This window comes from Streptomyces sp. KL109B (genome assembly GCF_030766935.1).
Taxonomy (GTDB): Bacteria; Actinomycetota; Actinomycetes; order Streptomycetales; family Streptomycetaceae; genus Streptomyces.
Genome location: NZ_JASERL010000015.1, coordinates 169,470 through 227,140, shown reverse-complemented (window position 1 = coordinate 227,140; position 57,671 = coordinate 169,470). Strand labels below are relative to the sequence as shown.

43 protein-coding genes, 1 pseudogene and 1 riboswitch (1 of these 45 only partly in view) are annotated in these 57,671 nt (G+C 73.0%); of the genes and pseudogenes, 21 read left to right on the top strand and 23 right to left on the bottom strand.

From position 1 onward, the window contains the following. Positions 1 to 24 precede the first annotated feature (24 nt). The 4 genes from RBJ65_RS37035 to RBJ65_RS37020 all read left to right on the top strand — a co-directional run bounded on the left by RBJ65_RS37035 (position 25) and on the right by RBJ65_RS37020 (position 9,067). A complete protein-coding gene (locus tag RBJ65_RS37035) occupies positions 25 to 1,956 on the top strand; it encodes a GAF domain-containing protein (RefSeq protein WP_306319700.1) in 1,932 nt (643 codons plus the stop codon). A gap of 142 nt (positions 1,957 to 2,098) precedes the next feature. Then, positions 2,099 to 2,485, top strand: a complete 387-nt coding sequence (locus RBJ65_RS37030; RefSeq protein ID WP_306319701.1) for a hypothetical protein — start codon at positions 2,099 to 2,101, stop codon at positions 2,483 to 2,485. Next, complete coding sequence (locus RBJ65_RS37025; RefSeq protein ID WP_306319702.1) at positions 2,485 to 3,414, top strand: hypothetical protein; 930 nt, start codon at positions 2,485 to 2,487, stop codon at positions 3,412 to 3,414. The genes RBJ65_RS37030 and RBJ65_RS37025 overlap by 1 nt, the downstream gene beginning before the upstream one ends. Before the next feature lie 55 nt (positions 3,415 to 3,469). Further along, positions 3,470 to 9,067, top strand: a complete 5,598-nt coding sequence (locus tag RBJ65_RS37020; protein WP_306319703.1) for a CHAT domain-containing protein — start codon at positions 3,470 to 3,472, stop codon at positions 9,065 to 9,067. 45 nt (positions 9,068 to 9,112) lie between these two features. Here the strand turns inward: RBJ65_RS37020 and RBJ65_RS37015 are convergent, their stop codons facing one another. Then, on the bottom strand, positions 9,113 to 10,537 hold the full coding sequence (locus tag RBJ65_RS37015) for an MFS transporter (RefSeq protein WP_306319704.1): 1,425 nt from the start codon (positions 10,535 to 10,537) through the stop codon (positions 9,113 to 9,115). A 244-nt stretch (positions 10,538 to 10,781) separates the two neighbouring features. On the opposite strand from RBJ65_RS37015, the gene RBJ65_RS37010 reads away from it, so the two are divergent. From RBJ65_RS37010 to RBJ65_RS36995, 4 genes are all read left to right on the top strand, one after another. Then, the gene (locus RBJ65_RS37010) at positions 10,782 to 11,816 is read left to right on the top strand and encodes a PHP domain-containing protein (RefSeq protein ID WP_306319705.1); all 1,035 of its coding nucleotides are present in this window, start codon (positions 10,782 to 10,784) and stop codon (positions 11,814 to 11,816) included. 187 nt (positions 11,817 to 12,003) lie between these two features. Continuing rightward, complete coding sequence (locus RBJ65_RS37005; RefSeq protein ID WP_306319706.1) at positions 12,004 to 12,705, top strand: hypothetical protein; 702 nt, start codon at positions 12,004 to 12,006, stop codon at positions 12,703 to 12,705. A 186-nt stretch (positions 12,706 to 12,891) separates the two neighbouring features. Next, complete coding sequence (locus RBJ65_RS37000) at positions 12,892 to 15,111, top strand: NADP-dependent isocitrate dehydrogenase (RefSeq protein ID WP_306319707.1); 2,220 nt, start codon at positions 12,892 to 12,894, stop codon at positions 15,109 to 15,111. 123 nt (positions 15,112 to 15,234) lie between these two features. Beyond that, positions 15,235 to 17,196: a M13 family metallopeptidase gene (locus tag RBJ65_RS36995; RefSeq protein WP_306319708.1), complete on the top strand. Its 1,962-nt coding sequence runs from the start codon at positions 15,235 to 15,237 to the stop codon at positions 17,194 to 17,196. 102 nt (positions 17,197 to 17,298) lie between these two features. On the opposite strand, the gene RBJ65_RS36990 is transcribed toward RBJ65_RS36995, so the two are convergent. After that, entirely contained in the window at positions 17,299 to 18,264 is a 966-nt protein-coding gene (locus RBJ65_RS36990; protein ID WP_372341302.1) for an NADP-dependent oxidoreductase, read from the bottom strand. A gap of 144 nt (positions 18,265 to 18,408) precedes the next feature. Between RBJ65_RS36990 and RBJ65_RS36985 the strand changes: the two genes are divergently transcribed. After that, positions 18,409 to 19,251 (top strand): helix-turn-helix domain-containing protein, encoded by an 843-nt coding sequence (locus tag RBJ65_RS36985; protein ID WP_306319709.1) that lies wholly within the window; start codon positions 18,409 to 18,411, stop codon positions 19,249 to 19,251. Between the two features lie 152 nt (positions 19,252 to 19,403). Here RBJ65_RS36985 and RBJ65_RS36980 read toward each other — a convergent pair whose 3' ends face one another. The 6 genes from RBJ65_RS36980 to rho all read right to left on the bottom strand — a co-directional run bounded on the left by RBJ65_RS36980 (position 19,404) and on the right by rho (position 26,779). Continuing rightward, entirely contained in the window at positions 19,404 to 20,663 is a 1,260-nt protein-coding gene (locus RBJ65_RS36980) for a hypothetical protein (protein ID WP_306319710.1), read from the bottom strand. 250 nt (positions 20,664 to 20,913) lie between these two features. Continuing rightward, positions 20,914 to 22,965 carry a translation factor GTPase family protein gene (locus RBJ65_RS36975; RefSeq protein ID WP_306319711.1) on the bottom strand — a complete coding sequence of 684 codons (2,052 nt, stop codon included), beginning with the start codon at positions 22,963 to 22,965 and terminating at the stop codon, positions 20,914 to 20,916. A 166-nt stretch (positions 22,966 to 23,131) separates the two neighbouring features. Beyond that, positions 23,132 to 24,262 (bottom strand): HoxN/HupN/NixA family nickel/cobalt transporter, encoded by a 1,131-nt coding sequence (locus RBJ65_RS36970; protein ID WP_306319712.1) that lies wholly within the window; start codon positions 24,260 to 24,262, stop codon positions 23,132 to 23,134. Between the two features lie 30 nt (positions 24,263 to 24,292). Further along, a riboswitch (cobalamin riboswitch) is annotated at positions 24,293 to 24,515 on the bottom strand. Between the two features lie 10 nt (positions 24,516 to 24,525). Then, positions 24,526 to 25,026 carry an inorganic diphosphatase gene (locus RBJ65_RS36965; RefSeq protein WP_306319713.1) on the bottom strand — a complete coding sequence of 167 codons (501 nt, stop codon included), beginning with the start codon at positions 25,024 to 25,026 and terminating at the stop codon, positions 24,526 to 24,528. A 64-nt stretch (positions 25,027 to 25,090) separates the two neighbouring features. Continuing rightward, positions 25,091 to 25,588: a GNAT family N-acetyltransferase gene (locus RBJ65_RS36960; RefSeq protein WP_306319714.1), complete on the bottom strand. Its 498-nt coding sequence runs from the start codon at positions 25,586 to 25,588 to the stop codon at positions 25,091 to 25,093. Between the two features lie 30 nt (positions 25,589 to 25,618). After that, positions 25,619 to 26,779, bottom strand: a complete 1,161-nt coding sequence (rho, locus tag RBJ65_RS36955; RefSeq protein ID WP_306319715.1) for a transcription termination factor Rho — start codon at positions 26,777 to 26,779, stop codon at positions 25,619 to 25,621. Positions 26,780 to 27,116: 337 nt separating this feature from the next. On the opposite strand from rho, the gene RBJ65_RS36950 reads away from it, so the two are divergent. Beyond that, positions 27,117 to 27,827, top strand: coding sequence for a class I SAM-dependent methyltransferase (locus RBJ65_RS36950; RefSeq protein ID WP_306319716.1), 711 nt, complete (start codon positions 27,117 to 27,119; stop codon positions 27,825 to 27,827). Between the two features lie 7 nt (positions 27,828 to 27,834). Here RBJ65_RS36950 and RBJ65_RS36945 read toward each other — a convergent pair whose 3' ends face one another. From RBJ65_RS36945 to RBJ65_RS36925, 5 genes are all read right to left on the bottom strand, one after another. Beyond that, positions 27,835 to 29,097, bottom strand: coding sequence for a phosphatidylserine/phosphatidylglycerophosphate/cardiolipin synthase family protein (locus tag RBJ65_RS36945; RefSeq protein ID WP_306319717.1), 1,263 nt, complete (start codon positions 29,095 to 29,097; stop codon positions 27,835 to 27,837). A 66-nt stretch (positions 29,098 to 29,163) separates the two neighbouring features. Continuing rightward, entirely contained in the window at positions 29,164 to 30,450 is a 1,287-nt protein-coding gene (gene ccrA / locus RBJ65_RS36940; RefSeq protein WP_306319718.1) for a crotonyl-CoA carboxylase/reductase, read from the bottom strand. Positions 30,451 to 30,482: 32 nt separating this feature from the next. Further along, a complete protein-coding gene (locus RBJ65_RS36935; protein WP_306319719.1) occupies positions 30,483 to 31,523 on the bottom strand; it encodes an alpha/beta hydrolase family protein in 1,041 nt (346 codons plus the stop codon). 29 nt (positions 31,524 to 31,552) lie between these two features. Further along, positions 31,553 to 35,602 (bottom strand): beta-ketoacyl synthase N-terminal-like domain-containing protein, encoded by a 4,050-nt coding sequence (locus RBJ65_RS36930; protein ID WP_306319720.1) that lies wholly within the window; start codon positions 35,600 to 35,602, stop codon positions 31,553 to 31,555. Continuing rightward, on the bottom strand, positions 35,599 to 37,299 hold the full coding sequence (locus RBJ65_RS36925) for a fatty acyl-AMP ligase (protein WP_306319721.1): 1,701 nt from the start codon (positions 37,297 to 37,299) through the stop codon (positions 35,599 to 35,601). Before RBJ65_RS36925 ends, RBJ65_RS36930 begins: the two co-directional genes overlap by 4 nt. 268 nt (positions 37,300 to 37,567) lie before the next feature. On the opposite strand from RBJ65_RS36925, the gene RBJ65_RS36920 reads away from it, so the two are divergent. After that, a complete protein-coding gene (locus tag RBJ65_RS36920) occupies positions 37,568 to 39,022 on the top strand; it encodes an MFS transporter (protein WP_306319722.1) in 1,455 nt (484 codons plus the stop codon). Here RBJ65_RS36920 and RBJ65_RS36915 read toward each other — a convergent pair. Beyond that, positions 38,967 to 40,277, bottom strand: a complete 1,311-nt coding sequence (locus tag RBJ65_RS36915) for an AMP-binding protein (RefSeq protein WP_306319723.1) — start codon at positions 40,275 to 40,277, stop codon at positions 38,967 to 38,969. The genes RBJ65_RS36920 and RBJ65_RS36915 overlap by 56 nt on opposite strands. Positions 40,278 to 40,459: 182 nt before the next feature. Here RBJ65_RS36915 and RBJ65_RS36910 point away from each other — a divergent pair, with 182 nt between their 5' ends. Together RBJ65_RS36910 and RBJ65_RS36905 are read left to right on the top strand one after the other, a co-directional pair. After that, on the top strand, positions 40,460 to 41,683 hold the full coding sequence (locus RBJ65_RS36910) for a CdaR family transcriptional regulator (protein WP_306319724.1): 1,224 nt from the start codon (positions 40,460 to 40,462) through the stop codon (positions 41,681 to 41,683). A gap of 111 nt (positions 41,684 to 41,794) precedes the next feature. Then, complete coding sequence (locus RBJ65_RS36905; protein ID WP_306319725.1) at positions 41,795 to 42,589, top strand: VOC family protein; 795 nt, start codon at positions 41,795 to 41,797, stop codon at positions 42,587 to 42,589. 3 nt (positions 42,590 to 42,592) lie between these two features. Here RBJ65_RS36905 and def read toward each other — a convergent pair whose 3' ends face one another. Then, positions 42,593 to 43,240 carry a peptide deformylase gene (gene def / locus RBJ65_RS36900; protein WP_306319726.1) on the bottom strand — a complete coding sequence of 216 codons (648 nt, stop codon included), beginning with the start codon at positions 43,238 to 43,240 and terminating at the stop codon, positions 42,593 to 42,595. A gap of 237 nt (positions 43,241 to 43,477) precedes the next feature. Between def and RBJ65_RS36895 the strand changes: the two genes are divergently transcribed. Beyond that, on the top strand, positions 43,478 to 44,188 hold the full coding sequence (locus tag RBJ65_RS36895) for a GNAT family N-acetyltransferase (protein ID WP_306319889.1): 711 nt from the start codon (positions 43,478 to 43,480) through the stop codon (positions 44,186 to 44,188). Between the two features lie 9 nt (positions 44,189 to 44,197). Here RBJ65_RS36895 and RBJ65_RS36890 read toward each other — a convergent pair whose 3' ends face one another. After that, complete coding sequence (locus tag RBJ65_RS36890) at positions 44,198 to 44,467, bottom strand: hypothetical protein (protein ID WP_372341303.1); 270 nt, start codon at positions 44,465 to 44,467, stop codon at positions 44,198 to 44,200. Positions 44,468 to 44,517: 50 nt separating this feature from the next. After that, a complete protein-coding gene (locus RBJ65_RS36885) occupies positions 44,518 to 44,976 on the bottom strand; it encodes a MarR family winged helix-turn-helix transcriptional regulator (protein WP_306319727.1) in 459 nt (152 codons plus the stop codon). Between the two features lie 236 nt (positions 44,977 to 45,212). Between RBJ65_RS36885 and RBJ65_RS36880 the strand changes: the two genes are divergently transcribed. Beyond that, positions 45,213 to 47,228, top strand: a complete 2,016-nt coding sequence (locus tag RBJ65_RS36880; RefSeq protein ID WP_306319728.1) for an NADPH-dependent 2,4-dienoyl-CoA reductase — start codon at positions 45,213 to 45,215, stop codon at positions 47,226 to 47,228. 70 nt (positions 47,229 to 47,298) lie between these two features. Further along, the gene (locus tag RBJ65_RS36875) at positions 47,299 to 47,826 is read left to right on the top strand and encodes a PadR family transcriptional regulator (RefSeq protein WP_306319729.1); all 528 of its coding nucleotides are present in this window, start codon (positions 47,299 to 47,301) and stop codon (positions 47,824 to 47,826) included. A gap of 3 nt (positions 47,827 to 47,829) precedes the next feature. Here the strand turns inward: RBJ65_RS36875 and RBJ65_RS36870 are convergent, their stop codons facing one another. From RBJ65_RS36870 to dhaK, 4 genes are all read right to left on the bottom strand, one after another. Further along, complete coding sequence (locus tag RBJ65_RS36870; RefSeq protein WP_306319730.1) at positions 47,830 to 48,846, bottom strand: fibronectin type III domain-containing protein; 1,017 nt, start codon at positions 48,844 to 48,846, stop codon at positions 47,830 to 47,832. Positions 48,847 to 48,964: 118 nt separating this feature from the next. Next, a complete protein-coding gene (locus tag RBJ65_RS36865) occupies positions 48,965 to 49,387 on the bottom strand; it encodes a PTS-dependent dihydroxyacetone kinase phosphotransferase subunit DhaM (protein WP_306319731.1) in 423 nt (140 codons plus the stop codon). Then, positions 49,384 to 49,998 carry a dihydroxyacetone kinase subunit DhaL gene (dhaL, locus tag RBJ65_RS36860; protein WP_306319732.1) on the bottom strand — a complete coding sequence of 205 codons (615 nt, stop codon included), beginning with the start codon at positions 49,996 to 49,998 and terminating at the stop codon, positions 49,384 to 49,386. Before dhaL ends, RBJ65_RS36865 begins: the two co-directional genes overlap by 4 nt. Before the next feature lie 53 nt (positions 49,999 to 50,051). Next, a complete protein-coding gene (gene dhaK, locus RBJ65_RS36855) occupies positions 50,052 to 51,044 on the bottom strand; it encodes a dihydroxyacetone kinase subunit DhaK (protein WP_306319733.1) in 993 nt (330 codons plus the stop codon). A 279-nt stretch (positions 51,045 to 51,323) separates the two neighbouring features. Between dhaK and RBJ65_RS36850 the strand changes: the two genes are divergently transcribed. The 5 genes and pseudogenes from RBJ65_RS36850 to RBJ65_RS36830 all read left to right on the top strand — a co-directional run bounded on the left by RBJ65_RS36850 (position 51,324) and on the right by RBJ65_RS36830 (position 56,750). After that, a complete protein-coding gene (locus RBJ65_RS36850; protein WP_306319734.1) occupies positions 51,324 to 52,538 on the top strand; it encodes a DegT/DnrJ/EryC1/StrS aminotransferase family protein in 1,215 nt (404 codons plus the stop codon). After that, a complete protein-coding gene (locus RBJ65_RS36845; RefSeq protein ID WP_306319735.1) occupies positions 52,535 to 53,917 on the top strand; it encodes a glutamine synthetase family protein in 1,383 nt (460 codons plus the stop codon). The genes RBJ65_RS36850 and RBJ65_RS36845 overlap by 4 nt, the downstream gene beginning before the upstream one ends. Positions 53,918 to 53,940: 23 nt before the next feature. Then, a complete protein-coding gene (locus tag RBJ65_RS36840) occupies positions 53,941 to 54,780 on the top strand; it encodes a class II glutamine amidotransferase (protein WP_306319736.1) in 840 nt (279 codons plus the stop codon). A gap of 116 nt (positions 54,781 to 54,896) precedes the next feature. Next, positions 54,897 to 55,944: pseudogene (locus RBJ65_RS36835) on the top strand (FAD-dependent monooxygenase). Between the two features lie 23 nt (positions 55,945 to 55,967). Further along, a complete protein-coding gene (locus RBJ65_RS36830) occupies positions 55,968 to 56,750 on the top strand; it encodes a class I SAM-dependent methyltransferase (protein ID WP_306319737.1) in 783 nt (260 codons plus the stop codon). Positions 56,751 to 56,763: 13 nt separating this feature from the next. On the opposite strand, the gene RBJ65_RS36825 is transcribed toward RBJ65_RS36830, so the two are convergent. Beyond that, positions 56,764 to 57,555, bottom strand: coding sequence for a GntR family transcriptional regulator (locus RBJ65_RS36825; protein ID WP_306319738.1), 792 nt, complete (start codon positions 57,553 to 57,555; stop codon positions 56,764 to 56,766). Positions 57,556 to 57,613: 58 nt separating this feature from the next. Continuing rightward, positions 57,614 to 57,671, bottom strand: the end of a protein-coding gene (locus tag RBJ65_RS36820; protein WP_306319739.1) for a sulfite exporter TauE/SafE family protein. Its footprint extends 803 nt past the window's final position; only the last 58 of its 861 coding nucleotides appear in the window; the start codon falls outside the window, past its right edge; the stop codon is at positions 57,614 to 57,616.

Here is a 57,671-nt window from a genome sequence, read left to right as displayed (position 1 = left end):
GCCCGACGGGTAATGCTTGTCTGCATGTCGCGCCACCAACCGCACTCACCCGCCGCCTCCGGCCCGGTCGTCACCGAGGACCCGCAGGCCCCGTTCCTGGAGCTGCTCGCCAGGGGCGCCTCCGCCGACGCCTATGAACAGCCCGTGCTGCTCGCACGGGCCGAGGGCGCGACGCCCGAGCGGATAGCGGCACTGGAAGCGGCCAAGGCGCTCGCGCTGCGCGTGCGCGCCGACATGGAGGGCAGGCGGCGCCGCGAGGCGGAGCTGTCCGCGCTGTTCGAGACGGCGCACGACCTCGCGGGCCTGCGCGACCTGGACGCGGTGCTGCACGCCATCGTCCAGCGGGCCCGCTCGCTGCTCGGCACCGACGTCGCCTATCTGACACTGAACGACCCGGTCAGGGGCGACACCAGCATGCGGGTCACCGAAGGCTCGGTCGCGGCGCGCTTCCAGCAGCTCCGCCTCGGCATGGGCGAGGGACTCGGCGGCCTCGTCGCGCAGACCGCGCGGCCGTACGTCACCGACAACTACGGGCAGGACGTGCGCTTCCAGCACACCCACAGCATCGACGCGGGCGTCCGGGACGAAGGGCTCGTCGCCATCCTCGGTGTCCCGCTCATGCTGGGAGCGCAGGTCATCGGCGTGCTGTTCGCCTCCGACCGGCGCACCCGGATCTTCGAGCGCGAGGAGATCGCCCTGCTCGGCTCGTTCGCGGCGCTCGCCGCGGCGGCCATCGACACCGCGAACCTGCTCACCGAGACCCGGCAGGCACTGTGCGAGCTCGAGCGGGCCAACGAGATCATCCGGGACCGCAGCGGCGTCATCGAGCGCGCCTCCGACGTGCACGACCGGCTCGCCGAGCTGGTGCTGCGCGGCGGCGGAGTGCACGACGTGGCCGCCGCCGTCTCCCAAGTCCTCGACGGAACCGTGGAGTTCACCGACCCGGAGGCGGCGCCCTGCCGCGCCGTCAAGGCGTCCCGCTCCGACGGGCACGCGGTGCGGTACGAGGACGACTGGGTCGCGGCCGTCGCCGCAGGCGGCGAACTGCTCGGCGCTCTCGTGCTGCGCGGCCACCCCGGCCTCGACCCGGTCGACCAGCGCACCCTGGAGCGCGCCGCCATGGTGACCTCGCTGCTGCTGCTCGCCCGGCGCTCCGCGGCCGAGGCCGAACAGCGGGTGCGCGGCGAGCTGTTGGACGACCTGCTGGACGGGCGCGACCGCGATCCGCGGCTGCTGCGCGAGCGGGCGCAGCGGCTGCACGCCGACCTCGACGCGACGCATGTGGTGCTCGCCGCCCGCCTGGAGGGCACCGGGGACGCCGAGCAGGAGGCGGCCGCGCGCCGCCGCCTGGGCTCCGCCGCGGGCCACCTCGCGGCGACCCGGCACGGACTGGCCGCCCCGCGCGACGGCGGCACCGTCCTGCTGCTGCCGTTGTACGCCACCAACGCGTCCGCGCTTGCCGCACACGTCGCGAGCAGACTCTCCGAGACCGTCCACGAGAGCGTCACCGTGGGCGCGTCCGCCCCGGTCGCCGAGCTGGCCGAGCGCGCCGAGCGGGCGGCAGCCGCCTACGCCGAGGCGCAGCGCTGCCTCGACTCGCTGCGGCTGCTCGGCAGAGCGGGACAGGGCGCGGCGGCCGAGGACTTCGGCTTCCTCGGGCTGCTGCTCGCCGACAGCAGGGACGTCGCCGGGTTCGTCACCCGCACCATCGGTGCCGTCACCTCCTACGACGAGCGCAGAGGCACCGACCTGCTGCGCACCCTCGACGCCTACTTCGCGTCCGGCATGAGCCCGGCCAGGACGAAGGACGCGCTGCACGTGCACGTGAACACGGTCGCGCAGCGCCTGGAGCGGATAGGCAGCCTCCTCGGCGAGGACTGGCAGGCGCCGGAACGCGCCCTTGAGATCCAACTCGCCCTGCGGCTGCACCGGCTGGCGGACCCCGGCCGGTCATGAGCCGGTCGTGAGCCGGTCATGAGCGTCAACGCCCATGACGCCAAGGGGTGTTGACCGGCGATCGACGACATGACCCGAGTGGCACTATGGACAACGCGGCGCGTGCGGGACGCGACGGTACGAGGGGACGGGGGTGGGGCCGATGTCGTCTTCGGCGGACGATCTGGTGAGCGACGGGTTGGCACACGTCTGCGGAGAGACGGACCGGCTCCGGGAGGACCTGGGCGGCGCCGCCACGCTCCTTGACGAGGTGCTCGGAGCCGCTCGGGCCGGGCGGGATCTGCGCGAGCCGCTCGACGCGCTGCACCGGGCGATCCGGGCGACCGGGGACGTACTCGGGGTGTACGGCGGATCGCACCCGCGCCGCGACCCCGGTGCGGCCGTGGCGGGGCTCTCCCCGGTGCCGACGGAGAGCGCGCACGTGTGCCCGTCCGGCCTCTGCTCCCGGTACGTGTGGGCCGACCGGGTCGGCGAGGCACCCGTGTGCGAGGTCAACGGCCGGCCCCTGCTGCGACAGCGGCTGCCGTGATGGGGGGATTCCTCGGCGAGCTCGGCAAACGGCTCGCCGAACGGTGGCTGTCCCTGCTGGTACTGCCCGGCGTCCTGTACCTGGCGGTGGCGGCAGCGGCACGGGTGCTCGGGCAGCGGGACCCGTTCGCCGTGCACCGGCTGACCGCACAGGTCACCGAGTGGGCCAAGGCCCCCGCGGCGACCACGCTCGGCGGGCAGGTCGTGCTCCTCGCCGCCGTCCTCCTCGGCGCGGCGGCCGTCGGCCTGTGGGCCCAGGCACTCGGCTCGTTCGTCGAACGGGCCGTGCTGGCCGCCGGGTGGCGGTCGCTGCCGAGACCGCTGCGCCGACCCGTCGCGGCCCGCGTCGAGTGGCGCAGACGGCGCTGGTCCGCGGCGCGAGAGCGCTACCACGGCGCGCGGAACGCCGCGGCACGCGCGCTGGCGACCCGCACCCCCTTCGACCACAGCGAGCGGCACGTCGCCCACCACGCCATGACACGCATCGCGCAGGAGCGACCGGAGCGGCCCACCTGGAGCGGCGACCGCCTGCACGCCGTCGCCCTCCGCCTCGACCGCGATCTGCGCCTCGACCTGGCCGTGGTGTGGCCTGTGCTGTGGTTCCACGTCCCGCAGGAGACCCGCGGCGAGGTCACCGCGGGCCGAGAAGCCGTCAGCGCGGCGGCGGCGCTCGGCGGTTGGGCCGTGCCGTACGGGCTGCTCGCCTGGTGGTGGTGGCCCGCCGCGGTCGTCGCCGCCGTCATGGCCGTCACCGCCCGCAAGCGGCTGCGCCTCGCCCTGGAGGCGTACGCCCAGACCGTCGAAGCGGTGACCCGGCTGCACGCCGGCGCGCTCGCCCAACAGCTCGGCATCGAACACACCGGCGTACTCCCACCCGAAGCGGGAGCCGCGCTCAGCTCCCACCTGAGGGGCGGGGCCGCGCCGGACTAGAGCCTGATCCAAACGACAGGCCCTGGATTCCCTACGAACGCACGGGGTGGAAACAATGGCCGTACGGGACACAGGACTTGCCGCGGTGCGGGCCCGGCTGGAACGGGCCTCCGACGCGGGGACACCACCCGCGGTGCTGGAGCCCGCGGCGGAGACCGAGGCGCGCGAACTCGCGGAGGCGATCGGCACCGGGGCGGACCCCGACGCCCGGTGCGCGCTCGGCTGGCTGCACTGGCACCGCGCAGAGGCCCTGCCCGAGGCGGCGAGCGAAGCGGAACTCGCCTCCGCCGTCGCGATGTTGACCACGGCCTTCGTGCACGGAGCCGGTGTCGACCGGATGCCGGGCCCGCTCCTTCCGACCGTCGCGGCCCGCGCGGTACCGATCGCCGACGCCCTCCTCGAACGGCTCGACGACGGCATGGACGCCCGGCGGATCACCGAGCTTGTCGGCCTGTGCCGAAGGATCGTCCAGGCGACGCCGGAGGGCAGCCCGGAGAAATGGGCGCGGCTGTCCAACCTGGGGGCCGTGCTGCGCCAGCGGTTCCTGATCTCCGGGACGCTGGCCGACCTGGACTCGGCGATCGTCGCCACCGACGAAGCGGTCGGCGCCGTGTCCCCGGACCACCCGATGCGGGGCAGCGTGCTCTGCAACATCGGCGTCATGCTGCAGACCCGGTACGAACGCTCCGGCGTCCCCTCCGACCTCGACCGGGGGATCGCCGTGCTGGAGGCGGCCGTGGCGCACGCCGAGGCGGCGCGGTACGCGCTCGCCGGCTGCCTCACGAGCCTCGGCAACGCGCTGCGGATCCGCTACGACCGGGACGGCGGGGACGCCGATCTGAACGCCGCCGTCGCCGCCACCGAGCGGGCCCTGACCGTCGAGGCCGGGGACCCCTCGGCGCTCGCCAACCTCGGGATGATGCTCACGGTCCGGTACGAGCGCCACAAGGCGGCCGCCGACATCGAGAAGGGCGTCGCGCTCCTACGAACCGCGGTGGAGGTGACCCCAGAGGAGTTCCCCAACCGCTGCGGGCGACTGTCCAGCCTCGCCAACGCTCTGCGGCAACGCCACGCGCACAGCGGCGCACCCGCGGATCTGGACGAGGCGATCGCGACGGCCCGCGCCGCCGTCGCCGCGGCAACGGACGGACACCCGCTCAACGGCATGTTCCTGTCCAACCTGGCGGCGTTCCTGCAGATCCGGTCCGCCACCACCGGGTCCGCCGAGGACTTCGACGCGGCGATCGAGGCCGGGTCGGCCGCCGTCGCGGCGCTGCCCGAGGACAGCCCGCCACGCGCGGGCGCGCTCGCCAACCTCGGCCGGATGTTCCGGGACCGGTTCACGGCCCGCGCGGCGGCGGGCGACCTCGACTCCGCGATCTCCACCCTGGAGCGCGCGGTGGCCGCGGCGGGCGGCGCCCCACGGCGCGCGTCCTTCCTCCACGACCTGGCCATCGCGCACCACATGCGCGCGCAGCACACCACGTCGCCCGCCGACCGGGACGCGGCGATCGAAGCGGCCCGCGCCGCCGTGGAGCTGGGCCGGACCGACACCCCCGACCGGGCCGAGCACCTGGTGCTGCTCGGCGTGCTCCTGAGGGACCGCTTCCTGGCCGCGGGACCGGCCGCCGACCTGGACGAGGCCATCGACTGCGGCAGGGCCGCCGTGGCCATCGCCGTCCCCGACGCGCGGGCGCGGGCCAACCAACTGTCCAACCTGGCGGCCCTGTTGGACACGAGGTTCCAGCGCACCAAGGACCGCGACGACATCGAGGAGGCGCTGCGAGCCATCCGGGAGGCCGTGGCACTCGATCCCCCCGACGACCCGCAGCGGCCGGCGTACCTGTCGAACCTCACCCACATGCACCGGTCCCGCTTCGAGAGCACCAAACAGGTGCCGGAACTCGACGCCGCCGTCGCGACCATCGCGTCGGTCCTGGAGACGACACCCCGCGACAGCGGCCAACGCACCATGTACGTACGCAACTTGGCGGCCGTGCTGCAGACGAAGTACGAGGCGACCCGCTCCCGCGCCGACCTGGACGACGCCATCGCCAGGATCGAGGCCGCCGCGGACCTCGTGCCCGCGGACGTCGAAGTGCTGCCCGGCGGCGGCATGGAAGCCATCGCGGACCAGGTCGCGCGGCTGCTTCGCGACGAGCACGCCGTACAGCTGCGGGCCTGTCTCGCCTGGCTGCACCTGAACCGGGCGGCAGGGCCGCTCCCGCAACACCAAGTGCGTACCGCGCAGCTCGTCGCGATGTCGCTCTACCGCGTCTGCTTCCTCGCCGGTGACGACTCCATGTCGGAAGGAGTGCGGACCTGGGCCGCGCGGGACACCCGACCCGTGGTGCTGCGTCTGCTGGTACGCGCCCAGGAGGGAGCCGACCCACGCGTGACCGCCGCTCTCCCGGACCTCTGCCGACGGATCCTCGACGCTCTCCCGGACGGCGACCCGGCGCGCGCGGGCGCCACGGACCTGCTGGCGCTGGCCCACTGGGCGGAGTTCAACCAGAGCGACACGCTCGGCTCCCTGGACGCGGCCATCGACACCCTGCGCGCCCTGGTCGACGCCACGCCCCCTGACGACCCCGACCGGCTGGGCAGGCTGAGCCTTCTGGGCAGCTTCGTCGGCGCGCGCTACGAGCGCACCGGGAACGTCGCAGACCTGACACCGGCCGTGGACGCCACCCGCGCCGCCGCGCGGGCCGCCACCTCCCCGGACGAGCGGTCCGCACACCTCGACGCGCTCGCCGCCGCGCTGAACAACAGGTACACCGGCGCCGGCTCCGCCGCGGACCTGGACGAGGCCATCGAAGCCTGCCGTACGGCCCTGCGGCTGGGCTCCGCCGCCGACGCCGACGACGCCGACACCGACGCCGACGCCGACGCCGACGCCGACGCCGCCCAGCGAAGCCGCGTCACCATGTTGGTCCTTCTCCTGGGCCGCCGGTTCGAGCTGCGCTGGGAGCCCGCCGACATCGAGGAGGCGGTCGACCTCGGGCAGCGCGCCGTGGAGCAGTTCCCGGAGGGTGCCGAACTGGCGGGCTGCCTGGGCTACTTGGCGTCCGCGTTCGAGACACGGTTCGAGGCCACCGGCCGTGTCGCGGACCTGAACGCGGCCGTCGACCACCGCCGCAAGGCCGTACGGATGACCGCGAGGGCCGACGAACGGCCCGGTCAACTGGCCGCACTCGGAGGCCACTTGAGGCTGCGCTTCCGGCGGACCGGCGCGCGTGCCGATCTCAACGAGGCCATCGAGGCGTGCCGGGCCGCCCTCGAAGGGACGCCGGAGGACCACGGGGTGTACGCGGGGCGGCTGTACGAGCTGGCGCTCGTCCTGCGCATGCGCTTCGAGGAGACCGGGGAGCTCTCCGACGTGGACGAGGCGGTCGACAGGGCGCGGACCGCGCTGCGCCGCACCCCGCAGTCGCACGTCGACCTGCCCCTGCGCCGCTCGGGTCTGGGGACGGCGCTGCTGGTCCGCTACCGCCGCACGGGCGTCGCGGAGGACCTGGACACGGCGATCGCGAGCTTCCGGACCGCCGTGGCGGCCACCCCGCCCGGACACGTCAACCACGCACGCTTCACGTCCAACCTCGCGCTCGCGCTGTGGTCCCGGTTCGAGGCGACCGGCGAGTCCGCCGACCTGACATCGGCCATCGAGAGCGGCGAGCGGGCGCTGGCCGGCACACCGGAGGGCGAGCCCGACCACGCGTGGCAGGCGGTGAACCTGAGCGAGGCGCTCAAGAGCCGGTTCGATCTGACCGGGGACCCCGCCGACCTGGACGCGGCGATCGACCACGTGCGGGTCGCCGTCCGCGACACCCCCGACGACCACCCCCAGCGCGCCAAGAACCTGTTCGCCCTGGGAGGCATGCTGCGTCGCCGGGCAGCCCGCGCGGACGCCACCGCCGACCGCGACGAGGCGTTCTCCGTGTGCGCGGAGGCGGCCGAGTTCGCGTACGGAGCCCCCTCCGTGCGGATCAGTGCGGCGGCCGCAGCGGCGTCCATGATCGGCAGGACCGCCCCGGCACGCGCCGCGGAACTGCTGGAACACGCCGTACGACTGCTGCCGGACGTGGCCCCGGACCAATTGCGGCGCGGCGAGGTGCAGTACGCGCTGCGGGGCGCCGCGGGACTCGCGGCCGACGCCGCCGCGCTGGCCCTCGCAGCGGCGCCCGGCACGGAGCAGGAGCGGGCCAAGCGCGCGCTGCGCCTCCTGGAGGCGGGCCGCGGCGTGCTCCTCGGCCGCGCGCTCAACGCCCGCGAGGACCACACCGGCCTGCGGGAACGGCACCCCGAACTCGCCGAACGGTACGCGCGCCTGCGAGACCTGCTCGACCAGCCTCCCGGGGACCGCCCCAGCGCTCCCCAGGAGCGCCACCGGACGGCCGACGAACTCGCCGCGACACTGAGCGAGATCCGGTCCCAGGACGGGTTCGCGTCGTTCGGGCTGCCGCCCGCCGTCGACGAGCTGCTCGCCGAGGCCGCGCACGGCCCCGTCGTCGCGTTCAACGTGAGCCGCTACCGCAGCGACGCCCTCCTGCTCACCGACGCCGGCATCAGGGCGGTCCGCCTTCCGGAGCTGCGCCACGACACCCTGCGGGAGCAGGTCGACGCCTTCTATTCGGCGCTGCGGGTCTGCGCCGACCGGGCGGCGGAGCCCGCGGCGCGGCGCGGTGCCCAGGCCGCCATCCACGCGGTCCTTGCCTGGCTCTGGGACAGCGCCGCCGAACCCGTGCTGCGGGCGCTCGGACACCTCACCACCCCGGCCGACCAGGACGCGTGGCCGCGCGTGTGGTGGATGCCGGGAGGACTGCTCAGCCTGCTCCCCGTGCACGCCGCCGGGCACCACATGGACCCCGCCGGGCACCACAGGGCCCCCACCGAGCACCACACGGACCTCGTCGGCGACGCTCCGCGCGACACCGTCATGGACCGGGTCGTCTCCTCGTACACGCCCACCGTCCAGGCCCTGCGGCACGCGCGGCGCAGGCCGTCCGCGCCGACCGGTCCGGCCAGGGCACTGATCGTGGCGATGCCCACCACCCCGGGCGTGCCGGGGGAGCTGCGCAATGTGCCGACCGAGGTCGACCGGATCGGCGCGCACCTCTTCCACCCGGTCCTGCTGGCGGAGCCTGCCCCCGGCACGCAGCCGTCCGCTCCGCTGCCGACGAAGCGGAACGTGCTGTCACGGCTGCCCGGCTGCCAGATCGCGCACTTCGCCTGCCACGGGGCCAACGACGTGGTCGACCCCTCCCGGAGCCGACTGCTGCTGCACGACCACGACAGCGACCCGCTGACCGTGGCCAGTCTCGCCCCGGTCCGGCTCGACCAGGTAGAGCTGGCCTATCTGTCCGCCTGCAGCACGGCGGTGACCAACACCGACGGCCTCGCGGACGAGGCGATCCACCTGGCCGCCGCGTTCCAACTCGTCGGCTATCCGCACGTCATCGGCACCCTGTGGGAGGTCGACGACATGATCGCGGTGGAGGTGGCCGAGCACTTCTACCGCTCCTTGCACGCGGACCACGGCTCCCTGAACGTCGCCGAGGCGGCCGAAGCGCTCCACCGCGCGACCCGTGCCGTGCGCGACCAGTACCCGGCGCTTCCCTCCCTGTGGGCGGCGCACCTGCACGCGGGAGCCTGACGTGCCGTCGGCGGACCGGGCAGGCGGCACGTCAGGCCCTCGATGTCACACGCGGTGCGCGCCGGAGGGCCGATCGGACGGCGCCGCCCCGCCGCCGACCCCGTGCCCGGCACCGGCACCGGCACCGGCACCGGCGTCGGCGTCGAGGTCGGACAGGTCGCGGTGCCGGGTCTCCTTGGCCACGCCGACCGCGATCAGCGTCAGCAGCGCGGCCGCGACGACGTACAGGGCGATCGGCGTCGAGGAGCCGTACTCGGACAGCAGCGCCGTGGCGATGAGCGGCGCGGGCGCGCCCGCCGCCACCGAGGCGAACTGCGCGCCGATCGAGGCCCCGGAGTACCGCATCCGCGTCGCGAACATCTCGGAGAAGAACGCGGCCTGCGGTGCGTACATGGCGCCGTGCAGCACCAGGCCGACGGTCACCGCGAGGAGCAGGCCGCCGAAGTCCGCCGAGTCGATCAGCGAGAAGAACGGGAACATCCACAGGCCGACGCCCGCCGCGCCCAGCAGATACACGGGCCTGCGGCCGACCCGGTCGGAGAGGGCGCCCCAGGCGGGGATCACCGCGAAGTGCACGGCGGACGCGATGAGTACGGCGTTCAGCGCGGTCTGCTTCGAGACGCCGGCCGAGGTGGTGGCGTACACGAGGATGAAGGCGGTGATGACGTAGTAGCTGATGTTCTCGGCCATCCGCGCGCCGATGGCGACCAGCACGTCACGCCAGTGGTGGCGCAGTACGGCGACGAGCGGCATCTTCTCCACGGTGTCGCTCGCGGCCGCCTTGCGGGCCTCGGCGCGCGCCAACGCCTCCTTGAAGACGGGGGATTCGTCGACGGACAGCCGTATCCACAGACCCACGAGCACGAGTACGCCGGAGAGCAGGAACGGGATGCGCCAGCCCCAGTCGTCGAACGCGGCGTCCGAGATCAGCGCGGTCAGCGCCGAGAGCACACCGGTCGCGAGGAGCTGTCCCGCGGGCGCCCCCGTCTGCGGCCAGGACGCCCAGAAGCCGCGGCGGCGCGCGTCGCCGTGCTCGGAGACGAGGAGCACCGCGCCGCCCCACTCGCCGCCGAGGGCGAAGCCCTGGACCAGGCGCAACACGGTGAGCAGCACCGGCGCGGCCGTGCCGACCGTCGCATGGGTCGGCAGCAGACCGATGGCGAAGGTGGCGCCGCCCATCATCAGCAGGCTCACCACCAGGAGCTTCTTGCGGCCGAGCCGGTCGCCGTAGTGCCCGAAGACGAGCGCGCCCAGCGGGCGCGCGGCGAACCCGACGGCGTACGTCAGGAAGGAGAGCAGGGTGCCGACCAGGGGATCGGACTCGGGAAAGAAGAGCTTGTTGAAGACCAGCGCCGCGGCGCTGCCGTAGAGGAAGAAGTCGTACCACTCGATCGTGGTGCCGATGAGGCTCGCCGCGACAATGCGCTTGAGATTCCCGGGCGTTGGTGGAGCGGTTGCTGCGGAGGCCATGTGCACCACTTCCAGGCGTTGGGCGTTGGTGGGGACGTGTCTGTGCTGGCACAAGGTAGGAACACGCAGGTCAGCGGCACATGTGGTGGGGCACCATACTTTCGGGGCCGACTGTGGCCGTTCGGCACGGACGAACGTGGACCGCAGGCCACGGGCACGGGCGGCTACGGGTGCCGGTCCGCTGGCTGTACGGCAGGCTTGAGTCGTACGCGGAGGGGGCTGGGGTCGGCCGGAGGTGGCGACGATGAAGCCCGTGCGGGCGCTGGAGCGGATCGCGTTCCTGCTGGAGCGCGGCGGTGCGCCCACCTATCGGGTGCGCGCGTTTCGCACCGCCGCGCGCGTGGTCGACGACCTGGGCGACGCGGAGCTCGCGCGGCACCTCGCCGCCGGATCGCTGGAATCCCTCAAGGGCATCGGCCCCAAGACCGCCGCCGTGGTGCGGGAGGCCGCCGCCGGGCAGGTGCCGGACTACCTCACGCACCTGGAGGACGAGCTCGCCCGCACGGTGCCGGTCGAGGGGGACGTGGGCGTCGCGCTGCGGGCGCTGCAGCGCGGCGACTGCCACCTGCACTCCGACTGGTCCGACGGCGGCAGCCCCATCGAGGAGATGGGCCGCGCGGCACGGGACCTCGGCCACGAGTGGGCGGTGCTCACCGACCACTCGCCGCGCCTGACCGTGGCGCGCGGACTGTCGCCGCAGCGGCTGCGCGAGCAGTTGGACGTGGTGGCCGAACTCAACGCGACCTGGGCGCCGTTCCGGCTGCTCACCGGCATCGAGTGCGACATCCTCGACGACGGTTCGCTCGACCAGGAGCCCGAGCTGTTGGAACGCCTCGACGTGGTCGTCGTCTCGGTCCACTCCAAGCTGCGGATGGACGCCGCCGCGATGACGCGCCGCTTGGTGGCCGCCGTGCGCAATCCGCACGCCGACATCCTCGGTCACTGCACCGGGCGCCTCGTCACCGGCAAGGGGCGGCCCGAGTCGACGTTCGACGCGGAGGAGGTGTTCGCGGCGTGTGCGGATGCCGGGACGGCCGTGGAGATCAACAGTCGGCCGGAGCGGCTTGATCCGCCGCGGAGGTTGCTGCGTAAGGCCGTCGCGGCCGGGACCTTGTTCGCCATCGACACCGATGCGCATGCCCCCGGGCAGTTGGACTGGCAGTTGTTCGGGTGTGCGCGGGCGGAGGAGTGTGGGGTTCCTGCGGAGCGGGTCGTGTCCACGTGGGCGGCGGGGGAGTTGCTGGCGTGGGCCGGTGGGTCTTCCGGCTCCACGGGGTGAAAGATCGGGGCTCTGCCCCGGACCCCGCTGCTCAATCGCCGCAGGGGCTTGAATTGCCGGAGCCGCTTGATGGGCCGCGGGGGATTGAATTGCCGGAGCCGTCGGATGAAGGCCGGAGCCGTCGGATGGAGGCCGGAACCGAAGGTGCGGGCGGGGGCGTGTACCGGGTACGTACACGGGGGGTGTCGTGCAGATCGTTGAGGTGACCGGGTTCGCTGTCCGATCCGCGGTGGTGACGTTGCGGAGGAGCGGAACGCCGCTGGAGTTCGTGGTGTTTCCGATGCTGCACGTCGCGTCGCCGACGTTCTACGCCCAGGTCCGGCGGCGGCTGCGGGACTGCGACCTCGTCGTCATGGAGGGCATCCGCGGGAAGTCGGCCGTGGTGAGCACGCTGACGCTCGCCTACCGGTTCGCCCCTCGCTGGAGTCGCAACGGCCTGCAGTTGCAGCGCGCCGACCTGCTGCTCCCCGAGTCCGTGCCGGTCGTCCGCCCGGATGTGACCGCGGCGGAGGCGGTCGCGGACCTGAAGGCGTTGCCGCGGTGGGAGTATCTGATGCTGCTGGTCGCGGCGCCCGTGATGGGCCTGGTGTTCGCGGTGCGCGGGCCGCGCGCCTTCCTCGACGAGGACCTGGAGGTCGGCGACCTGGCGACGACGGCACGGGCGGAGGAGCGGGCCGACAACGCGATCGTGAAAGCCATGAGTGACAGGCGCGACCTTCGGCTGCTCGACGCGCTCGACGCGATCCACGCCGCGCACCACACCGAAGCGCTGCGGGTGGCCGTCGTCTACGGAGCCGGACACGTCCCGGCGATCGTGGCCGGGCTGCGGCAGCGCCATGGCTACCGGGCCCGGGACGCCGAGTGGCTCACGGTCTGCGTCCCGGCATAACCCCTTCCACCCGGCCACCCACACCCTTCCACCCGGCCACCCACACCCCTCCACCCGGCCATCCGCGATCTTGGCGGGCGGACCCCTTTCCGATCCGGGGCGCCGACGAGATATCTTGATGTCGAGCAATCAGAGACAAGACTCAAGACTGCAGACGACGTGGAAGACGTGGAAGCGGAGCACCCGGTGACTGACTCGACCATCATTTACACGCACACAGACGAGGCCCCGGCCCTCGCGACGTATTCCTTCCTGCCGGTCATCGAGGCCTACGCGTCCACCGCCGGCGTCGGCGTCGAGACCCGCGACATCTCCCTGGCCGGGCGCATCCTCGCCCAGTTCCCCGAGTACCTCACCGAGGAGCAGCGCGTCCCGGACGCCCTCGCCGAGCTCGGCGAGCTGGCCAAGACGCCGCAGGCCAACATCATCAAGCTGCCGAACATCTCGGCCTCGGTCTCGCAGCTCAAGGCCGCCATCGAAGAGCTGCGCGAGCACGGCTACGCGCTGCCGGACTACCCGGACGAGCCGAAGACGGACGAGGAGCGCGAGGTCGGCGCCCGCTACGACAAGGTCAAGGGCTCCGCCGTCAACCCGGTCCTGCGCGAGGGCAACTCCGACCGCCGCGCCCCCGCCTCGGTGAAGAACTACGCCAAGGCCCACCCGCACCGCATGGGCAAGTGGACCGCCGAGTCCAAGACGAACGTCGCGACCATGGGCGAGAACGACTTCCGCTCCACCGAGAAGTCCACCGTCGTCCCGGCCGACGACCAGCTGAAGATCGAGCTCGTCGCCGACAACGGCACCACCACCGTGCTGCGCGAGTCCGTCAAGGTCCTCGCCGGCGAGGTCGTCGACGCCTCCGTGCTGCACGTCGCGCCGCTGCGCGAGTTCCTCACCGCGCAGATCGCCCGCGCGAAGGAGGAGGGTGTGCTGTTCTCCGCGCACCTGAAGGCCACCATGATGAAGGTCTCCGACCCGATCATCTTCGGCCACGTCGTGCGCGCCTTCTTCCCGGAGACCTTCGCCCGCTTCGGCGCCGACCTGGCCGCCGCGGGCCTCTCCCCGAACGACGGCCTCGGCGGCATCTACAAGGGCCTCGAGACGCTCGCGAACGGCGCCGAGATCAAGGCCTCCTTCGACACCGAGCTGGCCGCGGGGCCCGACCTGGCCATGGTCGACTCGCACCGCGGCATCACCAACCTGCACGTGCCGTCCGACGTCATCATCGACGCCTCCATGCCGGCGATGATCCGTACGTCCGGCCACATGTGGAACAAGGACGACCAGGAGCAGGACACCCTCGCGGTGATCCCCGACTCCTCGTACGCCGGTGTCTACCAGGCCGTCATCGACGACTGCCGCGCCAACGGCGCCTTCGACCCGTCGACCATGGGCACCGTCCCGAACGTCGGCCTCATGGCGCAGAAGGCCGAGGAGTACGGCTCCCACGACAAGACCTTCGAGATCAAGGCCTCCGGCACCGTCCGCGTCACCAACCAGGCGGGCGACGTCGTCCTGGAGCAGCAGGTCTCCGAGGGCGACATCTTCCGCGCCTGCCAGACCAAGGACGCCCCGATCAAGGACTGGGTCAAGCTCGCCGTCACGCGCGCCCGCGCCACCGGCGACCCGGCCGTGTTCTGGCTGGACGAGGGCCGCGCCCACGACGCCCAGCTGATCAAGAAGGTCGAGCAGTACCTGCCGGAGTTCGACACCGAGGGCCTGGACATCCGTGTCATGTCCCCGGAGGACGCCACCAAGCTGTCCGTCGAGCGCATCCGCCAGGGCCTCAACACCATCTCGGTCACCGGCAACGTGCTGCGCGACTACCTGACGGACCTCTTCCCGATCCTGGAGCTGGGCACCAGCGCCAAGATGCTGTCGGTCGTCCCGCTGATGAACGGCGGCGGCCTCTTCGAGACGGGCGCCGGCGGCTCCGCCCCGAAGCACGTCCAGCAGCTCGTCAAGGAGAACTACCTGCGCTGGGACTCCCTCGGTGAGTTCCTCGCCCTGGCCGTCTCCTTCGAGCACCTCGCCACCTCCACGGACAACGCCCGCGCGAAGGTCCTCGGCGAGACCCTGGACCGCGCCACCGGCACCTTCCTCAACGAGGACAAGTCGCCGACCCGTCGCCTCGGCGGCATCGACAACCGCGGCAGCCACTTCTACGTAGCCCTGTACTGGGCCCAGGAGCTGGCCCAGCAGACCGAGGACGCCGAGCTGGCCAAGGCCTTCGCGCCGCTCGCCGAGAAGCTCTCGGCGAACGAGCAGAAGATCGTCGACGAGCTGATCGCCGTCCAGGGCTCCCCGGCCGACATCGGCGGCTACTACCAGCCCGAGTCGGCCAAGGCCGACAAGGTCATGCGCCCGTCGCAGACCCTGAACGAGGCGCTGGCCTCACTCGTCTGATCCCCGTACGGATCGCACTGCCCCGGCCGGCCGTCGCGCCGACCGGGGCAGTGCTGTTCACGCTGCGCTGAAGCACCCGCTTTTGACGCTCTTCCTACGCCCTGACCTGGGTAGGGTGCACCGATGAGCACTCTGGATGACGCGCGCCCGGGCATGGACCCGGCGATCCGACCGCAGGACGACCTCTTCGGGCATGTCAACGGCCAGTGGCTGGAGACCGAGCCCATCCCCGACGACCGCTCCAGCTGGGGCCCCTTCGTGCAGCTCGTGGACGTGGCCGAGCAGCAGGTCAAGGAGATCATTCAGGAGATCGCGGCCGGCGGACCCACCAGCCTGGACGCGGCCGAGGCGCGCAAGATCGCCGACCTGTACGCGTCGTTCATGGACGAGGAGGCCGCCGAGGCCCGCGGGCTCGACCCGCTCCGCCCGCTGCTCGACGAGGTGGCCGGGCTCGGCGACGTACAGCAGCTCGCCGGCTTCCTCGGCCGCTTCGAGCGCAAGGGCGGCTCCGGCCTCTTCGGTGCCTATATCGACACCGACGACAAGAACTCCGACCGCTATCTCTTCAACCTCCTCCAGGGCGGCATCGGCCTGCCCGACGAGTCGTACTACCGCGAAGAGAAGTTCGCCGAGATCCGCGAGAAGTACGAGGCGTACCTGACCGAGCTGTTCACGCTCGGCGAGCACGCCGACCCGGCGGGCGCCGCGCGCACCGTCCTCGCCCTGGAGACCCGGCTCGCCGAGGGCCACTGGGAGCGCGCGGAGACCCGCGACGTACAGAAGACGTACAACCTCACGACCTTCGACGAACTCACCGCGCTGGCCCCGGCGTTCGACTGGCGCGGCTACGTCGCAGGGCTCGGCGGCAAGGACGAGACGCTCGCCGAGTCGTGCGTGCGCCAGCCCTCGTACCTCACGCACCTGTCCACGGTCCTCACCGAGGTCCCCATCGAGCAGTGGCGCGACTGGCTGCTCGCGCGCGTGCTGCGGTCTGCCGCGCCGTATCTGTCGACGCCGTTCGTGCGCGTCAACTTCGAGTTCTACGGCAAGACGCTGAACGGCACGCCGGAGCTGCGCGCCCGCTGGAAGCGCGGCGTCGCGTTCGTCGAGGGCGCCATCGGCGAGGCCGTCGGCAAGGAGTACGTGGCCCGGCACTTCCCGCCGCGCTCCAAGGCGCTCATGGACGAGCTGGTCGCCAACCTCCTTGAGGCGTACCGCCAGTCCATCTCCCGGCTCGACTGGATGACCGATGAAACCAAGGAGCGGGCGTACGAGAAGCTCGCCACGTTCCGGCCGAAGATCGGCTACCCGGACTCCTTCCGCGACTACGCGTCGCTCACCGTCGTCCCCGACGACCTGCTCGCCAACGCCTACGCCGCCGATGCCTTCGAGCACGACCGGCAGATGGCGAAGATCGGCGCGCCGGTCGACCGCGACGAGTGGTTCATGCTGCCGCAGACCGTGAACGCGTACTACAACCCGGGCACCAACGAGATCTGCTTCCCGGCCGGCATCCTCCAGAAGCCGTTCTTCTCGCCGGACGCCGACGCCGCCGAGAACTACGGCGGCATCGGCGCCGTCATCGGCCACGAGATCGGCCACGGCTTCGACGACCAGGGCGCCCAGTACGACGGCCAGGGCAACCTCAACGACTGGTGGACCGCCGACGACAAGTCCGCCTTCGAGGCGAAGTCGAAGGCGCTCGTCAAGCAGTACGACGGGTTCTCGCCGCGCAACCTTCCCGGCGAGTTCGTCAACGGCTCGCTGACCGTCGGCGAGAACATCGGCGACCTCGGCGGGCTCACCATCGGGCACACCGCGTACAAGATCGCGCTGGACGGCGCGGCGGTGCCGGTCGACGGTGAACTCACCGGTACGCAGCGGCTGTTCATGAACTGGGCGTACTGCTGGCGCACCAAGCGGCGCAAGGAGCAGGAGCAGCAGTACCTCACCATCGACCCGCACTCGCCGCCGGAGTTCCGCGCGAACATCGTGCGGAACCTGGACGAGTTCCACGAGGCGTTCGCCACGGTTGACGGGGACGGGTTGTGGGTTGCGCCGGAGGATCGGGTGCGGATCTGGTGACGTGATTCCCGCGTGGACCGGACGGTTGACGCCGTCCGGTCCTGCGTCTCGGGGCTCTGCCCCGGGCCCCGCTCCGCAATCGCCGGAGGGGCTTGACGGGGGTTACCGGACCGTGAGAACGATCTTGCCCGTGGCCGCGCCGCTCTCGCCGTACGTGTGCGCCTTGGCGGCCTCGTCGAGCGGGAGGACCGTGTCGACGACGGGACGGAGCTCGCCGTCGGCGGCCAGCGCGGCCAGCGCGAGAAGGCCGGCGTGGTCCGGCTCGACCGCGTTCCAGTCGTAGCCGAAGCCGCGGGCGCGGGCGTCGGCGACGACCGCGGGGTCTTGGCCGGGGGCGAGGGTGACGATCCGGCCGCCCTCCCGCAGCACCTTCAGCGAGCGCGGGGCGTAGTCCCGGCCGACGGTGTCGAAGACGACGTCGACGTCCGCGACCGCCTCGGTGAAGTCGGTGGCGCGGTAGTCGATCAGCTCGTCGGCGCCCAGCGAGCGGACCAGGTCGTGCTTGGCGGCGCTCGCCGTGCCGATGACGTACGCGCCCCGCGCCTTGGCGATCTGTACGGCGAGGTGACCGACGCCGCCCGAAGCGCCGTGCACGAGGACCCGCTCACCGGCCCGCAGCCGGGCCGTCTCCCTCAGGCACTGCCAGGCGGTGAGCCCGGCGAGCGGCAGCGCGGCGGCCTCGATGTGGGTCAGGGCGTCCGGCTTGCGGGCGAAGTGCCGGGTCGGCCCCGTCACGAATTCGGCGTAGCCGCCTGCCTGCGCGGGGAAGCGCGGCATGCCGAAGACCTCGTCGCCTGGGCGCACGAGGCTGACGCCGGGGCCGACGGCCTCGACGGTGCCGGACACGTCGAACCCGAGGATCCGCGGGTCGCCCCAGGGCCCGAAGCCGCCCTGACCGCGGGCCATGAAGTCGGCGGGGTTCACCCCGGCCGCGTGCACCCGGACGAGGATCTCGGTCAGGCCGGGCTCGGGGCACGGTACCTCGGCCGGCCGGAGGACTTCGGGGCCGCCGAGCGTGGTGGCGACGATCGCGTGCATGGTGTTGCTGTTGCTGGACGGCTCGGACATGGCCGGGGGTTCCTTTCGTCGTGGGCACCGGCGGATACGCTCGCCGTGCCCCTTACGACCATGGAACGCCCGCGCGCCGCCCTCAACCAGGGAGAGATCTCTCCCACTCCGGCACGCCCCTCGCCCCGGTGGCAGGCTGGTCCCATGAACCGCGACCCCCACCGCGGTGACCTGGGGGAATTCCTCCGGGCCCGCCGCGCCGAACTCGATCCGGCCACCGTAGGGCTGCCGACCGCCGGCCCGCGCCGCGTCGCGGGGCTGCGCCGTGAGGAGATCGCCGAGCTGGCGGCGATCAGCACCGACTACTACGCGCGCCTCGAACAGGGCCGCATCCAGGCGTCCCCTTCGGTGCTCGACTCGCTGGCCCGCGTCCTCGGCCTCGACGACGACCAGCGCGTCTACCTGTACGCACTCGCCGCCAAGGACGACTACCGCCCGCCGCCCCGCAGGTCACGCTCCACGGCGCACCCGCAGTTGCAGCGCATGATCGACGACATGGCGCACACCCCCGCGGTGGTGATCGGGCCGCGCACCGAGGTGGTCGCGTGGAACGACATCGCCGCCGCCCTGTTCACCGACTTCGGGCGGATCCCGCAGGAGGCGCGCTACTACATTCGGCTGCTGGTCACCGACCCCGTCCTGCGCGAGCTGTACGTGGACCGGGAGGGCGTCACCCGGCTGGCCATCGCCCAACTGCGGATGCACAACACGGACAACCCGGGGGACGCCCGACTGCAGGCACTGGTGACCGAACTCTCCGCCCTGGACGAGGACTTCCGCCGCTGGTGGGCCGCCCACGACGTGGCCGTCCGGGACACCGGGACCAAGCACCTGCGCCACCGGGTCGTCGGTGATCTCCACCTCGACTGGAACGCCGTCGGCTGGGCCGCCGACCCCGACCTCCAGATGATCGTCTGGACCGCCGAGCCGGGCTCGCCGTCCCACGCCCGCCTGCGCTCGCTCGCGCTCGCGGAGACCGCCGGCTGAGGGCAGCATGATCGGAAACGGCGTCCCGGGCGGCTGCCCACGGGGCGGCCGTCGCGCCGACCGACGCGACGGCTGTCGCGGGCCGAGTCGGTCGGGCACCGAGCGATTCTGGTGGGCCATGGGTCACGGGCCACGACTCATGGCCCGTGATGTCAGTCCTTCTTCTGCGCCGACTGCAGCGCCGTGATGCACGTCGCGATCGCCGCCTGCAGCTCCTCCAGGCGCTGCAGCATGTCGTCCTCGACGATGTCGTCGATCTCCTCGGCGGCGACGTCGTCGAACGTCAGCTCCTCGAAGGCCTTCGTGGCCTTCTGGAGGCTGCTGTAGAACTTCGCGCGGCGCTCCTGGACCCGCAGCTCGGGGTCCTTGTCGACGGTCTCGGCGACGAGCGTGCGCACGGTGTCGTACGCCTCGCGGGCCCACTCGCCCGCCTCCTCGTCCTCGTCCAGCTCGTCGATGAGGGAGAGGTGCCGCTCGGCCTCCTCGCGCAGCTCGGGGGAGGCCTCGATCTTCTGCCCTGCGGGCGTCTTGACCTCGCCCTCCTCCGCGATCCTGCGCACGTACTCCAGCTGGCCGCCGGTCTTGGTCTCCTCGGCGACGGCCTTCTTCAGGTCGTCCGTGCGCACGATGTCCCGCGCCATGCCCGTGCGCAGCACCGGGTCCTCGTCGAGGCGGTCCATCAGCGCCTTGCGGGCGGCCTCCGCGGTGCCCGGGTCGGCGAGGATCGCGGCCCGCAGCGCCGTCGGGTTCTCGGCGACCTCCAGGGCCTTCGTCGGGCGGATGCCCTCGGCCTCGGCGGCGTCGGTGATCGCCTGGCCGCGCACCGAGGTCGCGCTGTTGCGGGACACGTAGTACGACAACCAGACGTCGGCGTCCGGGAGTTCGACGTCGGCGCCGGGCGCGAGGGCCTCGAACTGGGGGACGAGGCCGTCGTCCGCCGCCCGGTCCCACGCCTTGTAGAAGCGCATGACACGGTCCGCCGAGCAGCCCGCGAGCGCGGCGAACTTCCGCGCCGAGACCTTCGGCGAGTCCGCGGCGGGCTGGCCGCCGGGCCGCACGCTGCGGGCCACCTTCAGGGCGAAGGCCCAGCCGCCGGTGCGGGCGTAGACGCCGAACTCGTGGGCGTCGACGGTGATGGACTCCGGTACGTCGCCGGGGGCCGGGTCGTCCTCGGGGTCCTCGGCCGCGACGGTGTCGGCGGCGACGGGGACCTCGGTGGGCGGCGTCCAGAAGTTGTCGGATCCGCTCTCGGCCGGGGCGTCCGGCGCGTCCGGGGTCTCGGTGGTCGGCGGGGTCCACGTGTTCGTGGTGTCCCCGGGCTCGGCCGTCTCCTCGTGCGCGGGCACGGGCTCCGCGGGGGCGTCGTCGCCGGACGGTGCGACGGCGTCGGACGAGTCGATGGCTACGCTCACGTAGGCACTCCTGAGTGATCAAGCGTGTGTGGGTTGACGAGCTACTTTATCGCTCCGATTGGGCGGGTTTGCGCGCGAGTTGTCACAACGGCGCGGCGTGGCGCGGTGTGGAGCGGGGCGGGACGTCGGAAGGCCCGGACGGGCCCGCCATTCGCGGCTCCCCCTTCTGCGAACAGCGGGCCCGGGCCCGGCCTCGACCGTGCGCCGCGGCGGGAGGGCGAGGGCACGGGAGGCTCGATACCGCAGGATCTCAGCGGGTGGTCGTCCCTGTGACGGGGCCAAGGGGCCCTCGGGGTGGGCCGAACGGCCCGGATGTGCGGTGCGGTGGGTTCGTGTGGACCGGGGTGTAGTGGTCGAAGGTGGTCTCCAGGGTGGCCTCGCCGCGGGTGAGGGAGGGGAGTTGTTCTTGGAGTCGGCGGATTCGCTCCGCGGGGATCAGGCCGTGGATCGTGGTCCAGGTCGGATTGGTCGACGTCGCGGGGCGCTGCCCCGGACCCCGCTCCTCAATCGCCGGAGGGGCTTGATATGCGGCTTGGTAGGCCCCGAGACGCGTGAGTGCCGGCATGACCGTCGCGTACACGTCCGCCGGGATGTCCAGGTGGAAGCGGTGCATCGGCTCGCACACGGTCGTGCCCGCGAGGGCGAGGGCGCGCATCAGGACCAGGGGGGTCAGGCCGCGGAAGTCGCCCGCCGTGCTGGACATCGACTTGTCGAAGACGGCGTGCGCGTGGCTCTGGCGTGGTGCGTAGCCGGAGCGGAACAGGGTCACCGCGCAGTCCGTGACCTGCCAGCCGAGCAGGCCCTCGCGCAGGGTGCGGTGGACGGTCTCCTCGATGGCCCGGATGAAGGCCATGGGGAGGGAGCCCAGTTCGATGCCGATGCGGAAGGTGACTCCCGAGTCGACCGGGGCCGGATCGACGCGGAGGCCGATGGTGGCGAGGAACGGGTTGCCCTCGTCCTTCATCGCCGCGGCGGCCTCGCCCGGGCCCGTCGGCCGCTCGACGCACAGCGGCCTCGTCTCCCGGAACGTCACGTCGAGCCCGAACTCCTCGGCGAGCGTGGCCTGGACGACCTCCTTCTGCACCTCGCCGTAGAGCGAGAGGAAGATCTCCTGGCGGGTGTCGTCCTGGCGCAGCCCGATCAGCGGGTCCTGCTCGGCGAGCTGGGTGAGCGCGGCGAGCAGTGAACCACGCTGCCCGGGGCGCACCGGGTCGACGACCGTCTCAAGCGTCGGCGGCGCGAAGTGGTGCTCCTCGACCGGGACCCGGTGGTCGCCGAGGTCGTCCCCGACGCGTACGCCGCCGAGTCCCCACAGCCGCGCGACCTGCCCGGGACCCGCCTGCGCGACGGGGACGTCCGCCCCGTCCGCGAAGACCCGCACCCCCGTCACCCGGTCCTCCCCGCCACCGGGCAGCGCGAGCCGGTCCCGCACCCGGAGCGTCCCGGTGAAGACCCGGGCGTACGCGACCTTCTCGCCGGCCGGGCCCCGCTCGACCTTGAACACGCGGGCAGAGAGCGGGAGTTGGGCTCTGCCGACGTCGCCGTCGGCCGGCGGGAGCAGCCGTGTGATGCCGTCCACGAGGTCGTCGACGCCCGCGCCCGTCATCGCCGAGCCGAAGTACACCGGATGCGCTTCCGCGCGCGCCGTCTGCTCGGCGAGCGCGTCACGCAGCCGCCCGTGCGTCAGCGACCGCTCGTCCTCGACGTACGCCTCCAGGATCGCGTCGTCCCGGAGCGACAGCACGTCGAGGAGGCGGGCGCGGTGGGCCGCGTCCCCGTCCTCGTACGGGATACAGCGCGCGTCCCGGCCGCCGAGGCCGCGCGGCACCGTGTTCATCGCGACCACGGCGGGAGTGAGCTTGGCGCGCAGGTCGTCGAGGAGCGCGGCCTCACGGGCGCCGACGCGGTCGACCTTGTTGACGAACACCACGGTGGGGATGCGCAGTCGGCGCAGGGTGCACAGCAGGACGCGGGTCTGCGCCTGCACGCCCTCCACGGCGGAGACGACGAGCACCGCACCGTCGAGCACCCCGAGGACCCGCTCGACCTCGGCGATGAAGTCGGGGTGGCCGGGGGTGTCCACGAGGTTGACGGTCGTGTCGTCGTCGACCGGGAACGACACCACGGCCGACTTGATGGTGATGCCGCGCCGCCGCTCCAGGTCGAGGGAGTCGGTGCGGGTGCTCCCGTCGTCGACCCGGCCGAGCTCGTCGATCACCCCGGCCGTGTGCAGGAGCCGCTCGGTCAGGCTGGTCTTACCGGCGTCTACGTGCGCGAGAATGCCCAGATTCAGCAAAGCCACTGGCAGTCGAGTCCTTGGATGAAGGGAATGCCACGGCGGGGGTCGCGGTGGCCATCGGAAGGAACTTGACTGCGGCGCGCATGGGTCGGTCCTTACGCTCGGGGTGCGCGGCCCGGTGCCGCACAGGGATCAGTGCAGCAGCGGGCCGCGTGCCCCGGCAACCGAATTACGCCCCGTCGGCCACCCGCGCCGACCACCGCTGCTCGACCTTCGCGAGCCGCCAGTAGGCGATCGCCGCCGCCCACACGACCACGAACAGGGCGACGATGACGTATCCGACGTTGTCGAGGTCGAGCCCGGCGATCCAGCCGGTCACCGCGTCCGTCAGATCGAGCTTGTCGTGCAGCACGCCCACGAGTTCGATGGTCCCGATGAAGAACGCGACCGCGATCGACAGACCGGTGATGGTGAGGTTGTAGAACACCTTGCGCACCGGGTTGGAGAACGCCCACTGGTACGCGAAGTTCATGAACGTGCCGTCGAGCGTGTCGAAGAGGCTCATGCCCGCCGCGAACAGCAGCGGCAGGCACAGGATCGCGTACCAGGGCAGGCCCGCCGCGGCGCCGCTGCCCGCCATCACCATCAGCGTCACCTCGGTCGCGGTGTCGAAGCCGAGGCCGAAGACGAAGCCCAGCGGGAACATCTGTCCTGGCCGGGTGATGGACTTCGTGAAGCGGCCGAGGATCCGGTTCATGAACCCGCGCGAGTCCAGGTGCTCTTCGAGCTCCCGCTCGTCGTACGAGCCCGCGCGCATCGCCTTGAAGACCTTCGCGATGCCCATCAGGGCAACGAGGTTGAGCGCCGCGATCAGATACAGGAACGTACCGGAGACGGTCGTGCCGACGACGCCGAGCACCTGGTGGGTGCGGGAGTCGTCGCTCATCAGGGTGCCGGCGAGGGACGCCCCGCCGGCGACGAGCGCCGCCATCACGACCACCACACTGGAGTGGCCGAGCGCGAACCAGAAGCCGACCGACACCGGGCGCTTGCCGTCCGCCATCAGCTTGCGGGTGGTGTTGTCGATGGCCGCGATGTGGTCGGCGTCGAAGGCGTGCCGCATGCCGAGCGTGTACGCCGTGATGCCGAGGCCGATACCGAAGGCCTTGTTCCCGACCTCGTAGTGCCCCGGCACCACGAGCAGGAACAGCACGCCGAACGCGACGACGTGCAGCGCGACGATCACCGCGATCAGACCGGCCGTGCGCAGCGTGTCCTCGCGACGCCAACGGAAGGCTGCGGAAGGGGAGTTCAGGGCAGGGGTGGGGGCAGGGGTCGGGGAGTTCCCGGGCAGGGTCATGCGTCGATCACGCTCCAGCACCTCGTGGATCACTTCGTGAGATGCCGCGGCCGGTCTCCTGGCTTACGAGCGTGCCCGCCGCTCCGGCCTTCCCAGCGGCTGGATGCCGCCAGTGGCGCACAGGTGGAACGGCGCGCTCCGGACCCGTGTACGCGCGGTCCGAAACCCGATCACAGTGGCGAGGGCCGCTCCGGACTTGACCCCTGAAGGGGCGTCACCGGTCTTCCCGAGCACCACGGCTCCGAACACCCTAGACGGTGCGACTAGGCGGTGCGTTCGCGGGCCCGCGCGATCTCCTCGTACGCCTTCTCCCGCCCCTCCCAGTGCGAGCCGTCGACCGACTTGCCCGGTTCCAGGTCCTTGTAGACCTCGAAGAAGTGGGTGATCTCCAGGCGGTCGAACTCGGGGATGTCGGCGATGTCGCGGGTCCCGTCGTGGCGCGGGTCGTGGGCGGGGACGCAGAGGATCTTCTCGTCCGGGCCCTTCTCGTCGCTCATCACGAACATGCCGATCGCCCGGCACTCGATGGCGCAGCCGGGGAACGTCGGGTCGCCGGTGAGCACGAGGGCGTCGAGCGGGTCGCCGTCGCCGCCGACCGTGCCGTCGATGTAGCCGTAGTCGGCGGGGTACTGGGTCGACGTGAACAGCATCCGGTCGAGCCGGATCCGGCCGAGATCGTGGTCCATCTCGTACTTGTTCCGTGAGCCCTGCGGGATCTCCACGATCACGTCGAACGCCTCGGCGCGTGCCTGACTGCTGCCCAATGTGGCCTCCTTGCCGCATTCCGACGCCACGAGTGTGCGCTGTCCGCGGCGAGGGCGGAACCCCTCAGGCGGCCGGGGGAATGATGAATTCGAGTTCGGGCCTGTCCCAGGCGACGGCCGGCGGACGGGCGAGCACGGTGCCGGTGCGGCGCGCGCCCATGCCCCGGTAGAAGCCCTCGGCCGGCGGGTGCGCGACGACCCGGACGTGGGTGAGCCCCGCGGCCCGCGCCCGCTCCCGCATGTCCGCGATGAGCAGCCGCCCTATGCCGAGGCCCTGCGCCCGGTCCGCGACGAACATCAGGTCCAGCTCCGGCGGCGCGGTGAGCAGCGCGTAGAAGCCGAGCACGCGCTCGCCCTCCGCCGCCTGGTCCACCGCTACGTAGACGTGGTGTGCCTCTATGTAGTCGGGCCCCACCCGGTAGCCCGCCACCATGGAGGCGTAGTGCCCCTTGTAGGCGCTGGAGCCGCGGACGAGGCGGGTGAGGCGCCGGGCGTCCCGCGCGGTGGCCCGCCGGACGGTGACGGCCGGTGCGCCGCCACGACGCGTAATGCTCGCGTTCATACGTCGAGTATTACGCATCCGGGGGCGGGCTCAGGCGCCGGGCACCGTGGAGTGCGCCTGGCGCAGGAAGGCGGCGTTGTCCGGGGTCTGGCGCAGCTTGTCGAGCAGCGCCTCGTAGCCGGAGGTGCCGTCCCGGCCCTGGAGGGCGCGCCGCAGCCCGCGGGAGACCGCCAACGCGGGGGCGGGCAGCAGGAGTTCCTCGCGCCGGGTGCCGGAAGGGGTGAGGTCGACGGCCGGGTGGACGCGGGCCTGCGCGAGCGTGCGGTCGAGGCGCAGCTCCATGTTGCCGGTGCTCTTGAGCTCCTCGAAGTAGTAGTCGTCGGCGCGGGAGCCGGTGTCGACGAGGGCGGTGGCGAGGACCGTCAGTGATCCGGCCTCCTCGGCGTCCCGGGCCGCGCCGAACAGCCGCTTCGGGCCGAGCAGCGCCGCCGCGTCGACGCCGCCGGACAGGGTGCGGCCGCCGGACGACGCCGCGTTGTTGTGCGCCCGGCACAGGCGGGTGAGGGAGTCGAGGAGGATCACCACGTCGCGGCCCTGCTCGGTGAGGCGCTTGGCGCGCTCCACGGCGAGTTCGGCGAGCCCGATGTGGGCCTTCGCCGGGCGGTCGAACGTGGAGGCGTACACCTCGCCGCGCACGGAGCGGCGCATGTCGGTGACCTCTTCGGGGCGCTCGTCGACGAGCAGCACCATGAGGTGGACCTCGGGGTGGTTCGCGGCGATCGCGGCGGCGAGCTGCTGCAGCAGCACCGTCTTGCCGGTCCTGGGCGGGGCGACGATCAGGCCGCGCTGCCCCTTGCCGACCGGCGTGAACAGGTCGACGACGCGTCCGGCGAGCCCGGCGGCCGGGTGTTCGAGGCGCAGCCGCTCGCTGGGGTGCAGCGGGGTGAGGTCGGCGAAGCGCGGGCGGCGGGCCACCGCTTCGGCGGGGGCGCCGTTGACCGTCTCGACGGCGGTCAGCGTGCGCGGCTTCGCGGCACGGGTGCCCTCGATCAAGTCGCCCTTGCGCAGGCCGAGTCGGCGCACGAGGTGGGCGGGCACCTGGACGTCGTGAGACGTGGGCATCAGGTCGCCCGAGCGCAGGAACCCGGGCCCGTTCCCGCCGATGTCGAGGACGCCGGCGGCGCGGACGGGTTCTTGGTGTGGTGTGTCGGTGGTGGTGTTCGAGGTCGTCGTGGTGGTGGCCGTGGTCATGGCGATCACAGGTCCTTTCGCGGGCCGTGCCGCGTTCGCGCGGCGGGCGTGCAGAGGCAGGGAAGGGGTGGGAATCCGGCGAGAGGCAGGGGGCGTACGGCGCCGTGGGCGCCGCGCCCTGCGGCCGGGGAGAACCTGGTGGGTGCGGTCACGGGTGAAGAGCCCGTCAGAAGCCGCTGACCAGGTGTGATGTGCGCTGAGTGGTGACGTCGGAAAGGTCGACCATCGAGCGCTGAGAGATGAGATTCGGTACCGGCGCCTCGGAACGGGCGAGCACGTGTACCGCTAAGAGCGTACCACCCGGGCCCGGGCACGCAGGGGCCTATGCTGATCCGCCATGTTCACCGATCAGGGTCCCACCCTCCGCGAGCTGGCCGTTCAGGCGATGTCGTCGGTCGAGCGCGGCTACGACCTGCTGGCGCCGAAGTTCGACCGCACGCCCTTCCGGACCCCGGACGTCGTGCTCGACGCGGTGGGCCGCGGGCTCGCCGGGCTCGGCCCGTACGACGCCGGGCTCGACCTGTGCTGCGGCACCGGGGCCGGGCTGCGGGTGCTGCGCGAGGCTGGGGCCGGGCGGGCCGTCGGGGTCGACTTCAGCGGCGGGATGCTGGAGGTCGCGCGGGAGGCCGAGCCGGGGGCCGGGTATGTGCGCGCGGACGCGCTCGCGCTGCCGTTCAGCGAGGCCTTCGACCTGGTGGTGAGCTTCGGGGCGTTCGGGCACTTCCTGCCGCGCGAGTGGCCCCGGCTGTTCGCCGAGGTGTGCCAAGTGCTGCGCCCCGGCGGCCGGTTCGCGTTCCCGATGCCCGCGCCCGCACGTCCGGGTTCGCCGGGCTACTGGGCGATGCTCGGCTTCGACGGCGTGATGCGGGTGCGGAACGCGGTGTGGCGGCCGCCGTTCGTCATGTACTACCGGCCGTTCCGACTCGGCGACGTACGGCGGGAGTTGGACCGCGCGGGCTTCGACGTCGCCCTGTACGCGCTGCCCGAGCTGGGCGAGCGGCCCGACGGCAGCCCGCGGTGCAGGCTCGTCGTGGCCACTCGCCGCTGACGGGGGCTCAGCAGGACGGGGTGGCGCCGTTCGCCGGCTGGTGCGTGGTCGCGGCCCGCACCTTGTTGTAGTTCGCGACGTACGCGTCGTGCACGGCCGCGTCCTCAAGCTGGAGCATCGTCTCGTCGCTCTGCCGCAGCGAGTTGCCGCTCCAGTTGTGGCTGCCCGTCCACACGATCTTGCGGTCCGGGACGCCGTAGTACTTGCCCTCCACGGCGATGTACTTGTCGTGGATCCAGGTGGTGTCGGCCTGGCAGTAGTAGCGGGCGATCACGCCGCCGTACACGCTGGACGTCTTCGCGAGCAGCGCCGAGAGCGACTGCTGCTCCAGGGCGCTCGCCGGGTTGTAGTTCTGCGAGACCTCGACGTAGCAGCCCTCCGCGTCGAGCGCGGCGAGGCGCTGCGCCAGGTAGGGGCGGCTGAAGATGTTCATGGCGACGCGTATTCGGGTGCGGTGGTTGTCGGGCGTGCCCACCTGGCTGTTCCCGAAGCACTCCACGTGGTCGAGGAGAGTGGCGACGGTGTCCTCGGACGGGTCGTTGTACGGCTGGCCGTTGCTCTCGGCGCGCGGATAGAAGTGCGCCTTGGCCTTGCCGGACGTCACCGGGGGACGGCCCGTGTCGTAGTAATTGTTGTTGGCCGTACGGGACTTCAGGTCGTCGAAGTAGGCGTTGTACGCGGTGTACATGCCGTCGTTCCCGGCGAGGACGAGGGCGTTGTTCCAGCCCTTCGTGCCGTCCCGGCCGTTGTGCAGATTCGCCGATGACTGGACGACGACGTTCGGCGTGCCCTGCGTGCTGGACAGGAGCAGGAACTTGTTGTGGTTGATGGCGTCGACGGAGCCGAGGGTGCGGGTGCCTATGCAGCCGCGCCCCGCCCCGCAGTTCATCACCCACGACGCCTTCGAGGTGTCGCCGCCCAGCGCGCTCGACAGGCTCTGGTACGGGGCCATGTCGACGGCCGTGCTGTCGAAGATCGCCTGCACAAAGACCCCGCGCGCGTGGGCCGCGAGCAGCGCGTCCGTGACCGTGGGGTCGTCCGCGTAGAACATCGCGAGCCGGATCCGGGAGCCCGCCGGGGCGCCGTTGATCAGCTCGACCTGCCGGACCACGATGGCCTGCTGCTCGGCCGCGGTGCCGCCGGGATTGTTGAACACGGCCTCGGTGCCCACGGCTTGGGCGGCGGCGGGCGCGGGGCCCGCCTGGGTGAGGACGGCGGCGCACAGGGCGGCGGGCAGGGCGACGACGCGTAAGACGGATCTCCAGAGCAAGGCGATGCCTCCTGGGGTGTAGCGGCTCCAGTGGTGCAGGTGTGCGAATCCTGCCACGACCGTCCGTCAGTTGACCCCTGGAATTTCCGCGCCGAGTCCGGTGCCAGGCGCGAGCGCCAACACGCCCACCTTCCCCGTGTGTTGACCGCGCTGCACGAGGCGCGCCGCCTCCCCGGTCTCCTCCAGCGGATACGTCGCCGTGAGCGCGGGACGCAGCAGTCCGCGCTCCAACAGGCGGTGCGTGGCGGCCTGTTCGTCGAGGTTGGCGCCGTGGCTGCCGATGACCCGCTTGAGCCGCATCCACAGGTACCGGTTGTCGAACTCGTGCTGGTAGCCGCTGGTCGACCCGCACGTCACGACGGTCCCGCCGCGCCGCACCACGTACACCGACACCCCGAACGTGGCCCGGCCCACGTGCTCGAACACGATGTGCGGGTCCTCGCCGACGGCCGCCCTGATCAGCTTGCCGAGGCGGCGGCCCGGCACGGACGGGTCCTCGGGAACCCCACCGTCGAGCCCGATCTCGTGCCGGTTCACCACGACGTGGCAGCCGAACTCCCGCGCCCGCGCCGCCTTTTCCTCGCTGCTGACGACGCCGACGGCGATGCCGCCACCGCCGCGCACCAACTGGGCCGCGTACGCGCCGAGTCCACCCGCCGCGCCCCAGATCAGCACCACGTCACCCTGTTTCATCCGGGCTCCCCGGTCGCTCACCAGCATCCGGTACGCCGTGCCCGCGCACAGCGGATTGCTCGCGGCCTCCTCCCACGTCAAGTGGGCCGGTTTGGGGAGGAGTTGGCTGGCGCGGGCCACGCAGTAGTGGGCGAGGCCGCCGAAGTTCGTCTCGAAGCCCCACGCCAACTGGCCGGCGCCCAGCATGCCGTCGGCGTGCGTCGCCGGTTCCTCGTCGTCGACGTACGCGGGCGACACCACCACCCGGTCGCCGACCCGCCACCGCCGCACCCCGGCGCCCGCCCGCACCACCACACCGGCCGCGTCGGAGCCGACGACGTGCTGAGGTGTGTCGTGGCGGGCCGCCCACGCGCCCTCGCGCCCGAACCGGCGCAGGAAGGCGAAGGTCGGCACCGGCTCGAACATCGCCGACCACACCGTGTTGTAGTTGATGCCGCTCGCCATGACCGCCACGAGCACTTCGTCGGGGGCGAGTTCGGGCATCGGCACTCGCCCGACGTGGATCGACTTGCGGACGTCCTTGTCGTCGACTCCGGCGAACGTGTCGACGTCCTCGGCCCGCAGATGCGCCGCCGTGTAGTCGGCGGGCACGGGCAGAGCGGACAGTTCTTCGGGGGTGGCTCCCGCCACCACGGCGGCGGCGAGCGGATCGTGTTCCATGGCGTGCCTTTCGACGTAGGGGAGGGGGCGGGTCAGTTCTGGGGCAGGCCGAGCCCGGCCGCGAGGGTGGGCCAGGACTCCTTGAACTCCCGCTGCCAGTAAGGCCAGGCGTGCGAGCCCCCGCCGTAGAGATGGGTCTTCGCGGGCACGCCCAGCGCGTCGAGCCGCGCGGTGAACTTCTTCGCCTGCCCCCACAACGTGCCTTCGAGGACGGCGCCTTCGAGGTTCCCGAAGTCGTCGCTGGGGATGCCGCTGCCCTGCGCGACGTAAAGGCGTGTGTCCTTGAGCCGGGAGGCGAGGGCGTACGGGTTGTGGGCGGTCCAGTTCGTACGGTGCAGCAGGGGGTTTCCCCAGAGGGTGCTGGGGAGTTGGCGTTCGCGGGCGACGATCGCGTTCACGACGGTGACCATGCCGAGCGCCGTCGTGTCGAGGATCCCGCTGTACGAGGCCGCGGCCCCGAAGGTGCCGGGGTGGCGGGCCGCGAAGGCGAGCGCGCCGTAGCCGCCGGTGGACACCCCGGCGACGGCCCGCCGCGGCCCCGCGTGGAACGCGCCGCGCAGCAGTTGCGCCACCTCGTCCACCTGGAACGTCTCGTAGTCCGGCGAGCGGCGGCCGAGGTTCCACCAGTCCGTGGGGATGCCGGTGGGCCCCGAGGAGGGCATGACGGTGATGACGTCCTGACCGGCCAGGAAGTCCTCGACGTCCGTCTCGCGGGACCACGACGTGTAGTCGTCGTGCGCGCCCTGGAGGAGGTAGAGGACGGGGCGTTCGCGGGTGGGCGCGGCGGCGTACGAGGCCGGGAGCAGGACGCGTACGGGGACGTCGGCGCCGACGGCGGGGGAGCGGACCGTCAGGTCGACGGTCCGCTCGTCGAGCCACTTCTGGCCGACGATCCGGGCGCCGTCCTCGGCGGTGGCCGTGGCCGTGGTCGTGGCCGCAGTCGTGGCGGGATCGCCGTGCGCGGTGGCGGCGCCGAGCGCGCCGCCGGTGGCGAGGAGGGCGACGGTGGCGGCGAGGGCGGTCAGGCGGGTGTGCGTGCGTCTGCGCCTTCGGTGGTGTCGGGAAGTGAGCATTGCGGCTCCAAGTGGCCGGTGCGGCAAGGTCAGTTGAGGGCTCGGGTGATGTCCGCGGCCAGTGCGTCCACCACGGGTGGGTCGAGGAGTTCGAGGTGGTGGCCGGGGAGCGGGGTGACCGTCAGGTCGGGGCAGTACGTGTCCCAGCCGAGCGCGTCGTCCGTGCGCTCGTAGCGGGCGTCGCGGACCGTGTGGGGCGCGGGGCGTGTCGCACGGAAGAGCAGCGCCCGGCCCGCGTACGGCCCCGGCGTGTGGCGTTCGCCGCTGCGCAGGTCCAGGTACGAGGTGCGCTGGTGCGCGAGCACGGAGCCGGGCAGGTCGACGGCCTGCTCCAGGAGCTTGAGCACGAGGTCGATCTGCGCGGTGTCCGTCAGCGTGCCCAACTCCTCGTAGGGCGGATCGAATTCGATGCCGTACGTGGTGGTGATGTACGTCGCGAAGTCCGCGAAGCGGCGCCGCGCGTCCTCGGCCGGGGAGCGGGTGGGCGGGGCCGGGAGCGGGAGGATCGAGTCGATGAGGACGAGCGTGGGCACCTCGCCGTGCCGCGCCAGGAGGCGGGCCGCCTCGTGCGCGACGACTCCGCCGTACGACCAGCCGCCCACGACCCACGGACCTTCGGGTTTCAACTCGCGTATCCGGCGGGCGAATTCGGCGGCGCGGCCCGGTACGTCGTCCGGCGTCTCGACCCGGTCGAAGCCGAACACGGGGCGCTGCCCGTCGAGGCGCGCGGCGAGCCGCCCGTACACGTCGGACGAGCCGCCCGCCGCGTGGGCGAGGAACAGCGGGGTGCCGGGGCCGTCGCCGGGGAAGGTGCGCAAGAGGGGGCCGGGGGTGCCGTACGTGGGGAGTTCGGCGGGGTCGGGGAGTACGGCGAGGGCGGGGAGGGCGGCGGCGGTCGGCGGGTCGTCGAGGAGGGTCGCCACGCCGCGCAGCGTCCCCTGCCGCAGCAGCACCCCCGGCTCCGGCGCCGCCCCGAACTCCCGCTCCACCGCCGCCCGGATACGGACCGCCGTGAGCGAGTCGAGGCCGAGTTCGGTGAGCGGGACATCGGGGTCGAGACGGTCGGCGCCGAACCCCATCACACCCGCGACGAGGGCGCGCAGCCGGTCGAGGCGGGTCACAGGGGCCGCCGCCGAGTCACCCACCGGCGCGACGGGCTCCGGTGTCTCGCCCGCCCAGAACCGGCGGTGGCGCCAACGCGGCGAGGGCACGTCCACGATCCGGCCGCCGGGGTTGAGGATCTCCCGCGCGGACGGCACCGGGCAGCCGTGCACCAGGAGCGAGGCGAGCGAGGACCGGAAGGTGACCGCGTCGTCGGTGCCCCGGCGCAGCGTGGGCAGGATCAGCGGCGCGTCACCGCCGACCGCCTCCAGGGTGCGGGCCAGCGGGTGCGCCTGCGTGGGATGCGGGGCGACCTCGACGAACACCCGGTGCCCGTCCTCGGCCGCCGCCCGCACCGCCTGCGCGAACCGCACAGGTCGGCGCAGGTTCGCCAGCCAGTACCCGGTGTCGTACGGGTCGTCGGCGCGCGGGTCGTCCAGGACCGTGGAGTAGCGGCGGCACTCGGGCCGCCCGTGCGGCACCGCGCCCAGTTCCCAGGCGAACTCGTCGAGCAGCGGATCGACGTCGGGGGAGTGCCCGGCACCCGTCACCGGAAGCCCGCGCGCGAAGCCGCCGCGCGCGGTGACCCGGGCGACGAACGTGTCCACGTCGGAGGCCGATCCCGTGACGACGCACTGCGCGGGCGAGGCGTGCACGGCGACGTTCAAAGTCTCCAACTCGCGGGCGGAGTCGGCCACGTCGGACGCGGGCACGTCCGCCACCGCCATCGCCCCGCCCTCCAGCGTGGCCAGCAGGCGCGAGCGCACCGCCACGATCCGCGCCCCGGTCCCCGGGTCCAGCGCCCCCGCCACGACCGCCGCCGCGATCTCGCCCAGCGAGTGCCCGACGACGGCCGCCGGCTCCACCCCGTACGAGCGCCACAGTTCGGCGAGCGCGACCTGAAGGGCGTACAGGACGGGCATCACGACGGCCGGGGACGACAGGTCGGCGTCGGGGGCGGTGGCGGCGCGCGGGTCGACGCCCGCGTGTTCGCGCAGGGCCGGTGCGATGCGGTCGAGGCTCGCGGCGAACACCGGCTCCGTGGCGAGGAGTTCGCGCGCCATGCCGGGCCACTGCGAGCCGTACCCGGAGAAGACCCATACGGGGCCCGTGGTGGGCCGGGCCGACGTCGCGGTGACGAGGCGGCTGTCCGGTGCGCCGGTGGCGAGGCGGCGCAGGGCCGTCGCGGTGCCGGGCAGGTCGCGGGCGACGACGGCGGCGCGGCACCGGCCGCGACCGGTGCGGCCCGACAAGGTGCGGGCCAGGTCCGGGAGTTCGGTGCCCCGGCTCTCGGGGGAGTCCAGCCAGTCCGCCAACTCGCCTGCCTGCGAGCGGAGTCGGTCGTCCGTGGGCGCGTCGATGAGGGTGATGGCCGGTTGGCCGGGCGGGCGTTCGGTGTCCGCCGTCGCCGGGTGCGGGTACTGGGCGAGCGCCACGTGCGCGTTGGTGCCGCCGAAGCCGAACGCCGAGACGCCCGCCGTCGCCGTGCCCGAGTAGCGCGGCCACGGCTGCGGGGTGTCGACGACGCGCAGGCCGAGCGCGTCGAGGTCGACATGCTCGGGCGGGCCCGTGAAGTGGAGCTGAGGCGGCAGCTCGTCGTGGTGCAGCGCGAGGACCGTCTTGATGAGCCCGGCGATCCCGGCGGCGGCCTCCAGATGGCCCAGGTTCGTCTTCACCGAGCCGATCAGCAACGGCAGTTCGGGCGAGCGGCCCCGGCCGAGCACCGCGCCGAGCGCACCCGCCTCGATGGGGTCGCCGAGCGGGGTGCCGGTGCCGTGCGCCTCCACGTAGTCCACCAACTGGCCATCGGAGCCGTGCATTTGAGCGAGCAGGGCGCGCTGCGCGGACGCGTTCGGCGCGGTGAGCCCGTTGGAGCGGCCGTCGGAGTTCACCGCCGAGCCCGTGAGCAGGGCGAGGACCCGGTCGCCCGCCCGCTCGGCGTCCGCGAGCCGCTTGAGGACGACGACGCCGCAGCCCTCGCCGCGCACCATGCCGTCCGCCGCCGCGTCGAACGCCTTGCACCGGCCGTCGCCCGCCAGCGCCCCCGCCCGCTGGAAACCCAGCGTCACCGCGGGCGACAGCAGGACGTTCACGCCCGCCGCGAGCGCCGTGTCGCACGAGCCGTCGCGCAGCGCCCGCAGCGCGTGGTCGACCGCCACCAGCGACGACGAACAGGCCGTGTCGACCGCGAGGCTCGGCCCGCGCAGATCGAGGGCGTACGAGAGGCGGCCCGCGGCCACACTCAGCGCGCCACCGGGAGCGGTCCACGGCGTGACCGACCGGGGATCCGAAGCGGTGAGATGGGCGTACTCGGTACCGCTGACGCCGACGAACACCCCGGTGCGGGTCCCCGCGAGCGAGGGCGCGGGCAGCGCGGCGTGGTCGAGGGCCTCCCGCGCCACCTCCAACAGCAGCCGCTGCTGCGGGTCGAGCGCGACGGCCTCGTCCGCCGCGATGCCGAAGAACTCCGCGTCGAAGTCCGCGAGTTCGGGGAGGAACGCGCCGTGCCGCGAGAGGTCGGCGGGGAGTTCACCGCCGGGTGGCACGAACGGCTCCCAGCGGCCGTCCGGAACCGTGCCCACGGCGTCCCGACCCTCGGTGAGCAGCTTCCAGTACGCGGCCGGGGAGTCGGCCCCACCGGGGAAGCGGCAGCCGACTCCGACGACGGCGACGGGCTCACCGGGCCGGCTCGTCGCGCCCTGCCCCTGAAGCGCCTCCTGCGAAGCCGCCTCCTCCGGAACCCCCGCCCCCGTCAGCGCCGCCACCAGCGCGCCCGGCGTCGGCGTGTCCCACAGCTGCGTCGCAGGCAGCCGCCGCCCCACCGCCTCGCCGAGGAGCCCGGTCAGCGCGACCGCGTCCCGCGAGGTCAGGCCGAGGTCGGCGAACGGCCGGTCGTCCGTCACCTCGTCCGCCGCCACCCCGTACCAGGCGCCGAGCCGCTCGACCAGCACCTCCCGCACCCGCTGCCCGGCGCTCACCGCGATCCCCCGAGCGCTCCGGTGAGGAACCGCTCCCGGCAGGCGGCCCGCGCCACCTTCCCGCTCGACGTGCGCGGCACCGAACCGGCGGGCACCAGCACGAGATCGGCAAGCCGCAGACCGTGTCGCGCGGTGACGGCCCGGCGCGCCGCGAGGCACGCCGCCAGCGTCATGTCCTCGTCGGGCTCGGTGCCCCGCCGCACCTCCGCGACCACGACGAGACCGCCGTCCGGCACCTGGAACGCGGCAATCCTGTCCCTGCGCAGCAGCGCGCTGAGGGCGGGCGCGGACTGCACCGACTCCTCGATGTCCTGCGGATAGTGGTTGCGGCCGTCCACGACGATCAGGTCCTTGAGCCGCCCGGTGACCAGCAGCCCGCCGTCGTGCAGCGCGCCCAGGTCCCCGGTCCGCAGCCACCCGTCGTGGAAGGTCTCGGCCGTCCGCTCCGGCTGCTTCCAGTACCCCGACCCGACGTTCGGCCCCCGCACCTCGATCTCGCCGACCCGCCCCGCGTCGAGCACGGCCCGCGAGTCCGGGTCCGCGATCCGCACGTCCTGGCCGACCGGCCACCCGCAGTCGACGAGCCGCGCGCCCCCGCCCGCACGCGCGGTCACGACACCCTTCGCGAGCTCGGCCGCGTCGCACTCCACCGTGCGCGGCGGCGCGTCACCCCGGTCGGCGGTCACGAACACCGTCGCCTCGGCGAGCCCGTACGCGGGACACAGCGCCTCGGGCGCGAGCCCGGCGCCCGCGAACGCGGCGGCGAACCGATCGAGCGTCGCGGGCCGCACCGGCTCGCTCCCGTTGAGCAGCGTCGCCACCCGGTCGAGCCGCAGGTCCGTGACGTCGGCGGCGTCGACGCGCGCCACGCAGTAGTCGTACGCGAAGTTGGGCGCGGCGCTGATCGTGCCCGGGTAGCCGCCGAGGAGGCGCAGCCAGCGTTCGGGGCGCTCCAGGAACGCCTGCGGGGTGAGCAGCACGGACGGATACCCGGCGAACACCGGCGCCGCGATGCTCAGCACGAGACCCATGTCGTGGAAGAGCGGCAGCCAGCCCACCGCCGTGCTCAGGCCGGGCGCCGCGCCGACCGCGGCGACGGCCTGCCGGGCGTTGGCGACGACGTTCGCGTGCGTCACCATCACCCCGGCCGGGGCGCGGGTCGAGCCCGAGGTGTACTGGAGGTAGGCCACGTCGCCCGGGGCTGGGCGGGGCAGCCGCGAGCCCTCGGGCGCGGGTGGCAGGTCGTCGACGGCGAGCACCTGAGGCTGCCCGGCCCGAGCCCGCGTGAACGCGTCGACGTCCTGGTGCGAGTCCGTGTCCGTGAGCACGCACGCCGGTTCGCAGTCGTCCAGCACGGACTCCAACCGCCCCGCGTGGCCCGGGAGTTCGGGCCAGAACAGCGGCACCGCGATCACCCCCGCGTACAGGCAGCCGAGGAACGCCGCGGCGTAGTCGAGGCCCTGCGGCAGCAGCAGCGCCGCGCGGTCGCCGGGCACCGCCGTCCGCGCGAGCCGCTCGGCGACCGCACGGGCCCGCGCGTCGAGGGCCCGCCAGCCGAGCGTGCGGTGCAGTCCGGGCGAGTGCGGATCGGGGAAGTCGACCTGGGTGAAGGCCCGTTGGTGGGCGTGCTCGGCGGCCCACTGGTGCAGCCGGTCGGTGAGGAGCGGCGTGGCCTCGGGTGACATCTCGTGCGTCATGGCGGCTCCATGGGGTGGTGGGTGCCCCAGGTTCCGCCGGGGCGCGACGGCGGAGAAAGACGAGTCGCTGACAGTTGGTCCGGTCCGAACTGTCAAACCGGTGACAACTCGGGGCGGCGGAATCGGCGCCTCGCAGAGCAGTGCGCGCACCGTGCGCGAACCGAGAATCCCCAGGGAGAGGCGTCGTTCCTGAGGCGTAGGCGTAGGCGTAGGCGTATGCGTAGGCGTATGCGTAGGCGTGAGTGTCGGTGAGGACGGGAGGTGCGGGATGCGGCGGGGAAGGCTGTCGGCCCTGCTGGTGCTGTTGTGCCTCGCGGGCTTCCTCACCACGCTCGACAACACGGTCATCAATGTGGCCCTGCCCACGGTGCAGGACGAACTCGGCCTCGACGTCGCCGACTTGGAGTGGGTCGCGACCAGCTACGTGCTGTCGTTCGGGGCGCTGCTGCTCGTCGGCGGGCGGCTCACCGACCTGGTGGGGCGGCGGCCCGTGCTCGCCGTCGGCCTCGTCGTGTTCACGGCCTCCTCCGGCGCGGCGGCCCTCGCCGACAGCGGCGCCGCGCTCGTCGCGGCGCGCGCCGTGCAGGGGTCCGGGGCCGCGCTCGTCATCCCGGCCTCCCTCGCCGTCGTCGCGGCCGACCTGCCGGCCGGGCGCCGCGCCACCGCCGTCGGCCTGTGGACGGCGTCGCTGGCCGTGGCGCTCGCGCTCGGACCGGTGATCGGCGGGTTCGTCACCGAACACTGGGGCTGGAGCTGGGTGTTCCTGCTGAACGTGCCGTTCGGCGCGCTCGCGCTGCTGCTGGTGCCTGCCGTGCCGGGCGCGGAGCGGTCGCGGGACCGGGGAATGGGTCGGGGCCGGGGCCGGGGCCGGGGCCGGGCCGGTGGATTGGTGGGTCTCCTCGACGTACCGGGAGTCGTGCTGTCCACGACGGCCCTGTTCCTCCTCACGTACGCGCTCGTGACCGGCGGCGAACACTCCTTCAGCACCCCGCCCGTGCCGCTGTTCCTCGCGCTGTCGGGCGCGGCGGGCCTCGCCTTCCTCGTCGTCGAGGCGCGCACGTTCCTGCCCCTGATCGATCTGCGGATGCTGCGCGACCGGTTCCTCGTCGGCGGGGTCGCCGCGCAGGTGCTGTGGGGCATCGGTGTCAACGGCGTGTTCTTCTTCACCGCGCTCTACCTCCAGCACGTACTCGGATTCTCGCCGGTGAAGGCGGGGTTGGCGTTTCTGCCGCTGGCCGGGGCGCTGCTGCTGTGCACGCCGCTGGCCGAGCGCGCGGCCCGCCTCATGGGCGCCCACCGCTCCATCGCGGCCGGGCTCGCGCTCGTCGCGGTCGGGCTGCTGTGGGTGTCGGGCACCGGCCTGCACGCCTCGTACGCCGACCTGCAGCCGGGTCTGGTCCTGATCGGCGTCGGCTCTTCGCTCACCACACCGCTGACGGTGCGCTCGGTGGCGGGTGTGCGCGCGACCCGCACCGGCATGGCCTCGGGTCTCGTCAGCGCCGCCCGCGAGATCAGCGGGGTGTTCGGCGTCGTACTCGTCGGCGTCGTCCTCACCCGCACCGAGCGCGAGGCGCTGCGCGACGGCGTCGACCCGCGCACGGCCTTCCTCGACGGCTACGACACCGGGCTCCAACTGGCCGCCGGGTGTGTGCTGTTGGGGGCGGTCGTCACGTTGGTGGCGTTGCGGAGGCCCGGGCGGCACCGGGGCCGGGCCGCCAGGTGACGCCGGGTCCTGGAGTGCGGCCGAGGAGCGTGACGTAGCCGTCGGGGCCGCGCACCGCGAGGCGCCCCGTCCGCAGCCAGCCGCCCACCAACAGGCCGGTGGTATGGCCCAGTTGAGGCCCGCGCAGCAGCAACTCGCCCGCGTGCCCCGGTAGTACGTCCACCTCCGGCACCCCCTCGACCGCGATCCGTACCTCCGTACCGGGCAGCGGCAGGCCGACCGTGCCGGGACGGGCGTCCGCCGACGGCGGGTTGGCGAGCGCGACACCCGCCGCGGCCTCGGGCCCGTACGCCTCGACGACGCGCGCGTCCAGCGCGGCGCGGGCCCTGTCTCCCGTCCCCGGGTCCAGCGGCGCGGTGAGGATCGTACGGACCGTGGCCAGCGCCTCCCGCTCGTGGGCGGGCCGGTCGAGGAGGCCGCGCAGGGCGGCGGGCGGCGCCGCGAGCAGGGTGGGGGCGCGGCGGCGGGCGGCGCGCAGCACGGCCAGCGGGGCCGGGTCCCGGGGCGCGAGCACGGTGCGGGAGCCGGTGAGGAGGGGCGCCAGCACCGTGAGGACGAGGCCCTGGGCGCGGTGGACCGGCACCAACGACATGACGCGGCCGCCCGACTCCCCGTGCCAGGCGGCCAGTTGGCGCGCCGCCGCGACGAGGTTGCGGTGCCGCAGCCCGACCGGCGTGCCGTCCCGCGGGTGCAGCACGACCGCGAGATCACCGGGGGCGGGTCCCGCGGGCAGCGGGGCGGAGGCGTGGCGGGTGTCGAGGTCGCCGTAGCCGACGCACACACCCGGCGCGTCTTCCCGTGCGTCTCCCTGCACGACCTCCTGCGCGGCGTCCCCGTCCACCGCCACCACCGCCCGCAGCGCCGCACCGCGCCACGCCCGGGAGACCTCCGTCGCCGCACCGCGCGGCGCGACGACGACCACCGCGGACGTGTCGGCCCACCGCCGCGCCGGATCCAGCGGCACCACCACCGCCCCCAGCCGCCACACCGCATGACACACCACCACCGACTCCCGGCAGTCCGGCAGCAGCAGCGCCACCCGTTCCCCGGGCCGCACCCCGAGCCGGGCGAGGCCCGCCGCGACCCGGACCGCCGAGCGGCGCAGCGCGCGGAACCCGGTGCGCCGCCGACCGGGTCCGATCAGCGCCGTGCGCGCGCCGTGGCGGCGGGCCGCGTCGTCGAGCAGCGCTGGCAGGGCGAGGGCGGGGGAGAGTGGCGGCGCTTCGCGACGCCCACCCGTGAACAGGTCCGTCATGACTGGATCGTGGCGCACCGCACACCCCCGCCACTTGTGTCCCTTCGCGCAGCACCGGGCGCCGTCTTGTCACTCCGGTGACAAGGCTCACCCCGGTTTCTGTTCGCCTTCTACGGGTCCCCACAAGAACCCGGCAGTATCGTCACCGCACCCTGACGGACCTGCACACGGAGGGAGCGCACATGCTCGACACCGCCAACGGCACGCGCGAACGGACCGTGAACGGCGCCCCGTTCAGGAACTTCCCCGCCGAACTCGACGACCAGCTCCGCCCGTTCCTCGGCGACCTCACCGAAGAGGTCGTGCGCGCCATCAGAACCGAGATCGCCGAGTACGCGCGGCCCATGGACGACACGTACATGCACGTCGTGCACCGCGGCGTCGAGCAGGCCCTCGAAGGTTTCCTCGCCCGCGTCGCCGACTCCGAGACCGACTGGGAGGACGTGAAGGCGACGTACCAGCGGATCGGCAGGGGAGAGGCGGACGAGGGCCGCAGCCTCGACTCGTTCCAGGCGGCGCTGCGGCTCGGCGCCCGCGTCACCTGGCGGCGCGTCACCGAACTCGTCCAGGCCGACCGGCTCCCGCCCAACGTCCTCGTCGCCTTCGGCGAGGCCATGTTCCTGCACCTCGACGAGATGGCCGCCGCCACCACCGCCGGATACACGGAGGCCAGGCTCCACACGGCGGGCGAACTCCAGCAGCGACGCAGCCGCCTCATCGACCTCCTCACCGCCGACCCGCCCGTCTCCCCGGAGGCCATCGCGGACCTCGCGCACACCGCGCAGTGGCCGGTGCCCCGCGAGATCGCCGTCGTCGTCAGCGACGACCACGGGGCGGGGGAGGGCAGCCGGCCCATCGTGCCGCCCGAGTTCCTCGCCCGCTTCGACGGGCAGCCCGGCATCGTCGTCGTACCCGACCCGGAGGGGCCCGGCAGGGAGCGGGCCATCTCGGGAGCGCTGCGCGGACTGCGCGCCGCGCTCGGCCCCACCGTCGCGCTCGACGCGGGCGCCCGCTCGCTGCGCTGGGCCCGCGACGCCCTCGACCTGGCGCGCCGCGGCACCCTCCCGCACACCGGGCTCGTCCGCTGCACCGACCACCTCTCCACGCTGCTGCTCTTCCGCGACGAGGACCTGGTCGCGGAGCTGGCCCGGCGCCACCTCGGCCCCCTCGACACCATCCGCCCACCGCACCGCGAACGCCTCGCCGAAACCCTGCTGTGCTGGCTGAGCTGTGCCCGCAACGCCAGCGAGGTCGCCCAGCGTCTCGCCGTGCACCCGCAGACCGTCCGCTACCGCCTGCGGCAACTGGAAGAGGTCTTCGGCGACAGCCTCCGCGACCCGTCCACCCAGTTCGAGATGCAGGTGGCGTTACGGGCGACGCACCTGCGCCGGCAGGGCGGGGAGTGACGCCTCTCAGTTGAGGTCCGCCGGATCGCGCCAGGGGCCCGCCCCGCCTAGCGTGTACCCATACCTGCCGGGCCGCGCCGTGCCCGGCGACCGACAGAAGGGTGTCGTGTCATGTCCACTCGTCCCGAGGGCGCGCCCGTCTGGGCCGACGCCATGTTCCCCGACCTGGAGGCCGCGAAGGCCTTCTACGCGGAGCTGTTCGGCTGGACCTACGACGAAGGCAGCCCCGAGTTCGGCAACTACACGCAGGCGAGGACGCCGGACGGGAAGCACGTCGCGGCGCTCGTGCCGCAGATGCCGGGCGCCGAGGGCACGCACCCCGCCTGGAACCTGTACCTCGCCACCGAGGACATCGCCGCGGTCGCCGAGCGGATCAAGAACGCGGGCGGCAGCCTCATGATGGACCCGATGCAGGTCGCGTCGTTCGGCACGATGGTCACCGCGCAGGACCCGGCGGGCGTCGTCTTCAGCGTCTGGCAGCCCGACACCCACGACGGCTTCGAGAAGGTCAACGAGCCCGGCGCGTTCTGCTGGGCCGAGGTCAACACCCGCAACGCCGCGAAGACCGACGCCTTCTTCCCGGCCGTCTTCGGCTACGGCGTGAAGAAGATGGCCGACGACAAGATCGACTTCAACGTCTGGGAGCTGAACAGCGAACCGGCCATGGGTCGCATGCAGATGACGGACGACTTCCCCGCCGAGGTCCCCTCGCACATCAACGTGTACTTCGTCGTCGAGGACTGCGACGCGGCCGTCGCCACCGTCCAACGCCTGGGCGGACAGCTGTACTTCGGGCCCCTGGACACCCCCTTCGGCCGGTTCGCCTCGGTCGGGGACCCGCAGGGCGCCGCGTTCTCCGTCATCGACGTGACGGCGGCCAAGGGCGAGATGCCACAGCTGTCCTGACGGTCATTCGGATTCCGGCAGCGCGAACCCCAGCTCCTGGGCGGCCAGTTGGGGTGTCGGCTGCGCCCACCGCTCCACCGCGGCGGCGCTCTGCGTCGACGACAGGGAGCGCGGCTCGGCCCGGTCGAGGTAGAGCGTGCCGCCCAGGTGGTCCGTCTCGTGCTGCACGATGCGGGCCGGCCAGCCCGTGAACTCCTCGTCCATCGCGCGCCCCCGTTCGTCGAGGGCGCGCAGCCGTACCCGCTCGTGCCGGGCGACCACGGCCTGGTAGCCCGGCACGCTCAAGCACCCTTCGTAGAAAGCCACTTGGCGGCCGTCCACACCCTCGTACGACGGATTGACGAGCACCCGGAACGGCTGCGGCAGCCGCCCTCGCGCGTCCCGCACCTCCTCGCTCACGGCCGCCGCGTCCTCGATCACCGCGAGCCGCAGCCCCACGCCGATCTGCGGTGCGGCGAGCCCGACGCCGGGCGCGGCGTGCATGGTGACCCGCATCGCGGCGATCAGCCGGGCGAGGAGTTCGTCCGGCAGCTGCCCGTCGAAGGGCTCGGCGGGGCGGCGCAGCACGGGGTCGCCCGCCGCGACGATCGGCAGCGGCCCCTCGGCGGCGAGCAGGGACTCGACGTGATCACTCAGTGACGTGAACGGCATCGCGCCAGCATGCCAAGCGCGCCCGCGCCCGTGACCTGCGGGGTAGGGGAATGCGCGGGGCCCGCCGATCGTTCTGGCCTTCTGGCCGTCCTGAACGGATGGGGCGGCAGTGGCACAGGAGAAGGTTCGAAGGTCCCGACCGTGACGCAGGCACAGGCACAGGCACAGGCACAGGCACAGGTACAGGCGCAAGCGCAGACGTACGAAGATGATGAGGGCGGCACCGCCGGCCGGGCCGTGGGCGTCGATCGCGCGTACCACCCCCTCGACCACCCCGCCCACGCCGCCCTCACCGGCCCGCACGCCCACTTCGCCGAGCGCAGTGGCCGCGCCCTGCGCTATCCCACCGCCGTCACTCCGTGGACCGCGCTGCCCCCGGACCCCGGGCCCGAGGACTGGGCGGCCCTCGCCGCCTTCGCCGCGCCCGACGGCACCCTGCCCCTCCTCGGTACGGACGTCGAGGTGCCGGACGGCTGGGAGACGACCGTCGACCACGAGGGCGTACGGCTCGTCGGCGACGCCGTCGACGCGGTGCCCGACCCGGAGGCCGTCCTCCTCACCGCCGCCGACGTCCCGGAGATGCTCGACCTGGTGGCCCGCACCCAGCCGGGCCCGTTCACGCCCCGCACCGTCGAACTCGGCACGTACCTCGGCATCCGCGAAGGCGGCGCGCTCGTCGCGATGGCGGGCGAGCGCCTGCACCTGCCCGGCTACACCGAAGTCAGCGCCGTGTGCACCGACCCGGCCCACCGGGGCAAGGGCCTCGCGGGCCGCCTGGTCAAGGCCGTCTCCGCGGTCATCCGGGACCGCGGCGAGACCCCGTTCCTGCACACCGGCGCCGCCAACACGAACGCGATCCGGCTGTACGAGTCCCTGGGCTTCCACCTGCGCACCACGACCCGGTTCCGCACGGTGCGTGCGCCGGAGCACATGGTGCCGGGGGCGTAGCCGCGCGCGTCACTCCTGGGACAGCGCGTACGCCCGCTGCCACGCGATCGACACGGCCTGCGCGACGCCGCCCATGACCGTCGCGTCCTCGCCCGTCGCGGACGTCGCGAACCCGGGCAGGGGCAGCGGCACGAGTTCGCCGAGCCGCTGTTCCACGGGTGCGATCAGGCGCTCGGCGTGCGCGCCGAGCGCCCCGCCGCCGAGGACGACGAGCTTCGGGTCGAGCAGGGCCACGATCGGCACCAGGGACCGCGCGATCAGGTCGACCTCCCGCGCCACGACGGCCTCGGCGGCCCGGTCCCCGTCCTGCGCCGCCCGGAAGATCCGGTCTACGCCCCCGGCTCGTCCCGCGACTCGTCGTTGTAGCGCACCAAGTAGTCCGCGAACCGCTCCAGGTCCTCCTCCGGCCAGTCCGCGAGGCGCTCGCCGAAGATCTGGCGGCGGTTGACGGTCACCTGGCGCAGGAGTTCGGCGCCGGCCTCCGTCGGGTGCAGGACCTGGACCCGGTGGTCGTCGGGGTCGACGCGGCGGATCACGAGGCCCGCCCGCTGCAGCGCGGCGACCTGGCGGCTGACCGTCGACTTGTCGAGGGCGTAGTGCGCGGCCAGGTCCGTGGCGCGGCAGCCGCCCCGCTCGTCGAGGTGGGTGAGCAGCGAGTACGAGACGAGCGAGAGCTCCGGGTGCATCCGCGCGGCGGTGGCCCGCGCGCGGCGGGCGAACGAGGTCAGCTCGCGCTGAATGGTTTCCACGGCCGCCTCACGGTCGGTCGCGCGATCTGCCTGGGCCACGGTGGTTCCTTTCGGGGGTGCTCGTTGCACTCTACAACCCAGCGCGCCCGGCTTCGCGGGGACGTGGCGCGGATCTCTTATGCAACTTGTTGCAAAATATCAGCGGCTTCCTCTACAACTGAGTCGACCGTTCACCGATCACTGACTGCCGATCACTGACTGCCGATCACTGACTGCCGTTCACTGACTGCCGTTCACTGATCACCGTTCACCTTCACCGCTCACGGAGGGGCCCCATGAGCCGCTACCCGCACCTGCTCGCCCCGCTCGACCTCGGTTTCACGACGCTCCCGAACCGCGTTCTGATGGGCTCGATGCACGTGGGCCTGGAGGAGGCGCCGAACGGGTTCGCGCGCATGGCCGAGTTCTACGCCACCCGCGCCCGCGGCGGCGTGGGACTCATGGTCACCGGCGGCATCGCGCCCAACGCCGAGGGCTGCACCTTCGACGGCGGCGCCAAGATGACCACCGAGGCGGAGGCCGCCCAGCACCGCCAGGTCACCGAAGCCGTGCACGCGGCGGGCGGCCGGATCGCCATGCAGATCCTGCACTTCGGCCGGTACGCCCACCACGCGGACCTCGTCGCGCCGAGCGCCATCCAGGCGCCGATCAGCGCGCACACGCCGCGCGCCCTCACCGACGACGAGATCGAGCGGACCATCGAGGACTACGCGCGCGCCGCCGAGCTCGCCAAGTCCGCCGGGTACGACGGCGTCGAGGTGATGGGCTCCGAGGGCTACCTCATCAACGAGTTCATCGTCTCCGCCACCAACCACCGCGAGGGCCGCTGGGGCGGCTCCTACGAGAACCGGATCCGGTTCGCCGTCGAGATCGTGCGGCGCGTGCGCGAGCGGGTCGGCCCCGACTTCATCCTCATCTACCGCCTGTCCATGCTGGACCTGGTCCCCGGTGGCTCCACCCTCGACGAGGTCGTGCACCTCGCCAAGGAGATCGAGGCGGCCGGAGCCACCATCATCAACACCGGCATCGGCTGGCACGAGGCCCGCATCCCGACCATCGCGACGTCCGTGCCGCGCGGCGCGTACACCTTCGTGACGAAGAAGGTCATGGGCGAGGTGAACATCCCGCTCGTCACCACCAACCGCATCAACACCCCTGAGATGGCCGAGGAGTTGCTCGCCGACGGCGCCGCCGACATGGTGTCCATGGCGCGCCCGATGCTCGCCGACCCGGAGTTCGTGAACAAGGCCGCCGCCGACCGCTCCGACACCATCAACACCTGCATCGGCTGCAACCAGGCCTGCCTCGACCACATCTTCAGCCTGCAGATCACCTCCTGCCTGGTGAACCCGCGCGCCTGCCACGAGACCGAACTCGTCCTCGCACCCACCCGGTTGAAGAAGAACGTCGCCGTCGTCGGCGCGGGCCCCGCCGGGCTCGCCTGCGCCGTCAGCGCCGCCGAGCGCGGCCACGACGTGACCCTCTTCGACGCCGCCGCCGAGATCGGCGGGCAGCTCAACGTCGCCCGCCAGGTCCCCGGCAAGGAGGAGTTCGACGAGACGCTGCGCTACTTCCGCTCGCAGCTCGAACTGCACGGCGTGAACGTCAAGTTGGAGACCCGAGTCGAAGCCGACGACCTCCGCTCCTACGACGAGGTCGTCGTCGCCACCGGTGTCACCCCGCGCACCCCGGCCATCGACGGCGTCGACCACCCCAGCGTCGTCAGCTATCTCGACGTACTGCGCGACAAGGCGCCCGTCGGCGAGCGCGTCGCCGTCATCGGCGCGGGCGGCATCGGCTTCGACGTCGCCGAGTACCTCACCGACGGCGGCGAGAAGGCGAGCCTGGACCCGGCCACGTACTTCCGGCAGTGGGGCGTCGACATGGACTACGCCGACCGCGGCGGCCTCGCCCGGCCCGAACGCCCCACCCCGCCCCGCCAGGTGCACCTCGTGCAGCGCAAGACCACCAAGGTCGGCAAGGGCCTCGGCAAGACCACCGGGTGGATCCACCGCACCGAACTGCGCCACCGCGGAGTCGCCATGGTCGCCGGAGCCACCTACGACCTGATCGACGACGCGGGCCTGCACATCACCGTCGAGGGCGAGCGCACCCTCGTCCCCGTCGACACCGTCGTCCTGTGCGCGGGCCAGGAACCCCAGCGCTCGCTGTACGACGACCTGGTGTCTGCCGGACGTACCCCGCACCTGATCGGTGGCGCCGACGTGGCCGCCGAACTGGACGCCAAGCGCGCCATCAAGCAGGGCACCGAGGTCGCGGCGGCGCTGTAGAGACCGGGTGGTCACGTGTCCGGGCCCGCCGGACACGTGACCACCCTCACCTACTCGTACTCTGGGTCACATGTCACTCCCGCACGCGATCCTCACGGCGCTCCTGGAGAAGCCGTCGTCGGGCCTCGAACTGACCCGCAGGTTCGACAAGTCCATCGGCTACTTCTGGTCGGCGACGCACCAGCAGATCTACCGCGAGCTGGGCAAACTGGAGCGCGACGGACTCATCCGCGCGCTGCCCGCCGAGGCACCCGCGCGCGGCCAGAAGAAGGAGTACGAGGTCCTCCCCGAGGGCCGCGCCGAACTCGCCCGCTGGACCGCCAGCCCGCACGACCCCAAGCCACTGCGCGACCCGCTGCCGCTGCGCCTGCGCTCGGCCGCGGTCGTCGGCACGGCCGGCATCGCCGAGGACCTGCGGCGCCATCTCGCCCTGCACCGCGAGCAGTTGGCGACGTACCAGGACATCGAGAAGCGGGACTTCCCGCCCGGGAAGAACACCGAGGCCGACCGTCTCCAGCACGCGGTGCTGCGCGCGGGCATCGACCTGGAGCGGTTCTGGGTGGACTGGCTGGAGCGGACGCTGACGGAACTGGACTGAACCTCAGCCCCGTTGGCCCGCGCGGCCGTCCCCCGTGGTCACCTTCCGCTCCTTCGAGAACGCGCCCCACGTCCCGTCCGGCAACTGCGCGCGGATCCTCACCCGGTGCTCCACGCGCGCCTTCTTGCCGATGTAGAAGCTGTACGTCGCCGAACCGGCCGGCGCGCTCTCGCCCCACACCACCGTCGTCGCCTCCCGGCCGTCCAAGTACACCTGGTACGCGGGGACCTCGCCGCCGGTGCGCGGCGGCGTCCACGCGAGGTCGATGTAGAACGCCCCGCCCGCGCGCCGCGTCGACGCCTCGAAGTCGGAGGGCGCGGTGCCAGGCCCCTCCTCGCCGCCGCCCTTCGCGGTCGTCAGATGGAGGGTCTCGCTCGCGGCCGAGGTGTTGTCGGCGGCGTCCCGGGCCCGCACGCTGAACGCGTACGCCGTGCCCGGCCGCAGCCCCGTCAGGAGCGCCCGCGTCTCCTTCCCGCCCACGCTGTGGATCTTCGCGCCGCCCTGGTAGATGTCGTACGAGGCGACACCCCTGTCGTCCGTCGCCTTCCGCCACGACAGCGAAACGGCCCGCCCGCCGTCCGCCTGCCCGCGCAGTCCGGTCGGCCGGCTCGGCGCGGCGTGGTCCGCCTTGACGGCGGCCGGGGTGGTGACGGTGACGCGCGTGCTGACGGGGCCGAGCGAGCCGTCCTTGCCGCGGGCGCGCACCGTGAACACGTAACGGGACTTCGGGGCGAGCCCGGTGACGTCGACCATGTGCTGCTCGGCGGTGAGCCGCTCGACGCGCTTGCCGCCGCGGTACACCTCGTACCCCTTGAGCTCCGCCGTGCTCGCGGGCCTGTTCCACATGACGTGCACCGATGTGGCGCTGCCCGCCTGCGCGGTGACCCCGACCGGCGCGGAGAGGGCGGGCCCCTGCGCGTTCGCGTCGTCGGACAGCAGCCCGCAGGAGGTGAGCGAGGCCACGAGCGCGGCGGCGCAGGCCGCCCGGGGCAGCAGGGTGCGTGGGGGGAGGCGTCGCACGGAGGGCCTTCCGTTCGAACGGATTGGTACAGACCTGTATGGCACGAGGGGCGGGTTTCCTCAAGGGGTTCGCGCCAACAGGTCTGTACCAGACGCCCATCGGGGACCGGTCTTCGCCTCAGCCCTTCCGGTACGTGTACGCCTCCGATGCCGCCGCGGCGACCGCGTCCAGGTCCGCCCCGGTCGAGGCGGTGACGACGGCGGCGATCGCGCCCTCCACGAAGGGGGCGTCCACGAGCCGTGTGCCGTCCGGGAGTCCCGTGTCGTCGGGGTCCTCGGCCAGCAGCGCCTTCACGGTCAGCACGGCGCTGCCGAGGTCGACGAGGACCGCGACGCCCGCGCCCCGGTCGACCTCGGCGGCGGCCGCCGAGATCAGCTCGGAGCTGGTGCCGAGGCCCCCGTCCTCGGTGCCGCCTGCCGCCGCGACGGGCGCGGTCGCGCCGCCACCGGAGAGCCCGGTCGCGAGCCGCGCCACGGACTCGGCGACGTCCTTGCTGTGCGAGACGAGCACGATGCCAACGGGCTTGTCGGGCGCGCTCATTCGCCCGCCCCCTTCCCGGCCGTCTCCGCAAGGGCCGCGATCAGCAGCGCCGACGACGTGGCGCCCGGGTCCTGGTGCCCGATGCTGCGCTCGCCGAGATAACTCGCCCGCCCCTTGCGGGCCTGGAGCGGCGTGGTGGCCTCGGCGCCGTGCTCGGCGGCCGACCGCGCCGCCGCGAAGTCCCCTTCGCCCAGCGCGTCCACGGCCGGTACGAGCGCGTCCAGCATCGTCTTGTCGCCGGGCGCGGCGCCGCCGAGCGCGGCGACGGCGTCGACCCCGGTCTTCAACGCCGCGGCGAAGTCCGACCCGCTCACCTCGGAGGCGTCGCCCAGCGCCTTGCCGGTGCGGCGCAACAGCGTCCCGTACAGCGGCCCCGACGCCCCGCCCACCGTCGAGATCAACTGCCGCCCGGCGAGCGTGAGTACGCCTCCCGGGGTGTCCGGCGCGTCCTTGTCGAGCGTGGCCCGCACGGCGTTGAACCCGCGTTGCAGATTGCTGCCGTGGTCCGCGTCGCCGATCGGCGAGTCGAGTTCGGTGAGCCGGTCGGCCTCGCGGTCCACGGCCGCGGCGGCCGTCGTCAGCCAGCGCCGGAAGAAGTCGGCGTCGAGCACGTAATCTCCTTGCTTGGTAGGTACGTTGACGATCTCTGGGTCGTGGGGCCGGTTCACATGCCCCAGCGCAGCCCGGCCGTGCTGACCGGAGCGTCCCAGAGCCGCAGCATCTCCTCGTCCGCCTGGCAGAGCGTCACGGACGCTCCCGCCATGTCGAGCGAGGTCACATAGTTCCCGACGAGCGTGCGGGCCACGGCGACGCCGCGCTCGCCGAGCACCCGCTGCACCTCGGCATTGAACCCGTACAGCTCCAACAGGGGCGTGGCCCCCATGCCATTGACGAGGACGAGCACGGGGCTGTTCGGATTCAGGTCCTCAAGGACGGCGTTCACGGCGAAGTCGGCGATCTCCCCGGACGTCATCATCGGCCGCCGCTCCCGGCCCGGTTCGCCGTGGATCCCGATCCCCAACTCCAGCTCACCGGAGGGGAGATCGAAGGTGGGCGCGCCCTTGGCAGGCGTACTGCACGGGCTCAGCGCGACCCCGAAGCTCCGCGAACTCTCGTTGACCTGCCGCGCGATCGCCTCGACGCGCTCCAGCGGCTGCCCCTCGTCGGCGGCGGCCCCGGCGATCTTCTCGACGAACAGCGTCGCCCCCGTGCCGCGCCGCCCGGCGGTGTACAGGGAATCGGTGACGGCGACGTCATCGTTCACCAGCACCTTGGCGACCTGTACGCCCTCGTCCTCGGCGAGTTCGGCGGCCATGTCGAAGTTCAGCACGTCACCGGTGTAGTTCTTCACGATGAACAGCACACCCGCGCCACTGTCCACCGCGGCCGCCGCCCGCACCATCTGATCCGGCACGGGCGATGTGAACACCTCACCGGGACAAGCCGCCGACAACATCCCGGGCCCCACGAACCCACCGTGCAACGGCTCGTGCCCCGACCCGCCCCCCGACACCAACGCCACCTTCCCGGCCACCGGCGCGTCCCGGCGCACGATCACCCGGTTCTCGACGTCCACGGTCAGCTCGGGGTGGGCGGCGGCCATGCCGCGCAGGGCGTCGGCGACGACGGTTTCGGGGACGTTGATCAGCATCTTCACGGGTGCCTCCGGTGACGGTTGTCGGTCCAACGCCAGTATCAAGGGGAGACCTGTGCGGAGCACCCGTTGGGGCGCGAAAACACCCGGGTACGGAGCTGGACCGCAGGTCGGGGCCGGTCGGGTGGGGGCGTGAGCGGTTGCGGGGGTTTGTGCCTCGGTTCACGATGTCAGAGGCCGTAGAACATCAGAGCGATTGCGTTCCGTGATGAGACGCAGGGACTCTCATGCGTCTCATCGCGGTTTCCGGAGCGCTCTGCTCTCCCCTTTGTGAGGTGCCTGATGGTGCTCGCCGCCGCTTCGTCCACGCTCGTCGCCCCCGGCGCGCGACACGGCTGGGACATCCCCGCCGAAGGTCACGCCCGACGGGTCCGGGCGCTGAGGCCGGAGATCCACCGCATCGTGGACGAGGTCACGGACCGTGGCAGGTTCCACTTCGGGCCGCAGACCGCGGCGCTGGAGCAGCGGATGCGTGCCGAGTGGGGCGGCCACCCCGTGGCCACCACCTCCTGCACCCAGGCCCTCGCCCTGGCGTTGCGCACCGCGGGCGTCGGCGAGGGCGACGAGGTGGTCGTCCCCGCCGCGACCTTCGCCGCGACGGCCTTCGCGGTGGCGGGTCTCGGGGCCGTGCCCGTGGTCGTCGATGTCGACGAACCCACGCTCACCATGTCGCCGGAGGCGCTGCGCGGCGCCGTCACCCGACGGACGCGCGCCGTGATCCCCGTACATCTGCACGGGCACATGGCGGACATGCCCGCTCTGCTGGCCGTCGCCGCCGAACACCGCCTCGCCGTCGTCGAGGACTGCGCGCAGGCGTCCGGCGCGGCGCTGTACGGGCGGGCCGCCGGTACCTGGGGCGACTTCGGGTGCTTCTCGTTCTGGGTCGGCAAGTGTGTCGGCGGACTCGCGGACGGCGGCGCGGTGATCACCGACAGCGAGGAACGGGCGGCGCGGGTGCGCCTGCTCTCCGACATGGGCCGCCCGCCGGGCAAGCGCCACGTCCACGAGGACCGCGGCACCCGGGGCCGGCTCGGGGAGCTGGACGCCGGGCTCATCGACCTCGAACTCTCCCTGCTGCCAGGGTGGTTGAAACGCCGTCAGGCGATCGCCGACTACTACGACACCTGCTTCGCCGACAGCCCGGTCGGCACCCCGCCCGTCCTCCCCGGCCACCGGCACGCCTACTACAAGTACGCCGTCGCCTGCCCCGACCTCCCCGGCCTCACGGACTTCCTCGCCCACCGCGGCATCCAGGCCGAACAGGTCTACCCGTACCTCCTCCCCGACCAGCCCGCCTTCCGGGCCATCCCGCACCGCAGCGAGACCACGACACGCTCCGCGGGCGGCGCCCGCCGCCTGTGCCTGCCCGCCTACCCCGAACTCACCGACGCCGAGGTGGAACACGTGGCCGCGTCGGTCCTCGCTCACGCCGACGGGCGCGGCGGCGGACACGGCGGCGGACGGCGGACCCGGACCGGCGGGGAGGAGGCGCGGTGACGGGCGGCGGCGCGGGGGGCCATGCGACAGCATCCGCCGACGCGCGGGAGCGGGCATCCCGACTGGTCGCCGGTGGCGTGCACGGCTGCGCGCTGACCTGGGTCGACAACAGCGGCATCACCCGCGTCAAGGCCGTGCCGGCCGACCGGTTCGCCGACGCGGTGGAGCACGGGGTCGGCATGTCCCCGGTGTTCGACGTCTTCCTCCTCGACGACTCGATCACCGAAAGCCGCTACGTCGGCGGCCCCGACGGCGACCTGCGCCTGCACCCCGACCCGCGCCGCCTCACCGAACTCGCCGCCCAGCCCGGCTGGGCCTGGGCCCCGGTCGACCGCTACGACCAGGAGGGCGGGCCGCACCCGTGCTGCCAGCGGCAGTTCGCCCGCCGGATGTACGAGGAGGCGGCCGCGGCCGGCTTCGACGTACGGATGGGATTCGAGACGGAGTGGGTGGCCACCGTCGCCGGCGAGGGCGGCGCGGAGGGCGCGGGCGGCGGCCCGGCCTACGCCACCACAGGACCCGCCTACGGGATGTCCCGCCTCGTGGACCTGTCGGCGTACCTCGGGGAGTTGCTGCGCGCCTTCCAGGCCCAGGGCGTACGGGTACTGCAGCTCCACCCCGAGTACGCGGCGGGCCAGTTCGAGGTGTCGGTGGCCCCCGCCGACCCGGTGACCACGGCCGATCTGGCCGTCCTGGTACGGGAGACGATCCGCGCGGTGACCGGGCGGCACGGCCTCGTACCCGTCTTCGGGCCGGTCGCCGAGGCCGGAGCCGTCGGCAACGGCCGGCACCTGCACACCAGCCTCTGGCGCGAGGGACGCAACCTCTGTCGCGGCGGTGACGGCGCCGCGGGCCTGACCGCTGAAGGCGAGGCCTTCTTCGCGGGCGTACTGCGCGAGTTGCCCGCCCTCATGGCCATCGGCGCACCCTCCGCGGCGAGCTACCTGCGGCTCCAGCCGAGCCACTGGTCCGGCGCTTACCACTGCTGGGGAGTGGAGAACCGCGAGGCGGCCCTCCGCCTCGTCCCCGGCCCGTCCGACGATCCCTGCACCGCCAACGGCGAGGTCAAGTGCTTCGACGCGGCGGCGAACCCGTACCTGGTCACCGGGTCCGTCATCGCCGCGGGCCTCGCCGGGGTCCGGGACCGGCTGACACTGCCCGAACCGGTGGCGGGCGACCCGGCCCGGGGGCACCGCGCGCAGCGGCTGCCGTGCTCGCTGCCCGAGGCGGTCAAGCACTTCCAGGACTCGGCCGTGCTCCGTACGGCGCTCGGCGACCCGCTCTTCGAGGCGCTGCTCGCCGTGCGCCGTGCCGAGTCCGAGCTGTTCGCGCAGGCGACGGCCGAGGAGCTGGCGCACGCCGTGCGCCACGTCTACTGACCCCCCCCAAGGAGTGCGCTCACATGTGTCGACTCTTCGCCCTGACCACCGGCGGCCCGCGCGTCCAGGCATCCCACTGGCTGCTCGACTCGCTGACCAACTTCGCCCAGCAGAGCACCCGACAGCCCGACGGGACGGGCCTCGGCTGGTTCTCGCTCGGCAATGAGCCGGTACGCGACCGCTCCGGCGTCGCCGCCTTCGAGAACGAGGACTTCATCGCGCAGGCCCGCAACGTCGTGTCGCACACCATCGTCAGCCACATCAGATACGCGACCGCGGGCGAGGTCGACGTCCACAACACCCACCCCTTCGACATCAACGACCGGCTGTTCGCCCACAACGGCTGCCTGCGCGGCGCCGAGACCCTCGACGGGTGGCTGAGCGACGTCGACCGGGCACACGTCGAGGGAGACACCGACTCCGAGCTGATCTTCGCGCTCATCTCCGCGGAGATCCGCCGCACCGGCGACACGGGGGAGGGCATCATCGCCGCGATCACCCGCATCGCGGCCGAACTCCCCGTCTACTCCCTCAACTTCGTGCTCGCCGAACCCGACCGCCTCTGGGCCCTGCGCTACCCGGACAGCTGCGAACTGTGGGTGCTGTCCCCGGACGGCGGCGGCTTCGCCAGCGGGACGCGCGGAGCCACCGAGCAGACCGCCGAGGGCAACGTCCCGGCCTGGGTGATCGCCAGCCAGCGCCTCGACGACGACCCCGACTGGCGCCTCCTGGACCCGGGCGAACTCCTGAGCATCCAGCACGGCGAGGCCACCTCCCAGCACCCCTTCGCCCCGCCCGCCCACGTGCTCACCCTGGACGACATGCGCGGCGAGGAGATCCCCGTGGACTTCAACCCGGTGTGAGGGTTGACGGCAGTTCCCGCGCGGCGGGCCACGAGGGGGGGGTGCGTCGAGCCGGTTCCGTGCACTCTGCTGTCATGGCCCTTTACCGGTGTGGCAAGTGTCGCGGAGGGGGCGCCATGGGAAGCGTCGCGGTGGTCGTGGGAGGTGGCATCGGCGGGCTGGCCGCCGCCATCGGGCTGCGCCGCGTCGCGCGGGCAGTACACCGGTGGCACCCGTACGCCCGGCGGGAGTTGGCTGGCCCGGATGGACGGCGCCGCGCTGGAGCGGGCGGTCGGCGCGCCCATCATGGGGATCGAGCGCGCCACCCTGCACCGGCTGCTGCGCGCGGCACTGCCCGCGGAGGCGCTGCTGGTGGGGCGCGAGGCCGGTCCTGTCCGGCAGCTCGGGCCCGGAACCGTTCGGGTCGACTGCGGTGACACCTCGATGAACGCCGATCTGGTCGTGGCCGCCGACGGGGTCGGCAGCCGGGTCCGCGGCAGCCTGTTCCCCTCTCGTCCCGGACCTGTCCACAGCGGATCCTCCGTCCTGCGCGCCATCACCGAGCGGCCGCTCGACCTGCGCACCGACTTCGAGCTGACCTGGGGGCACGGCGCCGAATTCGGGCACATCGCCTTCCCCGACGGGCGCGCCGAGTGGCACGCGGTCCTCAACCTCCCGGCGGCCACCCGCTTCGCCGACCCGCTCGCCGAACTGCGCCGACGCTTCGGCACCTGGCACGCCCCCATCCCCGCCCTGCTCGACGCGACCCACCCCGACGCCGTACTGCACCACGACGTCAACGAACTGCGTACGCCGCTGACTTCGTACGCCGTCGGCCGGATCGCGCTGCTCGGTGACGCGGCCCACGCGATGACACCGAACCTGGGGCAGGGGGCCTGCCAGGCGCTGGAGGACGCGGTGACGCTGGCCGCCGCCCTCGGCTCCGAACCCACCGTCGACGCCGCGCTCGCCCGGTACGACGCCGAACGCCGCCCCCGTAGCCAGGCCGTCGCCCGCGCCGCCCGCCAGGCCGGACGCATGGGGCACCGGCTCGCACACCCGCTGCCCGTCGCGCTGCGCAACACGGCGATGCGCCTGACACCCTCGGGCACCGCCGTACGCATGATCCTCCGGCACCACGACTGGACCCCGCCACCACTCCCACAGGACAAGGGACTTGGGTAACGGCCGCGCTGTACGGTGACCGCGTGGATCACGACGAGCGGGTGCGGCACGCGTCATCGTTCGGGGCGGCTGCGGCCGCGTACGCCGAGCACAGGCCCAACTACACGCAGGACGCCGTGCGTTGGGCGCTCCAACCGGCTCCCGGGCGGCGGGTGCTCGACCTCGGTGCCGGAACCGGGAAGCTGACCGCGACCCTGGGTGCCCTGGGGGCCGAGGTCGTCGCCGTCGAGCCCGACGCGGAGATGCTGGGGGAGCTGCGGGCCGCCGCGCTGCCCGGGGTGCGCGCGTTGGAGGGCAGCGCCGAGGCGATTCCCTTGCCGGACGGGGCAGTTGACGCCGTCGTCGCGGGCAACGCCATGCACTGGTTCGACATGGCCGTCGCGGGGCCGGAGATCGCCAGGGTGCTCGCGCCCGGCGGCGTACTGGCCGGGCTGTGGAATCTCATGGACGACGAGGTCGAGTGGGTCGCCGGGCTCGCGCGGGTGGCAGGCAGCGCGGTCGTCGGGCCGCGCGACACGCCTGCCGCCTGGCGGGCCGCCACCGAAGACATGCATCTGCCGAAGACAGGTGGGGACGTGCGGTTCGGGGCGGCGGAGCGGGCCGAGTTCCCGCACGAGCAGCGGCGTACCGCGGACTCGCTCGTCGAGACCCTGGCGACGCGCGCCGGGATGCTGGTCATGACGGGGGAGGAGCGGGAAGCCGTCACCGGGCGGATCCGGGAATTCCTCGCGGGCACGCCGGAGACCGCTCACGGTGTGTTCGGACTGCCCATGCGGACGGGGGTGTTGCGCGCGCGGCGGCTGTGACCTGCCGCGCCGCTCACGGCGTGGGGACGGGCGCGCCCAGACGGTAGCCGTCGTCGGCGGAGAACGCGGCGGCGACGGCGAAGCGGTCCGCGCGCACCAGGGTCTGACGCCACTCGACCTGGCGCCCCGTGTTGTCGTGGCCGAGGCGGTCGATCGCGAACAGGGCGGTGGACTCAGGGCAGTCGAGCAGCTTGCGCTCCGCGCGCGTGGGCACGACGGCGCGAATGCGCTCCCAGCCGCCACTGATGTGCGTACGACAGTGCCGCTCCAACTCGTCGTAGAGCGCGGTGTGCGTGAAGTCGACGGAGAGCAGCGGGCGGGCGATGTCCGCGGGCAGCCAGGCCCGGTCGACCGCGAGGGGCTCCCCGTCGGCGAGGCGGAGGCGTTCGAGGTGGAAGAGGGGAGTGGACTCCTCCAGGCCGAGGCGCGCCGCGATGACACCGTCCGCGCGCTCGTCGAGGCGGCGGACCACGCTGCGCTGCACGGCGCCGACGTCCTCGACGGAGCGGAACAGGCTGTACGCCTCGCCCACCTTCTGCTCCAGTGGCCGGCTCGCCGCGAACCGGGACACCCGGCCCCGCTGCGCCGTGACAAGCCCCTCCGCGCGCAGCGTGCGCAGCGCCTCGCGGACCGTGTGCCGGCTCACCCGGTACTCGGCGACGAGATCGTGCTCGCCGGGGAAGACATCGCGGAACTCGCCGTCCTCAAGGCGGCGCAGCAGGTCGGCGCGGAGCTGCGACCACAGCGGCTTGCCCGCGGACCGGGTGAGCGGACGGGGGCCTGACTGGGAGCTGCTGGTGGGCACGGATGCATGCTCGTTCATTTGCGGGGGCGGCGCAAACCTCCGGACCGGCTCCACGGGATCACACCGCGGCGTCGATCAGCATGAACGCCGCCGTCGCGAGCAGCATGATCGCGAAC

Bases quoted from the DNA above. Each gene is read 5' to 3' on its own strand.
- ccrA (WP_306319718.1), bottom strand. From the start codon at position 30,450: ATGGAACACGATCCGCTCGCCGCCGCCGTGGTGGCGGGAGCCACCCCC.
- RBJ65_RS36995 (WP_306319708.1), top strand. From the start codon at position 15,235: ATGAGCACTCTGGATGACGCGCGCCCGGGCATGGACCCGGCGATCCGA.
- RBJ65_RS36915 (WP_306319723.1), bottom strand. From the start codon at position 40,277: ATGACGGACCTGTTCACGGGTGGGCGTCGCGAAGCGCCGCCACTCTCC.
- RBJ65_RS37015 (WP_306319704.1), bottom strand. From the start codon at position 10,537: ATGGCCTCCGCAGCAACCGCTCCACCAACGCCCGGGAATCTCAAGCGC.
- RBJ65_RS36970 (WP_306319712.1), bottom strand. From the start codon at position 24,262: ATGACCCTGCCCGGGAACTCCCCGACCCCTGCCCCCACCCCTGCCCTG.
- RBJ65_RS36865 (WP_306319731.1), bottom strand. From the start codon at position 49,387: ATGAGCGCGCCCGACAAGCCCGTTGGCATCGTGCTCGTCTCGCACAGC.
- RBJ65_RS36950 (WP_306319716.1), top strand. From the start codon at position 27,117: ATGTTCACCGATCAGGGTCCCACCCTCCGCGAGCTGGCCGTTCAGGCG.
- rho (WP_306319715.1), bottom strand. From the start codon at position 26,779: ATGACCACGGCCACCACCACGACGACCTCGAACACCACCACCGACACA.
- RBJ65_RS36985 (WP_306319709.1), top strand. From the start codon at position 18,409: ATGAACCGCGACCCCCACCGCGGTGACCTGGGGGAATTCCTCCGGGCC.
- RBJ65_RS37030 (WP_306319701.1), top strand. From the start codon at position 2,099: ATGTCGTCTTCGGCGGACGATCTGGTGAGCGACGGGTTGGCACACGTC.
- RBJ65_RS36905 (WP_306319725.1), top strand. From the start codon at position 41,795: ATGTCCACTCGTCCCGAGGGCGCGCCCGTCTGGGCCGACGCCATGTTC.
- RBJ65_RS37020 (WP_306319703.1), top strand. From the start codon at position 3,470: ATGGCCGTACGGGACACAGGACTTGCCGCGGTGCGGGCCCGGCTGGAA.
- RBJ65_RS36935 (WP_306319719.1), bottom strand. From the start codon at position 31,523: ATGCTCACTTCCCGACACCACCGAAGGCGCAGACGCACGCACACCCGC.
- RBJ65_RS36910 (WP_306319724.1), top strand. From the start codon at position 40,460: ATGCTCGACACCGCCAACGGCACGCGCGAACGGACCGTGAACGGCGCC.
- RBJ65_RS37025 (WP_306319702.1), top strand. From the start codon at position 2,485: ATGGGGGGATTCCTCGGCGAGCTCGGCAAACGGCTCGCCGAACGGTGG.
- RBJ65_RS37035 (WP_306319700.1), top strand. From the start codon at position 25: ATGTCGCGCCACCAACCGCACTCACCCGCCGCCTCCGGCCCGGTCGTC.
- RBJ65_RS36875 (WP_306319729.1), top strand. From the start codon at position 47,299: ATGTCACTCCCGCACGCGATCCTCACGGCGCTCCTGGAGAAGCCGTCG.
- RBJ65_RS36960 (WP_306319714.1), bottom strand. From the start codon at position 25,588: ATGAACGCGAGCATTACGCGTCGTGGCGGCGCACCGGCCGTCACCGTC.
- RBJ65_RS36990 (WP_372341302.1), bottom strand. From the start codon at position 18,264: ATGTCCGAGCCGTCCAGCAACAGCAACACCATGCACGCGATCGTCGCC.
- RBJ65_RS36850 (WP_306319734.1), top strand. From the start codon at position 51,324: ATGGTGCTCGCCGCCGCTTCGTCCACGCTCGTCGCCCCCGGCGCGCGA.
- RBJ65_RS36840 (WP_306319736.1), top strand. From the start codon at position 53,941: ATGTGTCGACTCTTCGCCCTGACCACCGGCGGCCCGCGCGTCCAGGCA.
- RBJ65_RS36920 (WP_306319722.1), top strand. From the start codon at position 37,568: ATGCGGCGGGGAAGGCTGTCGGCCCTGCTGGTGCTGTTGTGCCTCGCG.
- RBJ65_RS37010 (WP_306319705.1), top strand. From the start codon at position 10,782: ATGAAGCCCGTGCGGGCGCTGGAGCGGATCGCGTTCCTGCTGGAGCGC.
- RBJ65_RS36925 (WP_306319721.1), bottom strand. From the start codon at position 37,299: ATGACGCACGAGATGTCACCCGAGGCCACGCCGCTCCTCACCGACCGG.
- RBJ65_RS36880 (WP_306319728.1), top strand. From the start codon at position 45,213: ATGAGCCGCTACCCGCACCTGCTCGCCCCGCTCGACCTCGGTTTCACG.
- def (WP_306319726.1), bottom strand. From the start codon at position 43,240: ATGCCGTTCACGTCACTGAGTGATCACGTCGAGTCCCTGCTCGCCGCC.